Source organism: Rhodopseudomonas sp. AAP120 (genome assembly GCF_001295845.1).
Lineage (GTDB): Bacteria > Pseudomonadota > Alphaproteobacteria > Rhizobiales > Xanthobacteraceae > Rhodopseudomonas.
This window is the reverse complement of record NZ_LJIC01000091.1, coordinates 57,672-115,342: the sequence shown is the minus strand read 5'-3', so window position 1 is coordinate 115,342 and position 57,671 is coordinate 57,672. Positions and strand designations below refer to the sequence as shown.

The 57,671-nt window shown below is 66.2% G+C and carries 53 protein-coding genes (2 of these 53 cut by a window edge); 31 read left to right on the top strand and 22 right to left on the bottom strand.

Annotated features, from left to right (window positions below; all coding sequences use genetic code 11):
• From IP86_RS15420 to IP86_RS29115, 5 genes are all read right to left on the bottom strand, one after another.
• A protein-coding gene (locus IP86_RS15420; RefSeq protein WP_054163407.1) for an SDR family NAD(P)-dependent oxidoreductase crosses the window boundary here: on the bottom strand, positions 1-271 show its 5' portion. 473 nt of this gene lie to the left of the window's left edge; 271 of the gene's 744 nt are visible here — the first part of the coding sequence; the start codon lies at positions 269-271; its stop codon lies beyond the left edge, outside the window.
• Between the two features lie 124 nt (positions 272-395).
• Positions 396-1,937 carry an amidophosphoribosyltransferase gene (gene purF, locus IP86_RS15415; protein WP_054163406.1) on the bottom strand — a complete coding sequence of 514 codons (1,542 nt, stop codon included), beginning with the start codon at positions 1,935-1,937 and terminating at the stop codon, positions 396-398.
• A 23-nt stretch (positions 1,938-1,960) separates the two neighbouring features.
• Positions 1,961-2,590, bottom strand: coding sequence for a CvpA family protein (locus IP86_RS15410; protein WP_054163405.1), 630 nt, complete (start codon positions 2,588-2,590; stop codon positions 1,961-1,963).
• A gap of 212 nt (positions 2,591-2,802) precedes the next feature.
• Positions 2,803-4,254: a DNA repair protein RadA gene (gene radA, locus IP86_RS15405; protein WP_054163404.1), complete on the bottom strand. Its 1,452-nt coding sequence runs from the start codon at positions 4,252-4,254 to the stop codon at positions 2,803-2,805.
• Positions 4,255-4,296: 42 nt separating this feature from the next.
• Positions 4,297-4,593, bottom strand: coding sequence for a hypothetical protein (locus IP86_RS29115; protein ID WP_197279825.1), 297 nt, complete (start codon positions 4,591-4,593; stop codon positions 4,297-4,299).
• On the opposite strand from IP86_RS29115, the gene IP86_RS15400 reads away from it, so the two are divergent.
• Both IP86_RS15400 and IP86_RS15395 read left to right on the top strand, forming a co-directional pair.
• Positions 4,580-5,722, top strand: a complete 1,143-nt coding sequence (locus tag IP86_RS15400; RefSeq protein WP_245290638.1) for a glycosyltransferase family 87 protein — start codon at positions 4,580-4,582, stop codon at positions 5,720-5,722. The genes IP86_RS29115 and IP86_RS15400 overlap by 14 nt on opposite strands.
• A gap of 12 nt (positions 5,723-5,734) precedes the next feature.
• Entirely contained in the window at positions 5,735-5,989 is a 255-nt protein-coding gene (locus IP86_RS15395; RefSeq protein ID WP_054163402.1) for a hypothetical protein, read from the top strand.
• 129 nt (positions 5,990-6,118) lie between these two features.
• Here the strand turns inward: IP86_RS15395 and alr are convergent, their stop codons facing one another.
• The 3 genes from alr to IP86_RS15380 form a co-directional block, all read right to left on the bottom strand.
• Positions 6,119-7,369 (bottom strand): alanine racemase, encoded by a 1,251-nt coding sequence (alr, locus tag IP86_RS15390; RefSeq protein ID WP_054163401.1) that lies wholly within the window; start codon positions 7,367-7,369, stop codon positions 6,119-6,121.
• 140 nt (positions 7,370-7,509) lie between these two features.
• The gene (locus IP86_RS15385; RefSeq protein ID WP_054163400.1) at positions 7,510-9,006 is read right to left on the bottom strand and encodes a replicative DNA helicase; all 1,497 of its coding nucleotides are present in this window, start codon (positions 9,004-9,006) and stop codon (positions 7,510-7,512) included.
• 570 nt (positions 9,007-9,576) lie between these two features.
• Positions 9,577-10,827 carry a cyclopropane fatty acid synthase gene (locus IP86_RS15380; RefSeq protein WP_054163399.1) on the bottom strand — a complete coding sequence of 417 codons (1,251 nt, stop codon included), beginning with the start codon at positions 10,825-10,827 and terminating at the stop codon, positions 9,577-9,579.
• A gap of 283 nt (positions 10,828-11,110) precedes the next feature.
• On the opposite strand from IP86_RS15380, the gene IP86_RS15375 reads away from it, so the two are divergent.
• Positions 11,111-12,028 carry a hypothetical protein gene (locus IP86_RS15375; RefSeq protein WP_054163398.1) on the top strand — a complete coding sequence of 306 codons (918 nt, stop codon included), beginning with the start codon at positions 11,111-11,113 and terminating at the stop codon, positions 12,026-12,028.
• A gap of 133 nt (positions 12,029-12,161) precedes the next feature.
• Here IP86_RS15375 and rplI read toward each other — a convergent pair whose 3' ends face one another.
• The 5 genes from rplI to IP86_RS15350 all read right to left on the bottom strand — a co-directional run bounded on the left by rplI (position 12,162) and on the right by IP86_RS15350 (position 16,092).
• Positions 12,162-12,746 carry a 50S ribosomal protein L9 gene (gene rplI, locus IP86_RS15370; RefSeq protein ID WP_054163397.1) on the bottom strand — a complete coding sequence of 195 codons (585 nt, stop codon included), beginning with the start codon at positions 12,744-12,746 and terminating at the stop codon, positions 12,162-12,164.
• A 35-nt stretch (positions 12,747-12,781) separates the two neighbouring features.
• Positions 12,782-13,726, bottom strand: a complete 945-nt coding sequence (locus tag IP86_RS15365) for a hypothetical protein (RefSeq protein ID WP_054163396.1) — start codon at positions 13,724-13,726, stop codon at positions 12,782-12,784.
• A 129-nt stretch (positions 13,727-13,855) separates the two neighbouring features.
• Positions 13,856-14,095, bottom strand: coding sequence for a 30S ribosomal protein S18 (gene rpsR / locus IP86_RS15360; protein WP_054163395.1), 240 nt, complete (start codon positions 14,093-14,095; stop codon positions 13,856-13,858).
• A gap of 5 nt (positions 14,096-14,100) precedes the next feature.
• Complete coding sequence (gene rpsF, locus IP86_RS15355; protein WP_054163428.1) at positions 14,101-14,577, bottom strand: 30S ribosomal protein S6; 477 nt, start codon at positions 14,575-14,577, stop codon at positions 14,101-14,103.
• Positions 14,578-14,838: 261 nt separating this feature from the next.
• A complete protein-coding gene (locus tag IP86_RS15350) occupies positions 14,839-16,092 on the bottom strand; it encodes a GGDEF domain-containing protein (RefSeq protein WP_245290637.1) in 1,254 nt (417 codons plus the stop codon).
• A 304-nt stretch (positions 16,093-16,396) separates the two neighbouring features.
• Here IP86_RS15350 and fabD point away from each other — a divergent pair, with 304 nt between their 5' ends.
• The 7 genes from fabD (at position 16,397) to gmk (ending at position 23,143) form a co-directional block, all read left to right on the top strand.
• The gene (gene fabD, locus IP86_RS15345) at positions 16,397-17,356 is read left to right on the top strand and encodes an ACP S-malonyltransferase (RefSeq protein ID WP_054163393.1); all 960 of its coding nucleotides are present in this window, start codon (positions 16,397-16,399) and stop codon (positions 17,354-17,356) included.
• An 18-nt stretch (positions 17,357-17,374) separates the two neighbouring features.
• Positions 17,375-18,112 (top strand): 3-oxoacyl-[acyl-carrier-protein] reductase, encoded by a 738-nt coding sequence (fabG, locus tag IP86_RS15340; protein ID WP_054163427.1) that lies wholly within the window; start codon positions 17,375-17,377, stop codon positions 18,110-18,112.
• Positions 18,113-18,404: 292 nt separating this feature from the next.
• Positions 18,405-18,644, top strand: coding sequence for an acyl carrier protein (locus IP86_RS15335; protein WP_002716125.1), 240 nt, complete (start codon positions 18,405-18,407; stop codon positions 18,642-18,644).
• 97 nt (positions 18,645-18,741) lie between these two features.
• Positions 18,742-20,007 (top strand): beta-ketoacyl-ACP synthase II, encoded by a 1,266-nt coding sequence (fabF, locus tag IP86_RS15330; RefSeq protein WP_054163392.1) that lies wholly within the window; start codon positions 18,742-18,744, stop codon positions 20,005-20,007.
• Positions 20,008-20,210: 203 nt separating this feature from the next.
• Positions 20,211-21,494, top strand: coding sequence for an endolytic transglycosylase MltG (mltG, locus tag IP86_RS15325; RefSeq protein WP_054163391.1), 1,284 nt, complete (start codon positions 20,211-20,213; stop codon positions 21,492-21,494).
• 96 nt (positions 21,495-21,590) lie between these two features.
• Positions 21,591-22,478 (top strand): YicC/YloC family endoribonuclease, encoded by an 888-nt coding sequence (locus IP86_RS15320; RefSeq protein WP_054163390.1) that lies wholly within the window; start codon positions 21,591-21,593, stop codon positions 22,476-22,478.
• 2 nt (positions 22,479-22,480) lie between these two features.
• The gene (gene gmk / locus IP86_RS15315) at positions 22,481-23,143 is read left to right on the top strand and encodes a guanylate kinase (RefSeq protein WP_054163389.1); all 663 of its coding nucleotides are present in this window, start codon (positions 22,481-22,483) and stop codon (positions 23,141-23,143) included.
• 60 nt (positions 23,144-23,203) lie between these two features.
• Here gmk and IP86_RS15310 read toward each other — a convergent pair whose 3' ends face one another.
• The 8 genes from IP86_RS15310 to lptF form a co-directional block, all read right to left on the bottom strand.
• Positions 23,204-24,232, bottom strand: coding sequence for a hypothetical protein (locus IP86_RS15310; RefSeq protein ID WP_054163388.1), 1,029 nt, complete (start codon positions 24,230-24,232; stop codon positions 23,204-23,206).
• Between the two features lie 167 nt (positions 24,233-24,399).
• A complete protein-coding gene (locus IP86_RS15305; RefSeq protein ID WP_054163387.1) occupies positions 24,400-25,458 on the bottom strand; it encodes an alcohol dehydrogenase in 1,059 nt (352 codons plus the stop codon).
• A 16-nt stretch (positions 25,459-25,474) separates the two neighbouring features.
• On the bottom strand, positions 25,475-26,338 hold the full coding sequence (gene rsmA, locus IP86_RS15300; protein ID WP_054163386.1) for a 16S rRNA (adenine(1518)-N(6)/adenine(1519)-N(6))-dimethyltransferase RsmA: 864 nt from the start codon (positions 26,336-26,338) through the stop codon (positions 25,475-25,477).
• Positions 26,335-27,339 carry a 4-hydroxythreonine-4-phosphate dehydrogenase PdxA gene (pdxA, locus tag IP86_RS15295; RefSeq protein WP_082364035.1) on the bottom strand — a complete coding sequence of 335 codons (1,005 nt, stop codon included), beginning with the start codon at positions 27,337-27,339 and terminating at the stop codon, positions 26,335-26,337. Before pdxA ends, rsmA begins: the two co-directional genes overlap by 4 nt.
• 36 nt (positions 27,340-27,375) lie before the next feature.
• Positions 27,376-28,335, bottom strand: a complete 960-nt coding sequence (locus IP86_RS15290) for a peptidylprolyl isomerase (protein WP_054163384.1) — start codon at positions 28,333-28,335, stop codon at positions 27,376-27,378.
• 65 nt (positions 28,336-28,400) lie between these two features.
• On the bottom strand, positions 28,401-30,896 hold the full coding sequence (locus IP86_RS15285) for an LPS-assembly protein LptD (RefSeq protein WP_054163426.1): 2,496 nt from the start codon (positions 30,894-30,896) through the stop codon (positions 28,401-28,403).
• A 5-nt stretch (positions 30,897-30,901) separates the two neighbouring features.
• Positions 30,902-31,987 carry an LPS export ABC transporter permease LptG gene (lptG, locus tag IP86_RS15280; RefSeq protein ID WP_054163383.1) on the bottom strand — a complete coding sequence of 362 codons (1,086 nt, stop codon included), beginning with the start codon at positions 31,985-31,987 and terminating at the stop codon, positions 30,902-30,904.
• 10 nt (positions 31,988-31,997) lie between these two features.
• On the bottom strand, positions 31,998-33,164 hold the full coding sequence (lptF, locus tag IP86_RS15275; RefSeq protein ID WP_054163382.1) for an LPS export ABC transporter permease LptF: 1,167 nt from the start codon (positions 33,162-33,164) through the stop codon (positions 31,998-32,000).
• Between the two features lie 418 nt (positions 33,165-33,582).
• Here lptF and IP86_RS15270 point away from each other — a divergent pair, with 418 nt between their 5' ends.
• The 3 genes from IP86_RS15270 (at position 33,583) to IP86_RS15260 (ending at position 36,170) form a co-directional block, all read left to right on the top strand.
• A complete protein-coding gene (locus IP86_RS15270; RefSeq protein ID WP_054163425.1) occupies positions 33,583-35,085 on the top strand; it encodes a leucyl aminopeptidase in 1,503 nt (500 codons plus the stop codon).
• A gap of 10 nt (positions 35,086-35,095) precedes the next feature.
• A complete protein-coding gene (locus IP86_RS15265) occupies positions 35,096-35,548 on the top strand; it encodes a DNA polymerase III subunit chi (RefSeq protein WP_054163381.1) in 453 nt (150 codons plus the stop codon).
• 121 nt (positions 35,549-35,669) lie between these two features.
• A complete protein-coding gene (locus IP86_RS15260) occupies positions 35,670-36,170 on the top strand; it encodes a hypothetical protein (protein WP_156332521.1) in 501 nt (166 codons plus the stop codon).
• Between the two features lie 8 nt (positions 36,171-36,178).
• Here IP86_RS15260 and IP86_RS15255 read toward each other — a convergent pair whose 3' ends face one another.
• Positions 36,179-37,096: a helix-turn-helix domain-containing protein gene (locus tag IP86_RS15255; RefSeq protein ID WP_349509534.1), complete on the bottom strand. Its 918-nt coding sequence runs from the start codon at positions 37,094-37,096 to the stop codon at positions 36,179-36,181.
• A gap of 286 nt (positions 37,097-37,382) precedes the next feature.
• Between IP86_RS15255 and IP86_RS15250 the strand changes: the two genes are divergently transcribed.
• The 18 genes from IP86_RS15250 to IP86_RS15165 form a co-directional block, all read left to right on the top strand.
• The gene (locus tag IP86_RS15250) at positions 37,383-38,582 is read left to right on the top strand and encodes a serine hydrolase domain-containing protein (protein WP_054163379.1); all 1,200 of its coding nucleotides are present in this window, start codon (positions 37,383-37,385) and stop codon (positions 38,580-38,582) included.
• A 27-nt stretch (positions 38,583-38,609) separates the two neighbouring features.
• Positions 38,610-40,199 (top strand): ABC transporter substrate-binding protein, encoded by a 1,590-nt coding sequence (locus tag IP86_RS15245; RefSeq protein WP_054163378.1) that lies wholly within the window; start codon positions 38,610-38,612, stop codon positions 40,197-40,199.
• Position 40,200: 1 nt separating this feature from the next.
• Entirely contained in the window at positions 40,201-41,151 is a 951-nt protein-coding gene (locus IP86_RS15240) for an ABC transporter permease (protein ID WP_283804781.1), read from the top strand.
• Entirely contained in the window at positions 41,148-42,035 is an 888-nt protein-coding gene (locus IP86_RS15235) for an ABC transporter permease (RefSeq protein ID WP_054163377.1), read from the top strand. The genes IP86_RS15240 and IP86_RS15235 overlap by 4 nt, the downstream gene beginning before the upstream one ends.
• Positions 42,032-43,657, top strand: coding sequence for an ABC transporter ATP-binding protein (locus tag IP86_RS15230; protein WP_054163376.1), 1,626 nt, complete (start codon positions 42,032-42,034; stop codon positions 43,655-43,657). Before IP86_RS15235 ends, IP86_RS15230 begins: the two co-directional genes overlap by 4 nt.
• A 42-nt stretch (positions 43,658-43,699) precedes the next feature.
• Entirely contained in the window at positions 43,700-45,709 is a 2,010-nt protein-coding gene (locus tag IP86_RS15225; protein WP_054163422.1) for a primary-amine oxidase, read from the top strand.
• A 7-nt stretch (positions 45,710-45,716) separates the two neighbouring features.
• Positions 45,717-45,974 (top strand): hypothetical protein, encoded by a 258-nt coding sequence (locus tag IP86_RS15220; RefSeq protein ID WP_054163375.1) that lies wholly within the window; start codon positions 45,717-45,719, stop codon positions 45,972-45,974.
• Between the two features lie 19 nt (positions 45,975-45,993).
• Entirely contained in the window at positions 45,994-47,571 is a 1,578-nt protein-coding gene (gene ggt / locus IP86_RS15215) for a gamma-glutamyltransferase (RefSeq protein ID WP_054163374.1), read from the top strand.
• 438 nt (positions 47,572-48,009) lie between these two features.
• Positions 48,010-48,654 (top strand): STN domain-containing protein, encoded by a 645-nt coding sequence (locus IP86_RS15210; RefSeq protein ID WP_245290636.1) that lies wholly within the window; start codon positions 48,010-48,012, stop codon positions 48,652-48,654.
• 22 nt (positions 48,655-48,676) lie between these two features.
• Complete coding sequence (locus IP86_RS15205) at positions 48,677-49,384, top strand: energy transducer TonB (protein ID WP_054163373.1); 708 nt, start codon at positions 48,677-48,679, stop codon at positions 49,382-49,384.
• Positions 49,385-49,501: 117 nt separating this feature from the next.
• Positions 49,502-50,053 (top strand): RNA polymerase sigma factor, encoded by a 552-nt coding sequence (locus IP86_RS15200; RefSeq protein ID WP_054163372.1) that lies wholly within the window; start codon positions 49,502-49,504, stop codon positions 50,051-50,053.
• A 228-nt stretch (positions 50,054-50,281) separates the two neighbouring features.
• Positions 50,282-51,268, top strand: coding sequence for a FecR family protein (locus IP86_RS15195; protein WP_245290635.1), 987 nt, complete (start codon positions 50,282-50,284; stop codon positions 51,266-51,268).
• A gap of 265 nt (positions 51,269-51,533) precedes the next feature.
• Positions 51,534-53,270, top strand: coding sequence for a ShlB/FhaC/HecB family hemolysin secretion/activation protein (locus IP86_RS15190; RefSeq protein ID WP_054163370.1), 1,737 nt, complete (start codon positions 51,534-51,536; stop codon positions 53,268-53,270).
• On the top strand, positions 53,270-55,306 hold the full coding sequence (locus IP86_RS15185; protein ID WP_054163369.1) for a DUF2341 domain-containing protein: 2,037 nt from the start codon (positions 53,270-53,272) through the stop codon (positions 55,304-55,306). The genes IP86_RS15190 and IP86_RS15185 overlap by 1 nt, the downstream gene beginning before the upstream one ends.
• A 4-nt stretch (positions 55,307-55,310) precedes the next feature.
• Positions 55,311-55,715: an ExbD/TolR family protein gene (locus IP86_RS15180; protein ID WP_054163368.1), complete on the top strand. Its 405-nt coding sequence runs from the start codon at positions 55,311-55,313 to the stop codon at positions 55,713-55,715.
• Positions 55,716-55,731: 16 nt separating this feature from the next.
• Positions 55,732-56,217, top strand: coding sequence for a hypothetical protein (locus IP86_RS15175; RefSeq protein ID WP_054163367.1), 486 nt, complete (start codon positions 55,732-55,734; stop codon positions 56,215-56,217).
• Positions 56,214-56,948 (top strand): hypothetical protein, encoded by a 735-nt coding sequence (locus IP86_RS15170; RefSeq protein ID WP_054163366.1) that lies wholly within the window; start codon positions 56,214-56,216, stop codon positions 56,946-56,948. The genes IP86_RS15175 and IP86_RS15170 overlap by 4 nt, the downstream gene beginning before the upstream one ends.
• 39 nt (positions 56,949-56,987) lie before the next feature.
• On the top strand, positions 56,988-57,671 hold the 5' portion of the coding sequence (locus tag IP86_RS15165) for a putative porin (protein WP_054163365.1). It continues 1,188 nt past the right edge of the window; the window shows 684 of its 1,872 coding nt (coding positions 1-684); it begins with the start codon at positions 56,988-56,990; its stop codon lies off the right edge, out of view.

The following is a 57,671-nucleotide window of genomic DNA, read 5'->3' as shown; positions in this document are numbered from 1 at the left end:
CGACCAGCACGTCGAGCTTGCCATGGCGTTCGTAGATCGAAGCGCCGAGCCGGGCGATCGCCTCGAGATCCTTGAGGTCGAGCGGCACCAGCGTGGCGGCGTGGCCGTCATCGGCGCGGATCGCATCGTCGAGCTCTTCAAGGCCGCCCTGCGTCTTGGCGACCGCGATGACATGGGCGCCGGCCTTGGCGAGAGCACGGGCCGTCGCATAGCCGATGCCGCGCGATGCGCCGGTGACGAGAGCGATGCGGGAGGCGAGGGGTTGATTCATGGCCGACACTTGAATGGTGATGTCAGACGCAGGAGCGCCTTGAACGATACCGTTGTTCTAAAGACGTTGATGCCCGGCACAAGGCCGGGCATCACGAACTTTAGTCAGGCGAAACGCGAATGCGTCAGCTCGCCTCAGCCAACAGCGACAATTGCCGCGGCGACGTCTCGGTCTGGTTCATGTCGGTCAGCGGCGTCGGATATTCGCCGGTGAAGCAATGGTCCGTGAACTTCGGCTGCGCCGGATCGCGGCCGCGTTCACCCATCGCCCGATAGATGCCGTCGACCGACAGGAAGGCCAGCGAGTCGGCGCCGATCAGCTCGCGCATCTGCTCGAGCGAATGCGTCGCCGCCAGCAGGCCGGCGCGGTCCGGCGTATCGATGCCGTAGTAGTCCGGATGGGTGATCGGCGGCGAGGCGATGCGGAAATGCACCTCGCGGGCGCCGGCGTCGCGCATCATCTTGACGATCTTCTTCGACGTGGTGCCGCGCACCAGGCTGTCGTCGATCAGCACGATGCGCTTGCCCTGGATCGCCGCGCGATTGGCGGAGTGCTTCATCCGCACGCCGAGTTCGCGAACGCTCTGGGTCGGCTGAATGAAGGTGCGGCCAACGTAGTGATTGCGGATGATGCCGAGTTCGAACGGCACGCCGCTTTCGCGGCTGTAACCGATCGCCGCGGGAACGCCGGAGTCCGGCACCGGCACCACGACGTCGGCCTCGAGATGGCTCTCCCGCGCCAGCTCGGCGCCGAAGCTCTTGCGGACGTCGTAAACCGAACGTCCGCCCACGATCGAATCCGGCCGTGCGAAGTAGATGTACTCGAAGATGCACGGACGAGGCGGCTGCGGCGGGAACGGCTTGTGGCTCTGCACGCCCTTCTCGTCGAACACGATGATTTCGCCGGGTTCGACGTCACGGACGTACTTCGCGCCGATGATGTCGAGCGCGCAGGTCTCCGACGCCAGAATCGGGCTGCCGTCGAGCTCACCCAGCACCAGCGGGCGGATGCCGAGCGGATCGCGGGCGCCGATCAACTTCTTGTTGGTCAGGGCCACCAGCGAATAGGCGCCTTCAATCGCGCGCAGCGCTTCGATGAAGCGGTCGATGAAGCGGTTGCGCTTGGACTGCGCCACCAGATGCAGGATCACCTCGGTGTCGGTGGTCGACTGCATGATCGCGCCGCTCTGCACCAGTTCGCGGCGCAGCGTCAGCCCGTTGGTGAGGTTGCCGTTATGACCGACCGCGAAACCTCCGGCGTTCAGCTCGGCGAACAGCGGCTGCACGTTGCGCAGTATGGTCTCACCCGTGGTCGAGTAGCGGACGTGACCGACCGCCAGATTGCCCGGCAGCCGCGCGATCACATCCGCGCGAGAGAAGGTATCGCCGACCAGACCGAGCCGACGTTCGGAATGAAACCGGCCATGATCGTAGGAGACGATTCCGGCCGCTTCCTGTCCGCGATGCTGCAGCGCGTGCAGCCCCAGCGCCGTGATCGCCGCCGCGTCAGGGTGGCCGAAAATGCCGAACACGCCGCACTCTTCGCGCAGCGTGTCGCCGTCAGTGTCGAACACGTCGTCAGGGACGTGGTGGTCGGGAGTTTGCGGGTCGCGAGCGTCCGATGCGGGCGTTGCGGCGTCGTCGGAAGGGCTCTGCATCGCGTCCATCGCGCCTCTCAGTTGGGCCACGCTCAGCGCGCGGCCGGTTTGCCCTCTATCAGCTTTTTCAAACTGTCGCGGGCGGGTTTGCTGTAGCCGTCACCATTGCCGGGAGCAGCCGAATCGTCGGTTTGCTCTTCCTCCGGCTTGTTTTTCTTGAACCTCTTCAAGATGGTGTTTTCAGGGTCATTCGGCAAGAGTGTCATCAACCAGTCACCAGTTCCTTGCAGGACCGTGCGCGACTTCGCGTTGACCACCCAGTCAGGCCGCTGCTTCTCGGGCACTAGCCAGTTGAAGAACAGATAGGCCACCACCACGATCAGCAGTCCGCGGGCGAGGCCGAACAGGAACCCGAGCGTGCGATCGAGCGCGCCGATCCGGGAATCCAGGATCATGTCGGAGATCCGGACCGTGATGATCGACACGATGATCAGCGTGCCGAGGAATACGCCCGCAACCACCACCACGGCGGCGACGGTGTCGTTCGAGAAATAGGTCTTGGCGGTCGGCAGCAGCTTCTGAAAGGCGTAGAGCGTGACCAGCGCCGCGGCGCCCCAGGCCGCGATCGACAGCACCTCGCGCATGAAGCCGCGGACCATAGCCAGCAGGCCGGACACCAACATCACCGCGAGGACAACGAAGTCGAGAATCGTGATCGGCATCGGCCAGTCGGGTCCGCTCGGTGTGTAAATAACGGCGAATCGTGCACGCGCCGTCAGGGCACGTGACGGTGATATGGCACGCCGCGCAAGGCGAGAAAACGCTCAACGGAGCTCTCGACACAGCATAGATCAGCCGGGCCGGTCGACGGTCGGCCTCCGCCCGCCATGCGCGCGCGTTGTATAGCGGCGCGTTCCGGAAAGGTCACCCCGGTTCAACCCTCGCGCTGCCGGAATCGCGCCGGTGTGGCATTTTTCTCTGCGGGCTCCCGCTCGCGAGCGGCGGCACGTGGGGTTCCACGAGCCGCAATGTCGGCAACAAGGCTAGTGAGGCCGCCGACGCTTTGCAGCGCCAGACCGGCGTCGGAGGGGGCGTCGCCACGCGTCTGTTCCGGCAGGACCGCGCGGCCAAAGCCGAGCTTGGCGGCTTCCTTGAGCCGCGCCGGGGTCTGCGCCACCGGCCGAACCGCGCCGGACAGCGAGATTTCGCCGAAATACACCGCATCGGTCGGCAGTGGCGAGTTCGCCAGCGACGACACCAGTGCGGCTGCGGCGGCGAGATCGGCCGCCGGCTCGTTGATGCGCAGCCCGCCGGCAACGTTGAAATAGACGTCGTAGCCGGACAGCTTGACGCCGCAATGCGCCTCGAGCACCGCCAGCACCATCGACAGCCTGGCTGAATCCCAGCCGACCACCGCACGCCGCGGCGTGCCCAGCGTCGACGGCGCGACCAGGGCCTGCAATTCGACCAGCACCGGCCTCGTGCCTTCGATGCCGGCGAACACCGCGGTTCCGGGTGAGCCGAGATCGCGTTCGGACAGGAACAGCTCCGACGGGTTGCTGACTTCGCGCAGGCCGAGCCCGGTCATTTCGAACACGCCGATCTCGTCGGTCGGGCCGAAGCGATTCTTGACCGAGCGCAGGATGCGGAACTGCTGCGAGCCTTCGCCCTCGAACGACAGCACCGCGTCGACCATGTGCTCGACCACGCGCGGACCGGCGATCTGGCCGTCCTTGGTGACGTGGCCGACCAGAATGATGGCCGCGCCGGTCTTCTTGGCGAAGCGGATCAGCGCCTGAGCCGAGGCGCGGACCTGCGTCACGGTGCCGGGCGCGGACTCGACGGTGTCGGTCCACATCGTCTGAATTGAATCAATGACGATCAATCGCGGCGTCGCGCCTTCGGACAGCGTCGCGATGATGTCTTCGACCGAGGTCTCGGCCGCGAGTTCGACCGGTGCGGCGGCAAGGCCAAGCCGTTCCGCGCGGAGCCGAACCTGCGCGATGGCTTCTTCGCCGGAAATATACACGGTGCGATGACCGGCTTTGGCCATCAGGCTGGTGGCCTGAGTCAGCAATGTCGACTTGCCGATACCCGGATCGCCGCCGACCAGCAGCACCGAGCCGCGCACGAAGCCGCCGCCGGTGACGCGGTCGAGTTCGGCCATGCCGGAGGGCAGGCGAGGGGCGTCGTTGCTCTTGCCGGCCAGCGACTCCAGCTTGAACGTTCTGCCGCGCCGCTTGGCCCGGATGCTGACCGGCACCGCGTTGTCGCCGGCTTCCTCGACCAGCGTGTTCCACTCGCCGCAGGACTCGCACTTGCCCTGCCAGCGATTGAACGCGGCGCCGCAATTCTGGCAGACGAAGGACGAGGAGGCTTTGGCCATGGGGCGGTGATGCAGGGGCTGAAGCGATGGGACAACGCTGCATCAGTTTTGTTCATATTTTGTTCTTGTGGTCAAGTCCCGTCGACACTGACGATCGCGTTGCGACATAGCGGTGATCGGCTGCGTGATAGGGGCGATGAGTTCTCCAGCACGAATATCAGTAATACTTGGCCGCGATAGCAACGCATGGAGAGCCTTGAAGCCTCGGAACGGCGGGTTTCCGTCGGTCGGATTAATCGGAACATAACCGGTCGCGTGCGTCACTGCGGCCATGCGAGCGCCACAGCTTCCAAGGTTGACACCTGCCATCGCGCGCAGCTTCGCTGTGGTGGCGATCATCGCGTATTTGGCGGACCTTCTGGCGCAAACGCGGGATCATTTGTCCAACGGGGCCGAGCGTCCGTTCGGCGATGACTTCATCAATTACTGGTCGGGCGCTTACCTCGCCTGGCACGGGCGGGTGAACGAGATCTACGACTTCCAGGCCTTCCATGTTTTCGAACAGTCGGTGATCGGCGCGCCGATCCAGGGCTATCATTACAGCTATCCGCCGGTGCTTCTGCTACTCACCGCGCCGTTGGCGATGCTGCCATACGTGCCCGCGCTGTTTGCTTGGCTCGGGGCCAGCTGGTACGCATTCTATCGCGCCCTGCGGCTGGCGATGCCGGAAGGCGGCGCATTGCTGTTTGCGCTGGCCAGTCCCGCCGTGCTCATCAACGCCTTGGGCGGGCAGAATGGTGCGTGGACGGCGGCGCTGCTTGGCGGCGGACTTGGATTGATCGAGCGGCGGCCGCTGCTCGCGGGTAGTTTGTTGGGACTGCTGATCTACAAGCCGCAACTTGGACTACTGATCCCGATCGCATTGCTGGCCGGACGGCAATGGCGGACGCTCGTGGCGGCGGGTGTGGTGGCTGGGGGGCTGCTGGCGTTGAGCGGCCTGTGCTACGGTTTGGATATCTGGGCCGACTATCTGCGCAATCTCGGCTTGCTGCGGCAGGCCATTCTGGAAGACGGGACGGGCGTGTGGCACCGCTTCGTCTCGGTGTTCGTCGCCGCCCGAAGGCTCGGCGCGCCGGTCGAAATTGCCTATCTGATTCAGATTGTTAGTGGCGTGCTGGCGTGCGCCGCGGTGGCGTGGGTTTGGCGGGGGCGGGCGCCTGCGGGGGTGAAGAATGCCGTGCTGGTGCTGGGCACGTGTTTGGCGACGCCCTACCTGCAGGATTACGACTTGGTGTTCGGCGCATTGGTGATCGCGTGGCTGTGGCAAACCTGTGGCAGCGACGTCTCGGCGAAAACGCTTCTCATTTGCTCCAGCCTCCTGCTTGTCCTGCCGCTCGCCGCCAGCGCACTGGCGCATCCGACCGGGCTGGCGCTCGGACCCCTGTTCATTTTACCGCTGTTTCTGGTTGCGCTTCGCATGAGCATGGACAGCCGCGTCCCGGAGTTGCGATGGTCTGCATCGGCCTGATGTGAGGCGACGATGCGGGACGACGAGCGCAGGGACTATGAGCGGCGGAAGTGGCGGCAGATCGCCGGACACTTCGTCATGGGAGCCGTGTTCGGCGCCGGCTTTGCGGTGGTTCTGCTGCTCGGCAATTACTTCGGCCTGGCGACGGTGATCGACAGCAGCGAGGCGCCGGTGTTGGTGAGAGCGGTGCTGATCGTCGGCATCGCCGGCTCGTTCGCGTTCTGCGCGGCGATTACTGGATTCTTGTTTCTGGTCCATGAGGATTGAAAAGCGAAGCGAGGCCCATCCGTCATTGCGAGCGAAGCGAAGCAATCCAGAGCGCAGTGCACTGCGCTGGGTTGCTTCGTCGCTTCGCTGCTCGCAATGACGGGGAGAGTTTGTACTTGAAGTGCGGCCTCAGCTCGCCGGCGACACCGGGGCGGCGGGCGCGATCGTGGGCGGCGTCGCCGCCGGCTTCGCGTCGCCGCCGGTGTAGATCCGCGCGTAGCGCGGGCCGAGGCTGGTCAGCACTTCATAGCCGATCGTGCCGAAGTGATGGCCGAGTTCGTCGACGGTGATGCCGTCGCCGATCAGCGTCGCCATCTGGCCGCGGCGCGCGGCATTCGCGGGCAGCTCGGTGACGTCGACCGCGAGCAGGTCCATGGAAATTCGTCCCGCGATCGGGCAGCGCTGGCCGGCGATGATCACGTCGGCGCCGCGCGTGCCGTCGTTGGAGCCGGCGGCGCGGAAGTAACCGTCCGCGTAGCCGGCCGACAGCACGGCGATTTTGGTCGGCCGCCGTGCGCTCCAGGTCGCGCCGTAGCCGACGGTGTCGCCGCGCTCGACGTTGCGGACCTGCACGATCCGCGCCTTGAGATCGACCACCGGCTGCATCGGATTGTCGGAGTCCGGCGTCGGGTTGACGCCGTACAGCGCCGCGCCGGGACGCACCAGATCGAACTGGAATTGCGATCCCAGAAAGATGCCGGACGACGCCGACAGCGAAGCGGGGACGCCGGCGAACTGGCTGGCGATCTCGCGGAAGGCCGCGACCTGCTTGGCGTTGATCGGATGGTTGGGCGACTCGGCCGCGACCAGATGGCTGATCACCAGCGTGACGCCGTGGTCGCCGACTGAGATCCGCGGCACAATGCTCAGCGCCTCGGCAGTGGTGAGGCCGAGCCGGTTCATGCCGGTGTCGATATGGATCGCGGCGCCGCCGCTCCAGCCGGTGCGGCGGCAATACACGTCCCATTCGGCGAGTTCGTAGAGATCGCCGATCACCGGGCGGCAGTTCAGCCGGGCGAATTCGTCGCCGGTGCCCTGAAAGAAGCCGTCGAGCACGTAGAGCGCCACGTCCGGCGCAACCGCGCGGACCGCTGCGGCTTCGCCGAGCGTCGCGACGAAGAAGGTCTTGCACCCGGCGCCGGCCAGCGCGCGCGTGACCGGGCCGATACCGCAACCATACGCGTCGCCCTTGACCACGGCGGCGGCTTCGGCCGGGACTGCTGTCTTCTCGAGCTTGCGCCAGTTGCTGACAATCGCGTCGAGGTCGATCGTGAGAATGCCGGGCGCGTTTGCCGTCGATGCCGCGAGTGACGCCGCCTTTGCGGCGTCCGGCGTCAACAGGCTGGCGACGGTCGCATTCGGATCGGGAAGGATGGTCATGTCTCACACTCTGGCGCTTTCGAGCGAAGACAATCCCATACGCGTGGCGAAAACGCGTCGAGACGACTCCGGCTCTTCGCGTTCGTTCTAGCAGAACGGCAGGTCGCGTCTCTGCCTGAATTCCGCCGAACGGAGTTGCGTCAGACGCGGTCGGGCAGGTGGCTGTCGTCCGCCAGATCGCTGAAGCGGGTGAACTGGCCTTCGAACTGCACGTCGACGGTGCCGGTGGGGCCGTGGCGCTGCTTGGCGATGATGACTTCGGCCTTGCCGTGGACGAGGTCCATCTCGGTCGCCCACTTTTCGTGTTCGGGCGTGCCGGGCCGCGGCTCCTTGTTCTGCAGATAGTATTCTTCGCGATACACGAACATCACGACGTCGGCGTCCTGCTCGATCGAGCCGGATTCACGAAGGTCGGACAGTTGCGGCCGCTTGTCGTCGCGGGATTCGACCTGACGCGACAACTGCGACAGTGCGATGATCGGAACGTTCAACTCTTTCGCGAGCGCCTTGAGGCTGGTGGTGATCTCGGTGATTTCCTGCACGCGGTTGTCGCCGCGCTTGCTGGAGCCCTGCAGCAGCTGAATGTAGTCGACCACGATCAGGTCGAGACCCTTCTGACGCTTCAACCGCCGCGCGCGCGCGGTGAGCTGGGCGATCGAGAGGCCGCCGGTTTCGTCGACGAACAGCGGCAGCGTCTGCAACTCGATCGAGTAGTCGCGGATCTTGTCGAAATCGGCCTCGCTGATGCCGCCGCGGCGGATCTTGCTCGAGGCGATCTCGGTCTGCTCGGCGAGAATACGGGTGGCGAGCTGCTCGGCGCTCATTTCGCACGAGAAGAAGCCGACGATGCCACCATTGATCGTCTTATTGCTGCCGTCCGGCTGGATCTCGCCGCGATAGGCCTTGGCGACGTTGTAGGCGATGTTGGTGGCGAGCGCGGTCTTGCCCATGCCGGGACGTCCGGCGAGCACGATCAAGTCGGAGTGCTGCAGGCCGCCCATGCGGGTGTCGAGGTCGCGCAGCCCCGTCGCGATGCCCGACAGCTTGCCGTCGCGCTGGAAGGCCTTGGCGGCCATGTCGACCGCGGTGGTGAGCGCCTGGGAGAATTTCTGAAAGCCGCCGTCGTAGCGGCCGGATTCGGCGAGTTCGTAAAGCCGGCGTTCGGCGTCTTCGATCTGGTTCTTCGGCGCGAAATCGACCGGCGCGTCGTAGGCGACGTTGACCATGTCGGTGCCGATGCCGATCAGGTCGCGGCGCAGCGACAATTCGTAGATCGTCCGGCCGTAATCCTGGGCGTTGATGATGGTGGTGGCTTCGGCGGCGAGCCGCGCCAGATATTGCGCCACCGTCAGGCCGCCGAGATCGAGATCCGCCGCCAGGAAGGTCTTCAGCGTGATCGGCGTCGCGATCTTGCCGGCGCGAATGATGCTGGATGCGGTGTCGAAGATCGTCTGGTGGATCGGTTCGAAGAAGTGCTTGGACTCCAGGAAGTCCGAAACCCGGTAGAACGCGTCATTGTTCACCAGGATGGCGCCGAGCAGGGCCTGTTCCGCCTCGATGTTGTGGGGCGCGGTGCGATAGGCAGGCGCCGCAGCGTCCGGCGCGAGCTTCAGCACGTTGGAATCAATGGCAGCCATAGCTCTCGATTATTCGCTCGAATTTGTCGGATGCGGGGCGCGACTAAAGCGCCGATTCAGCCCGCAGTGAAAGCGGCAATCGCGCGTTATGCACCAGCCGAGCAAGAAATGTGGATGACCGGCCGGTGCTTGGCCGCCGGGCTTGACGGAAGGCGAACGCCGCGCGCCCGGCGCCACCGGATTGAACCTGGCGCCGGGCGCGCGCGACCCAAGGATAACACAGTGAACTGCACCGCTCGGGGCTGCGACATCCGGCGAGCGCGTCGGCACGAGCGCGACCGGCCGGGAACGGATGCTGCGGCAGCGGGTTGTTCACGGAAAATAACGACAGCGAAACACGGGAACGGCGAAACACGGGAACGGCGATGGCTCAGCAACAGCAATCAGGCGGATCCGATCGGCGGTGGCTGGCGACGTTGATCGAGTCCTTCGAAGAATCACGCAGCGAGGCGCAGGCGAGGCCGTGCAGTCGCGCCTTGCTTCGTGCCGTGCGTAACCATCTGGCCGAGCGCAAGACCAAGCCGTCCAAGCGGGCGGCGTCGAGGTGCGTGTACGCTGTGTGATGCGGAGTTATTCGCCCGCCGCTTGCAGACGTGTGATCGGGCGCCCTTCGATCATGCGCAGGCGTTGCTCCTCGCGCATGATGTAGTCGCGCGTGATCGGGACGATTCCCTGGCGTTTGGTGAGCTGGATCTGAAACACCATGGTGTTCTGCTTGCGGAAGCTCATTTCGGAGGCCGCCAGGTAGAACTCCCACATTCGCACGAACCTCGCATCGTAAAGCCGTTCGGCTTCCTCGCGCCGCGCCAGGAAGCGTTCGCGCCATGCTTTGAGGGTCTCGGCATAGTGCAAACGCAGGATCTCGATATCGCAAACCAGCAGTCCGGCGCGCTCGATCGCCGGCAGCACCTCGGACAGCGCCGGCAGATAGCCGCCGGGGAAGATGTATTTGGCGATCCAGGGATTGGTGAAACCGGGGCCTTCCGACCTTCCGATCGAATGCAGCAGCATCACGCCGTCGTCGTCGAGCAGTTCGGCGCAGCGGCGGAAGTAGGTGTCGTAATGCGTGACGCCGACGTGTTCGAACATGCCCACCGAGACCACCCGGTCGAACGGGCCGGGGACGTCTCGATAGTCTTCCAGGATGAATTTCGCCGATGAGGACAGGCCGGATTCCTCGGCCCGGCTGTTGGCCACCTGAAGCTGTTCGCGCGACAGCGTGATGCCGGTGACCGCCGCCCCGCAGGTCTCGGCGAGATAAAGACCGAGGCCCCCCCAGCCCGACCCAATGTCCAGCACGCGCTGGCCCGGCGCCACCAGCAGCTTGGCGGCGATGTGGCGCTTCTTGGCGAGTTGCGCATCGTCCAGGGTGCTGTCAGCGGATTCAAAATAGGCACAGCTGTATTGTTTGTCGGCGTCGAGGAAGAGCGAATACAGCCGGCCGTCGAGGTCGTAGTGGTGGGCGACGTTGTCGCGCGAACGCGTGCGGGGATTGAACTGCCGCAGGGACCGGGTGAGGTAGCGCAGCCATCCGTGCAGCTTGGCCCAGCGCGGGGTCCAGGCCGGCTGGTCCATGGCGATCGCGAGCAGATCTGCGATCGAGCCGCGCTCCATCACCAATTCGCCGTCCATGTAGATTTCGCCGAAGGCCAGTTCGGGGTCGAACAGGAGGCGCCATTGCGCCTGCTGGGTAGCAAACCTGGTGTGGACGGGAATTCCGGTGCCGTCGCCGCAGGTGAAGGTGAAGCCGCTCGCGGTGGTGAAGGTGATCGCACCGCGTTGGATGAACTGCCCAAGCAGGAGACGCAGCAAACGGTCCATCGGTTTTCCCCAATGACATTTTGACGCACCAATGCAAAAACCTTGCCGGACTGGGCGGGTTCCAAGCGCCAGGCGCATGAGCCACGCGCGTGGAACGCTGGGCTGTTCCCCGGACACGGCTGCCGCGTACGACGCTGCGAAAGACGGGGTTTTGGCGGATTACGATCGGCTGTGGCCGCGTCTTTGACCGCGGGGAAACGCCATCTCCCGGCTTCCATTCAGCGGACAATCGTCTAAAAGGTCTGCGCCGCGCGCGCGGCAGTTCAGAACATTGGAGGATCGAATGGCGAGCCGAGCGCTCACTTCAGCGGCGGTGATGCTTCTGATCGGCTCCGCGGCGGCGGGCATGACCAGCGCGCAGGCGCAGAATCTCGAGGCGGGCAAGAGTCCTGCCCAGATTTTCGCCGGAGCCTGCTCGGCCTGTCACAAAAGCGCGCGCGGCTTGTTGCGCACGGTGCCGCCGGGCTCGCTGCCGTCCTTCCTGCGCCAGCACTACACGACCAGCAGCGATATGGCCGGGCTGCTCGCCTCGTACCTGATTTCCAACGGCGCGACCGATACCCGCTACAAGCAGAACGACATCCGCACCGAGCCGGGTCAGCCGGAAGGCCGCAAGTCGCGTCGGCAGCGGCAGGGCGCCGAGGAGGCGGCTCCGACCGAGGCCACCGCTCCGGCCCAGGCCGCCGCGCCGACCGAGGAGCCGCCGCGCCGAGTCCGCGGCAAGCGCAAGCCGAAGCCGGAGGTCGAGCAGCCGGCCGAAGGCGCGGCCGTCGAATCGTCCGAGCCGGTAGCCGAGACTCCGCCGAAGCAAGGCCGCAAGCACGGCCGCAAGGAGAAGCCGGCCCAGGCTGCGCCCACCGCGGCCGAGCCGGCCAAGTCCGACGCGGCCAAGTCCGAAGCGTCCAAACCTGAAGCTGCCAAGCCTGAAGCCGCCAAACCCGAGCCGCCGAAGGCCGAGACCGCGCAGCCGGCCCGGCCTGCGGCTCCGGCCGAGCCGACGCGGGCCGATCCGGTCCCGGCCGTGACACCGGCGCCGGCCCAAACCTCGCGGACTCCGGAAGCCGGGCCGCCGCCGGCCAAGCCGACCGAGGCTCCGGCGCCGTCTGCGGCCGGCCCGTCGTCGAGCGCGCCTTCGATCGCCGTGACGCCGAGCGCTCCGCCGCCGGCATCGGGCGCCGCGGACGCGCCGATCTCTCGTTAGCAGGCGGTCTCGGCCGGCAGCTTCGCAGATACAAACGCAGATACAAAAAAGCCCGGCGCAAAACGCCGGGCTTTTCGTTTGGAAGCGATGGGTGGAAGCGAAGGCCGTCGCCGCAGCGACGGCCGCGCGCGGCTTACTGCTCGGCCGGCTCTTCCTCACGATCCGCGTCCGGATCGAAGAACTCGCCGGCAGCAGCGATCGCCTCGGCGGCCGCATCCTGATCTTCCTGGCGGGTCGAGATGTCCTCGCCGCGGTTGATGCGCTCGGCTTCCTCGGCGCTGCGCGCCACCGTGACCGAGACGCCGACTTCGACTTCCGGATGCACCGCGACCTGGATCTCGTGCTTGCCGATGGTCTTGATCGGCGCGTCGAGCAGGATCTGGCTGCGGGTGATCTTGACGCCACCGGCTTCGAAGCTGGTGACGATGTCGCGCACCGACACCGAGCCGAACAGCTGGCCGCTTTCGGACGCCTGACGGATCACCACGACGTTCTGACCGTCGATCTTCTCGGCGACCTTCGAGGCCTCGGCCTTGGCTTCGATGTTGCGGGCCTCGAGATCGGCCTTCATGTGCTCGTACTTCTCGCGGTTCGCGGCGGTGGCGCGGAGCGCCTTGCCGCGCGGCAGCAGGAAGTTGCGGGCGAAACCGTCCTTGACGCGCACCAGCTCGCCCATCTGTCCGAGCTTGGCGACACGTTCCAGCAGAATGACTTCCATGTTGTTCTCCTCGATTGGGTTGTCGGGTTGAAGGTCTAAGTACTTGGCGGGGGCGGCATCGAGCGGCGCTGGAAATAGCGCTGCCGGAGGCCGAAGACGGCGTCGGCGATGCCGAGCGCGATCAGTGCGATCGCCGGCCACAGAAAGATCAGCACCAGCGCGTAGGTCGAACTCAGCAGGAAACCGCGATGGCGCGCGGCCATCGTCAGCGTGTGCAGCGTGGCGGCGCCGCCGAGGCCGTAGGCGACGAACAGCGCCGCGCTCGCGGTCTTGCCGACCAGCGACACCACGCCGCCGACGAAGCTGAGACCGAGCGCGAGCGACAGCACCGCCAGCGTCATCGCCGGCAGCGCCGCCGTGCGCAGATCCGGCCACGGCCGCTTCAGGCGGCCCGAGGTCGCGGTGACCTTGGCGGAGAGCCACAGGTTGAGCGTCAGCGTCAGCATCGCCACGGTCGCAGCGGCCGGCGGCGCGACGGTGACCAGCGCGTCGATTAGCCGGTCGGCATCGGTGGAGTTGCGCGTGCTGAGTGCGCGCTGCAGCCCGGTGCGCAGGCCTTCGGTGATGGTCGCGCCGTCGGTGCCGAGCGTGAGCAGCGCCGCCATCGTGGTCATCGCCGCGAAGCCGGCCATCCAGGCCACCAGCCGGCCGACCGGGTACCATTCCAGCGTCGGCGTGCCGGCCTCTTCGCCGGTCGGGCGCGCCAGCAGCGCGAGATGGCCGAGCCAGCAGGCCGGCACCACGATGGTGACGATGAAGGCGAGGGCGTAGGGAAAGCTGACGATCGCGGCGAGCACGGCAGCGCCGAGCAGGCCGCCCAGCGCGGCGCCGACGGCGCCCCAGCCGAGTGCGGCCACCATCAAGGGCAGCGGCGCGAGATAGAACAGCAGCAGGGAGATCAGCGCGCCCGAGACGATCGAGACGAACATCAGCGCCGAGGCACAGCCGGCGGCAAGCGCGATCAGAATGTTGATCATCATCAGCTGTCCCGCTCCTTTCGAGCGGTTAGAGGCGTTTCGCCCCAACCATCGGCGACCGGACGCCCCGGAAGCCTTATGAGAGAAAACAGAAAGAAGCTCCGCGGCGCGAACGCCGCGGAGCCTGGGATCTCAGCGGATCACGTAGGGCAGCAGACCGAGGAAACGGGCGCGTTTGATGGCGCGCGCGAGCTCGCGCTGCTTCTTGGCGGACACCGCGGTGATGCGGCTCGGCACGATCTTGCCGCGCTCCGAGACGTAACGCATCAACAGCTTGGAATCCTTGTAGTCGATCTTCGGCGCATTCGGGCCCGTGAACGGGCAGGTCTTGCGACGGCGGAAGAACGGACGGCGGGCGCCTGCGTCAGCCATGTGTCTTACTCCTCGGTCGCAGCAGCGGTTTCAGCGTCTTCGCGCGGGCGGCGCGGGCCGCGATCACCACGGAAGCCACCCTCACGATCGCCACGGCCTTCGCGGTCGCCGCGGAAGCCACCCTCGCGGGGGCCACGGTCGTCGCGCTCGCGATCACGATCGGCCTTGCGCATCATCGCCGACGGGCCTTCCTCGTGCTCTTCGACGCGCACGGTCAGGTAGCGGATGATGTCTTCGTTGATGCGCTGCTGGCGCTCAAGCTCGGCGACCACCGCGGAGGGGCCGTCGATGTTGAGCATCACGAAGTGAGCCTTGCGGTTCTTGTTCATGCGGTAGGTGAGGGAGCGGAGGCCCCAGGCTTCGGTCTTGGTGACCTTGCCGCCGAGCCCTTCGATCACACCCGTGAATTGGGTGGTCAGCTCTTCCACCTGCTGTGCACTCGCGTCCTGACGCGCGAGGAAGACATGCTCATAAAGAGGCATGATGGTCCTTTCCATGTTGGCCCAGAACCGGCGGCAAGCCCTTCGAACCCTTCGGAAAGGACTCGACTGCTCAGAAGGCGGGAGCACGGGACGACGGGACGACTGGCCCTGCCGCATCAAATTCGCCAGAAGGTGAAAATGCTGAGACCGTCCGTTCAGCTCCCGGCCGGGATCTGCGGATGCGCGGGTTATACGGATTTTGGCCGTTCTGGCAAGGGTGGGGAGCGCGGAAGTCGCCGCCGAGCATCGGTTTTTCGGCGGTCAGGCGCCGGAACGGGCCCAGATCTGCCGGGCCGAACGGGCTTCGGCCTGCATGTCCGGCGCCAGCGGGATCGTTTCGTGCAGCCGGTCGCAATGCACCAGAATCCCTTTGCCGCGCCGCTTGGCCTCGTACATCGCATGATCGGCCGACCGCAGCAGGGCATCCGGCGTCCGGCCGTCGCCCGGGAAGGTCGCGCTGCCGACGCTGACGCCGATGGTCAGCAGGCCGGGGCTGCCGAGGTCGAGCGGCTCGGCGATTCGGGCGATGATGCGCTCGGCCACCGCGGTGGATTCGGCCGTGCTGGTGTCGGGCAGCAGGATGACGAATTCATCGCCGCCGATCCGGAAAATCAGCTCGTGCTCCCGGACGCAGCTGCGCAGCCGCTCGGCGACCGCGACCAGCACGGCGTCGCCGAGCGCATGGCCGAAGCGGTCGTTGGCCGCCTTGAAGCCATCGAGATCGAGGCAGAGCACGGTCAGCGGCTGGCGGGCCTCGCCGGAAGGGCCGGATGCGTTCCGCAACAGATCCGCAAAACACTGATGCTGCATGGTGCGGTTCGGCAGGCCGGTGAGCTGGTCGTAATTCGCCAGCCATTTGTTCTCCTGCTCGGAGTGAAACAGGTGGAGCAGGACGTCGTAGTTCTCGAACAGCAGCACCGCCATGCCGAGGATCCAGGCGGGCAGCAGCAGCCCGATCAGATACATGTGCGGGATCGGCGAGGCGATCATCGCTACCGTGTAGGGGATCGCCAGAATGCAGATTACCGCGAAGCCGTAGCGCGGCGTGCCGGCATTGCGCGATGAGATGCCGCCGGCGAGGCCGGCCACCACCATGCCGCAGAGCAGGATCAGCGACCATTCGCCGGTCATCACGCACAGCGTACAGCCGACCGAGTAGCTGATGGCCCAGAACAGGCCCAGATACATCGTCATGCCTTTGGTCGGCTGCCCCGAGCTCTGCTTCTTCAGCATGTCCAGCAGCGCGAGGTAGCGCGCCACGCCGAATGCCACTTCAATGCCGACCCAGGCGTAGGCCCATGCCGCGCCGGTCTGCACGGCCGCGATGATCGTCAGGATCGTGGTCGAGACCACCGCCAGCACGAGCGTGCGGCTCTTGGTCTGGCTGTGCAGGAGCAGGCGGCGGAAGATCGCGGGCGGCTGCGGCCGCGGACCGCTGACGAGCCATTTGATCATCCACGACGCCACGATGGGGTCCTGCGCGTGCGTGTCGATCTGCGGATGGGCGTGGGTCATGCGGCGCATCAAAGGGAAGGCGCTCCTCGTTGTCACCGGGGCATAGCCGAGCAACCCTTGCTGGCCGCCTTTCATCCCCGGGTCGCCTGCGGACAGGGTAAACAAATCGGCCGCTATTCCCTTCGCATTGCGCCGATCACGAGCGGGCGCGCGGAACCGCCGCGCTCCCGCTGACTCTCTTGGGGAGCCGGTCTATCGCCTTTCGGAGCATGTGGACCGGAACCGGAGTTTGCGCCGGTCAGCTTGACATTATCGGCCCGCGGGGTGTCTTTCGGCGCGACTTCAGACAGGTTCAGGAACGCAGATGACGGCAGCATTCACATTCCCCGGGCAGGGCTCCCAGGCGGTCGGCATGGGCAAGGCGCTGGCGGACGCCTTTCCGGCCGCCAAGGCGGTGTTCGACGAGGTCGATGCCGCGCTCGGCGAAAAGCTGACGGCGATCATCTGGGATGGGCCGGCGGAGACGCTGCAGCTCACCGAGAATGCCCAGCCGGCCCTGATGGCAGTGTCGCTCGCCACCATGCGGGTGCTGGAAAGCGAGGCGGGAATTTCCGTCGGCCGGGATGCGGCCTTCGTGGCCGGCCATTCGCTCGGTGAATATTCAGCGCTGGCGGCCGCCGGCTCGCTGAGCATCAGCGACACCGCGCGGCTGCTGCGGACCCGCGGACGGGCGATGCAGAAGGCGGTGCCGGTCGGCGTCGGCGCGATGGCGGCATTGCTCGGGCTCGACTACGAGGCCGCCGTCGCGGTGGCCGAAGAGGCGGCGCAAGGTCAGGTCTGCCAGGCGGCCAATGATAATGGCGGCGGTCAGGTGGTCGTCTCGGGCCACAAGGAAGCGGTGGAGCGCGCGGTCGAGATCGCCAAGGGCAAGGGCGCCAAGCGCGCGATGCTGCTGCCGGTGTCGGCGCCGTTCCATTGCTCCCTGATGCAGCCGGCCGCCGAGGCGATGGCCGAGGCGCTCGCCGGCGTCGCCATCCAGGCGCCCGCCGCGCCGCTGGTCGCCAACGTGCTGGCCGCGCCGATCACCGATCCGGACGAGATTCGGCGCCGGCTGGTCGAGCAGGTCACCGGCACGGTGCGCTGGCGCGAGTCGGTCGGCTACATGGCCGGCCAGGGCGTGACGCGCTTTCTCGAGATCGGCGCCGGCAAGGTGCTCAGCGGTCTGGTCAAGCGGATCGCCGACGGCGCGACCGGCATCGCCATCGGTGGGCCGAACGATATTGCGGCCGCCAAGGACGCCATCACGGCCGGGCGTTCGGCGTAACCGGCGAAGGAGACGATGATGTTCGATTTGACGGGACGAACCGCGCTGGTCACCGGCGCAACCGGCGGCATCGGCGGCGCGATCGCGCAGGCGCTGCACGGCCAGGGCGCGACGGTCGCGATCTCGGGCACCCGCCGCGAGGCGCTGGACACGCTGGCCGCCAAGCTCGGCGAGCGCGTTCATGTGCTGCCGTGCAATCTATCGGATGCGGCGGATGTCGAAGCGCTGGTGCCGGCGGCCGCCGAGGCGATGGGGCAGCTCGATATCCTGGTGTGCAACGCCGGCATCACCCGGGACAATCTGTTCGTGCAACTGCGCGACGAGGACTGGGACGACGTCATCAGGGTCAACCTGACCGCGACCTTCCGGCTGACGCGCGCCGCCACCAAGCTGATGATGCGCAAGAAGTTCGGCCGCATCATTGCGATTACCTCGGTGGTCGGCGTCACCGGCAATCCGGGGCAGGGCAACTACACGGCGTCGAAGGCGGGACTGATCGGGATGATCAAGACGCTGGGCGCCGAATACGCCAAGCGCAACGTCACGGCGAACTGCATTGCACCCGGCTTCATCGCAACGCCGATGACGGACGTGCTGAACGACAAGCAGCGCGAGACGATTCTCAGCAAGGTGCCGGCCGGCCGGCTCGGCACGCCGGAGGATATCGCGGCTGCGGCCGTTTATCTCAGTTCGAACGAGGCCGCCTACGTCACCGGCCAGACCATCCACGTCAACGGCGGGATGGCGATGATCTGAGGCCGGCCGCAAGTCCCGGTGTGGTGGAAACACGTTTTCCGTCGCGTCCGGAGCTTGTGGTCAATGCAGCGGAAGTATGATAACCGAAGCCCCGGCGGATAGGCAAAGAAGGCCATTGCAGGATGTCCAAACCCTGTATATTGCCGATGGGGACCTGCCGCTCGGGCGGCGGTTGCGACCTCGGGGACGGGGCAAAATCAGTACACTTCGCGATTGCGGAACTTTAGCGAGTTGACGCACCACGATGGCTCGTATCGTCTGTCGGTCGGGTCGGAACAACGGGGTTTAGAGAATGAGTGAGATTGGCGAGCGGGTTAAGAAGATCGTGGTGGAGCACCTCGGTGTCGAACCCGAGAAAGTGGTCGATAGCGCGAGCTTTATCGATGATCTCGGCGCCGACAGCCTCGATACCGTCGAACTCGTGATGGCTTTCGAAGAAGAGTTCGGCTGCGAAATCCCCGACGATGCCGCTGAGACGATTCTCACCGTCGGCGACGCAACCAAGTTCCTCGAGAAGAACGCGAAGAGCTGATCTTCCGCGCGGTTACGATGAAGCCGGCCGGGCCGCACGCTGAGCGGTCGACCGGCTTCTTGCTTTGGACCGCGCTTTCTGGCCCGGAGTAGAAAACATGAGACGTGTCGTCGTCACTGGCCTTGGCATGGTTTCGCCGCTCGGCTGTGGGGTCGATGCGACCTGGAACCGGGTCCTCAACGGCGAAAGCGGCGCTCGCAAGATCGACGCTTTCGACGTCTCCGACATCGCCAGCCAGATCGCCTGTATCATTCCGCGTGGCGACGGCAGCAACGGCACCTTCAATCCCGATCAGTGGATGGAGCCGAAGGACCAGCGCAAGGTCGATGACTTCATCGTCTATGCGATGTGTGCAGCGCGTCAGGCGCTCGACGATGCCAACTGGCATCCGTCGACCGAGGACGAACGCTGCGCTTCCGGCGTACTGATCGGCTCCGGCATCGGCGGCCTGCAGGGCATCGCCGAGACCGCGCTGCTTCTCAAAGAGAAGGGGCCGCGCCGGATCTCTCCTTTCTTCATTCCCGGCCGACTGATCAATCTCGCCTCCGGCTACGTGTCGATCGAGTTCGGCCTCAAGGGGCCCAACCATGCGGTGGTGACCGCGTGCTCGACCGGCGCGCATGCGATCGGCGACGCGTCGCGACTGATCGCGCTCGGCGATGCCGACGTGATGGTGGCGGGCGGCACCGAATCTCCGATCAGCCGTCTGGCGATGGCCGGCTTCGCGGCCGCGCGTGCGCTGTCGACCGGGTTCAACGACGCGCCCGAAAAGGCGTCGCGTCCTTACGACAAGGATCGCGACGGTTTCGTGATGGGCGAGGGCGCCGGCGTCGTCGTGCTCGAAGAGTACGAACACGCCAAGGCGCGCGGCGCGCGGATCTACGCCGAAGTCGTCGGCTACGGACTGAGCGGTGACGCGTATCACATTACGGCGCCGAGCTCGGACGGCGACGGCGCGTTCCGTTGCATGGGCGCGGCGCTCAAGCGCGCCGGCATCGCGGTGTCGGATATCGACTACATCAACGCACACGGCACCTCGACGCCGCTCGGCGACGAGATCGAACTCGGCGCCGCACAGCGCCTGCTCGGCAATGCCGCGTCGCGCGTGTCGATGTCGTCGACCAAGTCGTCGATCGGGCATCTGCTCGGCGCTGCGGGTGCGGTGGAAGCGATCTTCAGCGTGCTGGCGATTCGCGACAACGTTGCGCCGCCGACCATCAATCTCGACAACCCGTCGGTCGAAACGGCGATCGACCTCGTGGCATGGAAGCCGCGCAAGCGCGAGATCAATGTCGCACTGTCGAACTCTTTCGGCTTCGGCGGCACCAATGCATCGTTGATCCTGCAGCGCGTTGCTCACTGACGCGTTGCGACGATCTTTCAACGTTTCGCCGTAATCCCCGCTAAATGCTACGACATTCGACGAATTGGGGGTATGATCGGACGGTCCCGAAAGGTCCGGACTGATTCACGTCCGGGTTGCTGCGCGAATGTCGTGATCTCGAACGCTGCTGGTGCGATCTTGCACGGGACCACCCTCGAGCCGACAGGAATCAGGTTGCACCGATGAGTGAAAGGCCGCCGATCTCGCCGAGAAGCCCGCGCGCGGCGCTTGAACCCGAGCAACTTCCGCCGCCCCCCAAGCGATCGGATCATGCCCGCAATCCGCTGGTGATCATCGGCAACGCCATCATCACCATCCTGCTGATCGTGATGCTCGGCGCCGGCGGCATCTACGTCTACGGCAAGCAGAAGATCGAAGCCGCGGGACCGCTGACGGAAGACAAGGTCGTCAACATCCCGCAGCGCGCCGGCCTCGGCGACATCGCCGAGATCCTGCAGCGCGAGGGCGTGATCGAGAACAATCGCTGGGTGTTCATCGGCAGCGTGCTGGCGCTGAAGGCGCGCGCCGACCTCAAGCCCGGTGAGTACGCGTTTCAGAAGAACGCCAGCCTGCGCGACGTGATCGGCACCATCGTCGAGGGCAAGGTGGTGCAGCACGCGGTGACGATTCCGGAAGGGCTGACCTCCGAGCAGATCGTCGCGCGTCTGTCCGAGAACAACATTTTCACCGGCGGCCTGCGCGAGATTCCGCGCGAAGGGACGCTGCTGCCCGAGACCTACAAGTTTCCGCGCGGCACGCAGCGCGAGCAAGTCATCACCCGGATGCAGCAGGCGCAGAAGCGCGTCCTGAGCGAAGTCTGGGAGCGCCGCAATCCGGAGATCCCGGTCAAGACTCCGGAGCAATTGGTGACGCTGGCGTCGCTGATCGAAAAGGAAACCAGCAAGCCGGACGAGCGCACCCGCGTCGCGTCGGTGTTCGTCAATCGGCTGCAGAAGAAGATGAAGCTGCAGTCGGACCCGACCATCATCTACGGCCTGGTCGGCGGCAAGGGCACGCTGGGCCGGCCGATCAAGCGCAGCGAGATCACGCAGCCGTCCCCGTACAACACCTATGTGATCGAGGGACTGCCGCCGGGGCCGATCTCCAATCCGGGGCGCGCCTCGCTCGAAGCCGCCGCCAACCCGGCGCGGACGCGCGATTTGTACTTCGTCGCCGACGGCACCGGCGGGCACGCCTTCAGCGACAGCTACGATCAGCACCTGAAGAACGTCGCCAAGCTGCGCGCGCAGGAACGCCAGATCCAGAACGACACCGTCGAGCCGGCCGAGGAATCCCAGCCGGCTGCCGCTCCAGCGGCGGCGGCCCCGGACGCGAACGCCTCGGCCGCGCCGCCGGCCGCCGCGCCGAAGGGCGGCAAGAACGGCGCGCAGAAGAAGCGCAGCCGCAACGCGCCGGCCAACGCCGCCGCGCCCGCGGCAACTCCGGGCGCGACCGACCAGGATTAGCAGCGCGGCTGTTCCCTTGGCCCGGCCTGATCGGCTAAGGTCCGCCGCGCGCGTTCTGCGCGAGTCTCAAACCAGTATCTGCGGAGTCGGTCACCGATGTCGTTGTCGAGCATGACGGGTTTTGCGCGTAGCCACGGCAGCAGCGGTGCCTATTCGTTCGAGTGGGAGTTGAAATCCGTCAACGCCAAAGGCTTCGATTTTCGGCTGCGGATTCCGCAAGGATGGGACGACATCGAGGCCGAGCTTCGCAAGCGCGCCGCCGACGCGCTGTCGCGCGGCACCGTCTACGCCAATCTCACCGTCAAGCGCGCCGATGCCGGCTCGACGGTGCGGATCAACGAGGAGGTGCTGACGTCGGTGCTCAAGGTCGCGAGCGAACTCGCCGGCCGCGTCGATGCGGTGGCGCCGAGCATCGATGGTCTGATGGCGATCAAGGGCGTGATCGAAGTCTCCGAACCCGAGGCAGACGAAGCCGAGGACAAGGCCGCGCGCAGCGCCGTGGTCGCATCGTTCGCGCAGGCGCTCGCCAGCCTGATCGAGATGCGCAAGCGCGAAGGCGCGACGCTCGGCGCGGTGCTGACGCAGCGGCTCGACGAAATCGAAACGCTGGCGAAGAAGGCGGAGGCCGCGCCCGGCCGCAAGCCGGAGGCGATCAAGGCGCGCCTCGCCGAACAGGTCGCGGCGCTGCTGGAAACCTCGGAGCGGTTCGACGCCGACCGGCTGCACCAGGAAGCGATCATGCTGGCCACCAAGGCCGACATTCGCGAAGAGCTCGATCGCATCGCCTCGCACGTCGCGCAGGCGCGCGAGATGCTGAGCAAGGGCGGGGCGGTCGGCCGCCGGCTGGATTTCCTGTCGCAGGAGTTCAACCGCGAAGTGAACACCTGCTGCTCCAAATCGATCGACCTCGAACTCACCAACACGGGACTGGCCATGAAGAACGTCGTCGAGCAGTTCCGCGAGCAGGTTCAGAATCTGGAATGAGCATGACGGACGCGGCGACAGCGAGCTTGAACGGCGTCGAGCGGCGCGGACTGATGTTCGTGCTGTCGTCGCCGTCGGGCGCCGGCAAGACCACGCTGTCGCGGATGCTGGTGAAGGAAGCGGCCAGTTTGCAGATGTCGGTGTCGGCGACCACGCGGCCGATGCGGCCGGGCGAAGTCGACGGCCGCGATTACTACTTCGTCGACCGGCCGAAATTCGACGCGATGGTCGCCGCCGGCGAATTTCTCGAATGGGCCAACGTGTTCGACAATTGCTACGGCACGCCGAAGGCGCCGGTCGAAGCGGCGCTGGCCGCGGGACGCGACGTATTGTTCGACATCGACTGGCAGGGCACGCAGCAGCTGCGCAGTCACGCGCCCAACGACGTCGTCAGCGTGTTCGTGCTGCCGCCGTCGGTGCAGGCGCTGGAGCATCGGCTGCACACCCGCGCGCAGGATTCCGACGAAGTGATCCACGGCCGGATGAAGAAGGCCGGCGACGAGATGAGCCACTACGACGCGTACGACTACATCGTCGTCAACGACAATGTCGGCATTGCCTTCGAGTCGGTGAAGGCAATCCTGCGCGCCGAGCAGCTCAAGCGCGAGCGCCAGATCGGCATCGACGCGTTCGTGCGCGACATGCGGCGCGAGCTGGAAAAGTAGCCGGCATGAAAAAGGCCGCGCTGGATCGCGCGGCCCTCTGATCCGATCGTTCGGCCCGGCTTACGCCGCCGGACGCTTCTGCGCCCGCGCCAGCAATTCCTCGATCTCATCGCCCTCGTCGTGGCTGGCGACGGCCGTCTGCCGCTGCCGCGCCGCCTGGATCCAGGACGGCGGCTGGATCGGTTGCATCGGCGGCGATAGGTCGATGTCCTGTGTCAGGCGTACGCCGTCATGGTCGGCCGTGGCCGGCCTGGCGGCGGCGCTCCACAGGTCGGGCCGGCCGTTGTGATTGCGGCGGACGGCCGGGTCGCGCCGGCCCAGCTTGAAGATTCCGCCAACGATCAGGCCCGCCAGCGCCAGTGCGGCGAGCAGGGCGGCGATCAGCGTGGTGGCGGATTCCGCGGTGGCGAGCGCGGCGGTCGCCGGCGAGCCGCCCTTGGCGATCGCGGCCTGCGCGGCGGTGCGCAGCTTGGTCGATGCCTCGCTGGTCGAAGCGGCGGCGGTCGCATCGCTGGCGTGAGCATCGGCCCAGCGCTGATCGATCGGCGACCCTTGCGTGGTATTGATCTGCGGCGCGGCGGATGGCGCTGCAGTCTGCGGGCTGCTCACCGGATCGGCCGACGGCAGCGGCGCCGGAAATTGCGAGGCGGAATCCTGCGCGGCCGCATCGCGAAGCGGGGTGGGTTCGGTGGGCACTTCGGCGCGCGCATTGGCGACCGAAGCATGCAGCGGCGCCGCGGCGTTTCGGGTGAGCCTTGCGGGGGCAGTCGCGGCTGCAGCAGGCGCCGCGGTCGTGTCGGCGGAAGCCGTGTTGCTGGGCGCTGCCGACGCAGACTCGTCGCCGTCAGGCGCAGAGTCGGAGGAGGCCGTCGCCACCGACGAGCCGTCCTTGGCGCGGACGTACCAGCAATTGCGCTTGTTGGCGTGATCGGTCCGGTAGAACCAATGGCTGCCGGCAGGAGCCGGTCCTTTCGGAGCGGCGAGGCATTCGCGTGCTTCGGCGCGCGGCGCCGTCAGCGCGGTGAAGGCGAGGCTCGCGGCAAGTCCGACGCCGGTGGCGCAAAGGATCTTGGCGGTTTGCTGACGCATGGCATCCCCCGATCGTGATGCGGTAACGGAAACTTAGCTGTCCGTGTTCTCCGCAAGAATTGGGGTCGCAATAAGCCGCAAATCCGGTGGGTGTTTGACAATTCGGGCCTGCATTGCGGGTTCGTGGAACCCGCAATGCAGCCGTGTGGTCGGCGCGATACGCCGTCTCAGTTCGCCAGCATGATGCGGCCGACGACCTTGCCGGCGCGCAGCTGATTGATCCACTTCTGCGCGTCCTGCATCGGCTCTTCCTTCATCGGCGTCGGCTTGACCTTGCCGGCCCGCGCCAGCGCCAGCAGCTCCTTGGTCTCCTCCAGCGTGCCGACCATGAAGCCTTCGACGGTCATGCGCTTGTAGATCCACTGCACCATCGGCAGCGAGAACTGTCCGCCCATCAGGCCCGACACCACGATCTTTCCGCCGCGCGCCACCGTGCTGACCGCGAAGTTCATCGACTTGTCGTTGCCGGCGAAATCGACCACGCCATCGAAGCCGCCATCGGTCTCCTTGAAGATCCGCTTGGCGACGTCGGGCTCGGACGGATCATAAGCGACGGCCGCGCCGTTCTGCAGCGCAGCCTCGCGCGCCGCCGGGCTGAGATCGGCGACCGCGATCGGCTGTTTGAACATCGCCTGAGCGAGCGACAGGCCCATCATGCCGACGCCGCCGAGACCGATCAGCAGCAGGTTGCGCTGGCGCGGACGATCGACCAGGCGCTTCAGCGCGCCATAGGCGGTGATGCCCGAGCACATCAGCGTGGCGGCCACATTGGTCGGCAGCGGATCGTAATCGAGCAGGTACTTCGCATCGGGTACCAGCACATGCGTAGCGAAGCCGCCGTCGATCGAGACGCCGAGGAAACGGTTCTTGGCGCACAGGTTCTCGTCGCCGGCGAGGCAGTCGCGGCACTTGCCGCAGCCGATCCACGGAAACACCGCCTTCTTGGTGCCGATCAGTTCCTTCGGCGCATCGGGGCCGACTTCGGAGACGACGCCGGCGATCTCGTGACCGAGCGTGAACGGCAGCGTCATGCCGCGGGTGGTGTCGAGCTTCTTGCCGCCGCCGAGATCGGCGTAGCCGTCCTGGATGTGCAGATCGGAGTGGCACAGGCCGCAGCGCTCGATCTTGACCAGCACTTCGCGGCCTTGCGGCTTCGGCGTGTCGACGATGGTCTCGCACAGCGGGGCGGCGAACTGCACCAGAGACTGGCGGCGCATCTGCGTCATGGCGGCTTCTCTCCCTTCAGGATGTGTTCTTGTGGTTCCGTATATCGGCCAATTCATTGGCCATGGCAACAAAGCCCGAGACCGGGACGGTTTCGGCTCGCCGCGTCGGATCGACGCCCGCGGCGGCCGCGAGCAGCGCCGGATCGACGCCGAGCGACTTCAGGCTCTGCCGCAGCATTTTGCGGCGCTGACCGAAGGCGGCCGCGGCGACCTGCTCGAGCGCCGCGCGATCGCACGGCTCCGGGGTGACGCGAGGCGTCAGGCGCACCACGGTCGAAGTGACTTTCGGCGGCGGCACGAAGGCGGAGGGCGCGATGTCGAACAGCATGCTGGTGTCGCAGCGCCAGTTCGACAGCACCGCAAGACGTCCATAGGCGTCGTCGTTCTCGTGCGCGACGATGCGCTGCGCGACCTCGCGCTGGAACATCAGCACCATCGTCTCGTACCACGGCGGCCAGGGTTCGGCGCACAGCCAGCCGATCAGCAGCGGCGTCGCGATGTTGTAGGGCAGGTTGGCGACGATCCGTGCCTTGGCGTCGCCCATCATCAAGCGGGGATCGAACGTCAGCGCGTCGGCGCAGACGACGTCCAGCCGGCCCGGATAGTGCGCGGCAATTTCTTCGAGTGCGCCGAGTGCGCGCTCGTCGCGCTCGATCGCGATCACGCGCTTGGCGCCGCCGGCGAGCAATGCGCGAGTCAGTCCGCCCGGACCAGGGCCGATCTCGACGACGGTGGCGCCGTCGAGCGGACCGGCCGCTCGCGCGATCCGCGAGGTGAGGTTGAGGTCGAGCAGGAAGTTCTGGCCGAGCGACTTCTTGGCGGCGAGATCGTGCCGACGGATGACGTCGCGCAGCGGCGGCAGATCGTCGATCGCGCTCATCCGCGTTGCGCGTCCGCCATGCGGGCGGCGAGCTTCAACGCCGCGATCAGGCTCGACGGATCGGCGCGGCCGCTGCCGGCGATGTCGAACGCCGTGCCGTGATCGGGCGAGGTGCGGATGAACGGCAGGCCCAGCGTGACGTTGACGCCTTCGTCGAACGCGATGGTCTTGATCGGGATCAGCGCCTGGTCGTGGTACATGCAGATCGCGCAGTCGTAGCGCGTGCGTGCCGCGGCGTGGAACATCGTATCGGCCGGCAGCGGCCCGCGCGCGTCGACGCCGTCGCGGCGCAGGATCTCGACCGCGGGCGCGACGATGGTGCGATCCTCGAGGCCGAGCGAGCCGTCTTCGCCGGCATGCGGGTTGAGGCCCGCAATCGCCAGCCGCGGTGCGGCGATGCCCAGGCGGCTTTGCAGATCTCGCACCACGATGCGCGCGGTCGAAACGATCAGCTCGGTAGTGAGCTGCGCGATCGCATCGCGCAGCGAGACGTGGATGGTGACCGGCACCACCGCGAGGCTCGGGCACCACAGCATCATCACCGGTTGCGGCACGGCACCATCGTCGCGCGCCAGTTCGGCGAGAAATTCGGTGTGGCCGGGATGCGCGAAGCCGGCCTGATACAGCACGCTCTTGGCGATCGGGTTGGTGACGATCGCGGCGGCGCGGCCGCTGCGCACGTCATCCACCGCGCTGCGGATCGCGCCGATGGCCGCTGCGGCGCTGCTGTCGTCCGGTTTGCCGGGCGCGGCTGTCGCCGTGTGGCCAGTGGGGACGACGGGGAGGGCGCGGGCAAACGCCGTGGGCGCCTCCTCGATCGCGACCTCGGCGATCGGGATTTCGGCCCCGAGTGCGCGCGCGCGGCGCGCGATGCAGTCGGCGTCGCCGCGCAGATAGAACGGCGGAAGCTGCGCCGCGTCGCGACGCAGCCATGCTGCGATGGTGATGTCCGGGCCGATGCCCGCGGGCTCGCCGAGCGACAGGGCTAGAGGCTTGATCATGTCTGTCCGTCCGCCGCCGCGCGGCTGCGGCATCCGTTAGCGGCCGCCGCGGCCCGCGTCTGCTCCGCCGCGATACTCGATCATCGCGGCAGCACGCACCTCGCGCAAATAGTCCTTCGACTTCGCCATGAACTTTTCGGCGAACATCTTGTCGCGAATCTCGCGCTTCTTCGGCGTATCGGCGGTGGTCGGCTTGCGGCCGCACAGCGCCACCATTTCGATGCCCTGACGGGTCGCTTCGGGCGCGGTCAGTTGGCCGACTGGAGTCTTGTCGAGGAGTTCGCGAAGCGCCGGCGGCAGGTCGGCCGAGGTCTTCACGACCATGCCGCGGATCGCGGCGTTCGGCAGCGCCTTGAAGATGCGGTCGGCGTCCTCGCAGCTCTGCACGCGGCTGCGCAGCGACTCGGCTTCCTTGCGACGCGCTTCCATCGCTCCGCCGTCGGAGCTGCGCGACACGATCAATACGATCGGGCGCATCTGATATTCGAAGCTCTCGGTGCTTCCCTTGTCTCCGCCACCGGTGGCGGCGAGCTGCGCCTGGATGTCCTTCTCGCCGACCAGCAGGCTGTCCTTGAAGCGGCCGCGCACCAGGCTGGTCCAGACCATGTCGGCCTTGATCTTGGACTTCAGGGTTTCGGCCCGAATGCCTTGAGCAGCCAGCATTTTCGTCATCTGGTCCGGCGTCATGCGCATTCGCGAGCTCATGCTCGAGAACGAGGACTCGATGTCGGAATCGCTGGGATTGACGCCGTACTTCTTGCCTTCGCGGATTTTCACCTTTTCATCGATCAGCTCGTCAAGGATCTGCTGGCGGCTACGTGACTGATGCGACAGCTTGTCCAGCCGGGAGCGCTGGTCGATGTCGAAATTGGTGATCGGTTCGCCGTTGACCATGACCGCGACGCTCTGCGCGCGCGCGACGCCGGTTCCGCCGCCCGCCATCGCCGCGCAGAACAGCGCGGCGCCGAGAATGCGAAAGAAAAGCTTCGTCGTCATGGGTCGCGTGTGCCTCCCAGCCGATATGTGTTGTTCGGAGTGGGGTTGCCCCCGGCTGTGCGGCTTTACTGAAGGCCGCTCGTCCCGCCGGAGACGCTCTGCTGCATCGCGCTCATGCCGATGGTGCGCAATCCGATCTGCAGCATCACCGAATGATTGAGCGTCGGCGTGGTTCCGTAGTTGGTGTAGGCGTAGCCGGTCACATAGTTCAGCGCGAGGACGAAGCAGTCGTCGACGTAACCGGCACCCACGATATACTGGTTGATACGGTTCGCCTCAAGGTCCCAGCGCGCGCCGCCCGACACCACCCAGTTCGACGCCACCTTGACTGAGCCGGTCGTCAGGATGCCCTGACGGCGAGTGAGGAAGCCGAGATCCGGCTGCGCCGCGTAGCTGCCGTAGATGGTGCTGATCGACCAGCGGTTGAACGAGGCCGAGGCTTCGGCTTCGAAGCGATTGACGGAGCCGGTCGCCTCGTCGAACCGCGCGCGGGTCGTGAACTTGTAGGTCGAATTCGGCGAATACGACACCCGCGCCACGTAGTCGGAACGCGCGGTGGCGAGGCCGGAATCGAGGCCCGTGTTGGTGATGTCCTTCACCGCATAGGAGTTCATGCCGAACAGCTGGTAGGACTGGCCGAACAGCACGTTGATCGCGCCGCCGCGATCGAACTGGGTGGTCGCCTGAATGCCGACATTGGCGCGACCGCCGCCTTCGACGCGGTCGTAGCCGGAGAACTTGTCGACGCTGAACAGATTGCTGGTGTCGAACACCATGCTCTGCGCGTCCTCGTTGGGCAGCTTGCCGGCGTAGGTCTCGTTCGGCCTGATGATGACCTGCGCGATCGGCTCGATCGTCGTGGTTCCCCACGGCTGCACGTTGATGAACGGGTAGCGATATTCCATGCCGATCGTCGGCATCGCCCGCAACGCCTGGGTGTCGCCGACCGGCAGATAGTTCGATACGCCGGGCTGGTTCGAGATCGACGAGTCGATCGCGTCGACGCGCAGCGAGGCGAACGGGGTCCAGATCTGGCCCCATGAGTCGGTGAACGACCGGCGCCATTGCCCTTCGAACGTGGCGCGGGTGTAGGTTCCCGGGATGCCGCGCAGCAGGCAGCTCGATGGCATCCGTGCGGCCGGATCCGCCGACGTGTTGAGGCACAGCCCCGACGTGTTCGCGATCGTCGTGATCGGGTCGAACTGCGCGGTCTGCCGGCTCAGGCTGGTGAGGTTGGTCTTGTAGCTGAACTCGCCGCCGAAGATGTTGTGATCAAGGGTCTTGTTGTAGTCCAGCACCGGGTGAACGACCGGGATCTGCCCCTGGATGTCGGCAGCGGCCCAGCCGAGATAATGGATCGCCCGGAGGTCGAAATACGAGCGATTGCCGACGCCCGTCAGATAAATCTGCGAGGTCGCTTCAGTGCTCTGATTGAGGAACGTGCCCCAGCTGTCGCGATATTGCGACAGCCGATAGTCGAGGAAGAAGGCGCGGTCGGAGAGCAGCACGCCCTCCCAGCCGAACACCCACTTGTCGTTGAGCGCGAACTGACCCTGGGTATCGACGCCGCCGCGGAAGTTGCGGTCGCCGGGCTGGCCGGCAAATACCGACGGATCGCTTTGGTTGATCCCGTACGCACGGATCTGGTAGGCGCCGTTCAACAATTGCTGACGGAATTCGGCCTGCATCAGCACGCCTTGCTTGGTCGTGATGCGCGGCGTCAGCGTCAGGTCGTAATCAGGGGCGAGCGCCCAGTAGAACGGGACTTCGAAGCCCACGCCGAAGGTGCTGTTGGAGGTCAAGAACGGCATCAGGAAGCCGGTCTTGCGCTTCACCGTCGGGTCCGGCGTCGAGAAATACGGCAGATAGGCCAGCGGAACGCCGAAGAACTCGAGCTGGGCGTTCTCGAAATACAGCATCTTGTCGACTTGATCGTGGATGATCCGGGCGCCCTTGACCTGCCACAGCGGGGGCTTCTTCGGATTGTCACGACACGGCGCGCAGGCCGTATACACGCCGTTCTGGAACACGTTGTAGTCGCCGTCGGTGCGGTCGGCGCGCGACGCGGCGATACGGGTGTCCTCGGCGGTGTCGACACGCAGCGAATCGACGAAACCGTCACGGTAGTCGTCGCTGAGGTCGAGCATGTTGGCGTAGGTGATCCGGCCGGTCGCGTCCGTCATCCGGACGTTGCCCTCGGCGCGCAGACGCTTGGTGTTCTGGTCGTAGATCAGCCGATCGGCCTCGACCGAGGTGCCGTTGTAGAACATCTGCACGTTGCCGACGGCCGACACGCGCTTGTTGTTGTAGTCGTAATTGACCTCGGTGGCCTGCACGAGCATCTGGCCGTTGTTCGCCGCCTGGGGCGGACGCGGACGGGCAGGGCGCGGATTATAGGTGTACGACTGCGCGTCGGCCGACGAGATCGTCGCCAGATCGGCAGCGCCGGCGAGCAGCAGCACGCCGAGCGGAATCGCGCAGCTTGCCATGAGGGATCGCTTACGGCGCACGATGGTGCGCCGCCGCGAAAACGGCAGCAAATCGCGGAGGGCGGCGATCATGGCCACTACCCGTCCTCCTGGTACAGCAAGGCCAGAAATCCAGCGAGACCGCCCACACACACGGGCAACCACGCCGCAGCAAGCGGATGCATCAACTCAGCCTTGCTCAAATCCTCAGTCACTTTCGACAGGATATAGAGCAGAAAGCCTGCCCCCACGCCACTCAAAACCATCTTTTGCACGCCGCCGAAACGGAAGAATCGCAAGCTGACAGAAGCAGCTAGCATGACCATCGCAGCCAGCAAAAACGGCTTTGCCAAGAGCTTATGATACTGCAGCCGGTACCCTGAGGTCGCAAACCCGGAGCTTTCCGAAGCTTTGATGTAGGACGGAAGTTGCCAAAATGACACACTTTCCGGGGTGGCAAAGCTGTTGCGGACCTGTGCCAAAGTCAGGGCTGTGGGCAACTTCAGGGTGTCCTGCGACACTGGCGCGTCGTCCAGCGTGTAGCGACGTACGTCTTTCAACAGCCAGTAGCCGGGTTCGAGCACGGCTTCCCGCGCTTCGATTCGGTCCTTGAACTGGAAGTCGGGCTCGAAACGGAACACGCTGATGCCCGACAGCACCGCGCCCTGCTGCTGGCTGCGGGCGGCGTTGATGATCGCCTGGCCATCCGGGCTCACCTGATTCATCCAGAAGCCGTTGGCGTCCTGCAGGCTGCCCGAGCCCTGGCCGAACAGCTCGGCCTCCATCTGCTTGGCGCGTTCCTGCATGTAGGCCGACATTGGATTGAACACGATGCTGGCGAACACCCCGAGTCCGACCGCGCTCCACAGCGCCGGGGAGATGAACTGCCACGCCGACAGGCCGGCCGCGCGCGCGATCACCAGTTCGAGGCGGCGCGACAGGGCCAGATAGCAGGTCATGGCGCCGATCAGGATGCAGAACGGCAGCAGCCGCTCCAGCAATTGGGGCACCCGATAGAACGACGCCTGCGCGATCGTCAGCGCCGACACCGCGAGGCCGCCGGCGCGGCGCAGCAGGTCGATGTAATCGACGAACACCAGCAGCACGAACAGCCCGAAAAACACGCCGAGCGCCGAGATGACGAAACGAGCGGCGAGGTAGCGTCCGAGCGTGTTCAACACCATCGCGTGCACCTCAGGCCGGCATCGGGCGCCGGACGAGCCGGCTCAGCGATGCGGTGAGGGCATTGAGCGCATCGACCAGCTTGGCCGGCGGCTCGATCACGACGTTCCGCCGGATCAACCAGACGCTGAGCGCGATCGCAATGATCAGCAGCAGATACTGCAGGCCCGCCACATAGGGAGTCTGGTTGGCGATGACCGACAGCGCGAATCCGGCGAGCCGAACCAGAAATGCGCACAGCACTGCGCCGATCATCGAGAAATTGCGGCTCTGCCGGGTGGTGCGTGCGAGACCGAGGAACGCGAAGGTCACTGCGGCGAAGAAGAACGGATAGATCGGCGCCAGCAGGCGATCGTGCATCTCCGAGCGGAATTGAGTCGGCAGCTGTTTCAACAGCGGATCGTTGGGATCCGGCCAGATCAGTTCCCACAGATAATGCTCACGGATGCCGTAGGCGACATCGCGGGCGCGGGAGAATTTCGACATGTCGAACGCATAGCGGCTGAACGCCACCAGCGCCGGCTCCTGCTGGCCGGCCTGGAATCGCTCGAGATGGCCGTCCTCGAGCACCAGGAACGAGCCTTCATTGTTCTTCAGCACGGTGCCGTGGTCGGCGATGATGCTGACGCGGTCGTTGGGATCGCGGCGGTCGTCGATGAAGACGCCGACCAGCAGCCCGCCGGGCTGCCGCTCGCGGACCCGGATGGTGAGATTCTGCTCGAGCTGCGCGAAGCGGCCGGGCTGCAGCACGTTGGCGAGCACGTCGGCGGTGATCTCGCTGTCCCACCGGGCGATCCGGCGCAGACCATCGGGCGCGATATAGGCGCCGATCAGGATGACGATCGCCGACACGACGAGCGTGGCGTAGACGAAGGGGCGGAACAGCCGCAGCGGCGACAGCCCGGCGGCGTTCATCACGATGATCTCGGAATCGGTGGCGAGGCGGTTCAGCGTGTGCGCCACCGCGATCATCAACGCGATCGGCGCGATCACCAGAATCAGGACCGGGACGGCAAGGCCGGTCAGGCCCAGAAAGGTCAGGATGGTCTGGCCCTGGCTGGTCATCAAATCGATGCCGCGCAGCGCCTGGGTAATCCAGATCACGCCGGTGAGACTGGCCATCACCACCGCAAACGACGTCAGAGTCGTGCGGAATATATAGCTATCGATGGAGCCCATCGGCCGGCGAATTCCCCTGGACCCGGATGATTGCCGCCAGGACCCGAAACCGAGTCCTCCCCAGGCGGCCAACCTCGCGGGCTATCCCACGATCGCATTACCATCTATCTGATCTGTCAACAAAATGGCTGACCGACGGCGGCTTCTGGACATGGTTAATCTTGCCCGACTGTACCCCCGAGGCCACGCTTTGGAGCTCTGCCGCGGTGTCATTGTACTGTCTTGAGGCGTTGGCGGGCCTTGCCGGTCCTGCTCGGCGCCGGCGGTTCGAGAGAAGAATCGCCGGATTGTTATTCGCAGACACACGAAGCTGATGAAGATGTCGGCTTGACTTGGAGGCGTGGGGCTCCAAAACAACAAATCGCACCTGCGCCTGCCGTATCCGTCACGGCCTGCTCGCCTTTTTGGAGGAATGCTCATGTCCGACGCCGTCAAGGTCGGCTTCGTCCCATTTTCTGCTGCCGTCCGCGGTACGCTGGTCGTGTTCTGCGACGAGGCGTTGAAGTTCGGATCGGCGACCAGCAAGGCGCTGGGCATCGCGGCCGCCACCGTGAAGCGGGCCGCGGCTGCAAGCCAGTTCAAGGGCAAGTCGGGCTCGGCCCTTGATATTCTGGCGCCGGAAGGGCTGAAGGTCGGCCGGCTGATCGTGGTCGGCGCCGGCAAGGCAGCGGATCTGAAGGAGTTCGACGTTCTCAAGCTGGGCGGCACGATTGCCGGCAAGATCGGCAGCGGGGACACCGCCGTTTCGGTGATCGCCGAACTGCCGGCGGCCGCGATGGCGCCGGAGCAGGCCGCGGCGATCGCTTCGGGCATCCGCCTGCGGGCCTATAAGTTCGACCGCTACAAGACAAAGAAGAAGGATGACGAGCAGGGCCCGGTCGACACCACGGTGTCGATTGCGGTTGCGGACGTCGCCGCGGCGAAGAAGGCCTTCACCCCCGAGAGCCACGTGGTCGACGGCGTCATCCTCGCGCGGGAACTGGTCAACGAGCCGCCGAACGTTCTGTATCCGGACGAATTCGCCAAGCGCGCGGCGCAGCTCAAGAAGCTCGGCGTCGAGGTACAGATCCTCGACGTCGCGGCGATGACCCGGCTGAAGATGGGGGCGCTGCTCGGCGTGTCGCAGGGCTCGGCCCATGACGGCCGCACCGTGATCATGCGCTGGAACGGCGGCAAGAAGGGCGAGCAGCCGATCGCCTTCGTCGGCAAGGGCGTCTGCTTCGACACCGGCGGCATCTCGATCAAGCCGTCGGCCAGCATGGAAGACATGAAGGGCGACATGGGCGGCGCGGCGTGCGTCGTCGGCCTGATGCATGCGCTGGCGGCCCGCAAGGCCAAGGTCAACGCGATCGGCGCCATCGGCCTGGTCGAGAACATGCCGGACGGCAACGCGCAGCGGCCGGGCGACATCGTGACGTCGATGTCGGGCCAGACCATCGAGATCATCAACACCGACGCCGAGGGCCGGCTCGTGCTCGCCGACGTGCTGTGGTACGTGGCGCAGAAGCACAAGCCGAAATTCATGGTCGATCTCGCCACGTTGACCGGCGCCATCATGGTGGCGCTGGGCACCGACCACGCCGGCCTGTTCTCCAACAACGACGAACTGGCGCAGCGGCTGACCGAGGTCGGCCTGTCGACCGGCGAGAAGGTCTGGCGGATGCCGCTCGGCCCGGAATACGACAAGCAGATCGATTCCCAGTTCGCCGACATGAAGAACACCGGCTCGCGCAACGGCGGCTCGATCACCGCGGCGCAGTTCCTGCAGCGCTTCGTCGACGGCACGCCCTGGGCGCATCTCGATATCGCCGGAACCGCGATGGGCGCGCCGAAGACCGACATCAACCGCAGCTGGGGTTCGGGCTACGGCGTGCGGCTGCTGAACGCGCTCGTGGCGGAGTACTACGAAGCCAAGAAGTAGTCCGGATGCGATGACCGAGGTGCTGTTCTATCATCTGCAGGGACGGACGATCGAGCAGGTGCTGCCGCCATTGCTCGAAAAGTCGCTGGCGCGCGGATGGCGCGTCGTCGTGCAGGCGGGCTCGGAGGAGCGCGCCGACACGCTCGATGCGCATCTGTGGACGTATCGGGACGATTCGTTTCTTCCCCATGCGACCTGGCGAGTCGCCGATGCGGCGCAGCAGCCGATCGTCCTGACCGCGGAGGGCGGCAACCCGAACGCCGCCGCGGTCCGGTTCCTGCTCGACAACGCGGCGCTGCCGGTCGATGCCGACAGCTACGACCGCATGGTGCTGCTGTTCGACGGCGACGACGACGATGCCGTCGCCATGGCGCGGGACGCCTGGAAGCAGTGCAAGGCGCGCGGCTTCGACGTGACCTACTGGCAGGCCGATGCCGAAGGACGATGGCAGCGGCGGCAATAGGCGGCCGGCGCCATTAACGATAGACTGGCGCTTTCCGAGCGCTGCGATGGGCCGGTCACGGTGGTGCCGTAAAGCGATGTTTGGACGGATGCTGATGCAGCGGGATGGGATCAAATCAATCGTGCAACACAAGCTTTCCTGCCGCCCGGTGATGCTCTCGCTGGTGCTGGCGGCGCCGCTGCTCGCGGGCTGCTCAAACGCGTCGGACTATTTCTCGCGTGATGCCGAGTGGTTCTCGCGGCCCGGCCGCGTGTTCATCAAGAATATCTCGATCGAAACGCCGCCGCTGACGCCGGACAAGCCGGTGACGCCGGAAGACCTGATCTCTGCGGACGGGGCGTGCCCCGGCATGCCGCAGCCCGGCGCCGAGGCCGACGCAGCCGCCGCCCGGGGCGGTACGGTGGCGCTCAATCACACCGAGTGCGACGTCGCCCGCGGCATCGGCACCCCGGACAATGTCAGCCTCTCGACCAATCCGCGGGGCGACCGCGTCGCGGTACTGACCTATTCGAAGGGACCGCGTGCCGGCATCTACACCTTCACGGCCGGCCGGCTGACCTCGATCGATCGGGGGCAGGAGCCTGTCGCGCAGCCGAAGGCGAAGTCCAAGCGCCGCCACTGAGCACGATGCTACGCCGCGCGGCCGCGGCGCAAGGTTTCCGACGGCAGCTCGCAGAAGTGCCGCTTGTAGTCGAGCGAGAACTGGCTGAAGTGCCAGAAGCCGTGCGTCGCCGCCACGTCGTAGACGCCGGTGTGCGGATCGCGGCAGTGCTTGAGGTCGCGCCGCACGCGGTTGAGCCGGACCGCGCGCGCGTAGTTGATCGGCGTGGTGCCGAGCACGTGCTGAAAGCAGTAGTTCAGCTTCCGCCGGCTGACGCCGACATGTTTGCAGACATCGAGGATCGACACCGCCTCGTCACCGGTGGTGAGCATCAGCTCGCAGGCGCGATCGACCGTGCGCTTGCGCGCCGCCGCGCTGCGCATCTCGTCGCAGGTCCGCGCGGTCGGCAGCATGTCGGTGACTTCGATCAGGATGGCGTCTTCGAGCGCCTGTGAGACGGCGGGATCGTCGAATGCGGCCGGTGAGGCGGCGATGGCGTCACAGACATCCGTCAGCAGTTCCCGCAACCGCTGCAGCGCAGCAGATTGCATTTCGACCGCGCGGAGCTGATGCCAGGCGTCGTGGGGCAGGGCGATGCCCAGCGTGTCGGCAAGGTCCTCAATCAGTTTGGCGCTCGTCACCACGCCCCGGAATTCGAACTGCTCGGGCGTGCACATGTCGACTTCGGCGTCGAAGCAGGCGATCACGCGGGCCGGCGTGATACTCACGCCGTTGAAACTGACGTCGCCGGTCGCATGCCAAGGCAGGCCGATTCCGAACCGGTCGACCCCGAGCTGACCGTATTGCCGAACTTGCCGGCTGGTATGCTCGCGAAAAACCTCCACGCTCGGAAGCGATAGTAGTGCGAAGCTGCCGCAAAATGCGCCGGCGCTGATCTGATCATAAGCAAGTCGCCACGCGCCGAGACTGGCGCAGTGTTCGTCCACGTCGGTGCTGCTGGCTTGCATAACCCGCGAACACGAGGGTTCTTCGGCGTTGCAGCGCAAGCCGGCCGTGGTTTCGGCGGCCAAAACGGGATGTATCAGAGCTTCGGTGCTGTGCATCTGCCGCTCTTAAAGCAAACTTCACGCCAAGCTTGGACCGCTGCTTCGTTTCTCCCGCGAGATTTGCCGATTTTCGATAACGCCCGGCTTTCCCGGTGGTCTCAGATACCTCTCGCGCGCCGCAGCCGTCTTCGAACGGTATCAGAAAACGCGGCGCCGGGAGTCAACGATGCGACCGAGCGAACTCATGCGCGGCAGTCCAGCTGCCCCGCAGGCGCAGGTAACCCGCGCCAATTGGAGAACTTTCCCAGCCATCCGCTGGGGCTTCACCCACGCGCGGGAGATTCTGCCGACCGCCGCAATCCGCCGTGCCGCGCAAGCTTCGCCGTTGCCGATGGCGCCGCGCGAACTCGCCGGCCTCGGCTTCGTGGCACCCGACGGCACCCAAACATCTGTCGCCGCGACGCTGCAGGATACGTTCGCCGATGCACTGCTGGTGATGCACCGCGGCACGCTGGTGCACGAATGGTACGGCGACGGCATGACCGCGACGACGCCGCATCTGATCTGCTCGGTCACAAAGTCGATCACCGGCACACTCGGCGGCATCCTTGTCGAGCGTGGGCTGATCGATCCGGATGCGCTCGTCGTGAGCTATCTGCCGGAGCTGAAAGGCTCCGCCTATGATGGTGGCTGCACGGTACGTCATCTGCTCGACATGACGGTCGGCATCGCCTTTGAAGAGGACTACGAGGATCCCGCCGGAGACGTCGCCCGCTATCGCTACGCGTCGGGCTGGGATCTACCGCCGCCCGGTGTCGAGGTCACCGATCAGCGCAGCATGCTGGCGAAGATGCGTGCAAGCGGCAAGCCGCACGGCCAAGTGTTTCACTACGTGTCGCCGAACACCGACGCGCTCGGCTGGCTCTATGAGCGTGCCTGCGGCGCGTCCTACTCGGCGATCCTGTCCGAGTACTTGTGGCAACCGATGGGAGCCGCCGAGGATGCGTCGATGACGCTCGATGCGCTCGGCGCGTCGCGCAGCGCCGGCGGCATCTCCGCCACCGCGCGCGACTTGGCGCGGTTCGGCGAGATGATCCGCTGCCGCGGCAATGTCGGCGGTCGTCAGGTCGTCCCCGGCTGGTGGATCGACGACATCCACGCCAACGGCGACTCGCAAGCCTGGGCCGACGGCGATCTCGCCGAGATTTTCCCGGGGGCTCGCTATCGTAGCAAGTGGTACACGATCGATCCGGCGCGCGGCGATCTCGCCGCGATCGGCATCCACGGCCAATGGATCTATGTCGACGTCCAGACCGACACCGTCATCGTCAAGCTCGCCACGCAGCCGAAGGCGATGGACATCCCGCTCGATCATCGCTGGCTCGCTGCTTACCGCGCGATCGCCGCGCATGTCGCCGCGTCCTAATCGACCGACCTTCACCAGGAGCCCTCCATGCTGACGACCTTGAATCGCCGCACGATCCTGAAAGCCGGGGCCGCCTCGCTCGCGGCCGGCATGCTGCCGAGCATCGCGCGCGGTGCTTCGTCCAAGACCATCCGCGCCGTGATGCACGCGCCGCTACGCGCGACCGATCCGGTGATCAACACCGCGTGGACGGGCCGCAATCACGGTCTCAACATCTACGACACGCTGTTCGCGATGGATTCGAAATTTCAGATCCGTCCGCAGATGGTCGAAAGCCACGAAGTGTCCTCCGACGGCCTAACTTACACCTTCGTGCTGCGTCCGGGCCTCGCGTTCCACGACGGCGCGCCGGTGACGTCGGCCGATGTCATTCCATCGCTGCAGCGCTGGGGCAAGCGCGACACGATGGGCGGCCGGATGATGGGCTTCGTCGCCGAGCTCAAGCCGGTCGATCAGCGCACCTTCCAGATCGTATTGAAGTCGCCTTACGGCCAGGTGCTGCAGACGCTGGCGAAGCCGGCGAGCATCTTCCCGTTCATCATGCCGGCGCGGCTCGCGCAGCAGCCGCCGGAACAGCCGGTGACCGAATTCATCGGTTCGGGGCCGTTCCGCTTCCTGCCGTCCGAGTTCCAGCCCGGCAGCCGCGCGGCTTACGAGCGCAATCCGAACTACGTGCCGCGCGCCGAGGCGCCGGACGGGCTCGCCGGCGGCAAGGTGGTGAAGATCGATCGCTACGAGTGGATCAGCATGCCGGACATGCAGACCGCCGCCAACGCGCTGTCGAACGGCGAGATCGATTTCCTCGAAGCACCGCCGCACGATCTGCTGCCGAAGCTGGCGCAGGACAACAAGCTCGTGGTCGCCGACTACAACCCGCTCGGCTTCATGTCGGTGGTGCGGATGAACTGGCTGACCGAGCCGTTCAACCGCCCGGAGATCCGGCAGGCGCTGATGTATGCCAGCGATCAGGTCGACTGGCTGGAAGCCCAGGTCGGCAATCCCGATTACTACCAGCCGAGCGCGGCGATGTTCGGGCCGAACACGCCGTTTGCCTCCGAGACCGGCTGGAACGGCAAGCCCGATCTGGCGCGGGCCAAGGAGCTGCTGAAGAAGGGCGGCTACAACGGCGCGCCCGTGGTGATGATGCAGGGCACCGACTCGCCGATGCTGTACGGCTCGTCGACCGTCACGGCGCAGAAGCTGCGTGCGATCGGCATGAACGTCCAGGTGCTGACGATGGATTGGGGCTCGATCCTGGCGCGGCGCGCCAAGGCCGAGGCGGCGACCCAGGGCGGCTGGTCGGTCTATCACTATGTGACGACGACCGCCGACCTGATGAACCCGCTCACCAACACGCTGATCGACACCCGCGGCAAGGCGAGTGGCATTCCGGGCTGGCCCGAGGACGCCGAGGTCGAGGCGCTGCGCGCCAAATTTGCGATGGAGCCGAGCGCCGAAGTGCAGAAGTCGTTGGCCGACGCGATCCAGGCCCGCGCCTACGAGGTCGTGACGCATATTCCTGGCGGCCTGATCAAGCAGCCGGTGTGCCATGCCAAGGCGCTCAGCGGCATCGTGGCGGCCCCGGCGCCGCTGTTCTGGAACGTCGAGAAGGTGTGACGTGCAGGTCCTGCTGCTCATCGGGCGGCGGATCGCCGCGACCGTGCCGGTGCTGATCGCGGTCGCGATGATCGCCTTTGTGCTGCTGCGCATCAGCTCGGGCGACCCGGTCGCGCAACTCGCCGGCGACAATGCGACACCAGAGGCGATCGCCGCGATCCGGGCGCGTCTCGGCCTCGATCAGCCGCTGATCATGCAGTTCCTGCATTGGGGCTGGCGGGTGCTGCACGGCGATCTCGGCACCTCGATCGTGTCGGGCACGCCGGTGCTGCGGCTGATCGGCCAGCATACCGCACCGACGATCGCGGTATCGCTGCTGACCATGCTGGTGTCGGTGGTGATCGGCGTGCCGCTCGGGGTCTACGCGGCCTGGCGCCGTGGCGGGATCGTCGATCAGCTCACCTCGGTGATGACCACAGCGGGCTTCGCGGTCCCGACCTTCGCGGTCGGCTATGTGTGGATCTATCTGCTGTCGATGCAGGCCGGCCTGTTTCCGGTCCAGGGCTACGCGCCGTTGGCGGGCGGGGTCGGCCGCTTCCTGTGGCATCTGACGCTGCCGGTGCTGACGCTGAGCTTCGTCTATGTGGCGCTGATCGCACGGGTGTCGCGGACCAGCCTGCTCGAGGTGATGTCCGACGATTATGTCCGCACCGCGCGGGCCAAGGGGCTTCCCGAGCGGACGGTGATCTTCCGCCACGCGCTGCGCAACGCGGCGGTGCCGATCGTCTCGATCATCGGCATCGGCGTCGCGCTGCTGATCGGCGGCGTGGTCATCACCGAGAGCATCTTCAATCTGCCGGGGCTCGGCCGGCTCACCGTGGATTCGGTGATGGCACGCGATTATCCGGTGATTCAGGCCGTCATCATCGTGTTCGGCGGCGTCTATGTGCTGATCAATCTGCTGATCGACCTCAGCTACGCTGCCTTCGACCCGAGGATTTCGCTGTCATGAGCGTGATGGTTGCCGCATCGCCCAACGCCGCGGCCAAGCGAACACGATCGCTGCCGCGCATCTTCCGCAGCAAGGCGGTGCTGTTCGGCTCGATCGTGCTCGGCGCTCTGATCCTGATCGCGGTCTTCGCCAGCGCGCTCGGCGTGGTCGATCCGGCCGCCGTGCAGCCGCGGCTGCGGCTGAAGCCGCCGAGCGCCGCGGCATGGCTCGGCACCGACCATCTCGGCCGCGACGTCTACAGCCGGCTGATCTACGGCAGCCGCGTGTCGCTGCTGGTCGGCGGTGTGGTGGCGTTGCTGGCGGTGGTGTTCGGCGCGCTGCTCGGGCTTGTCTCGGGCGCGGTGCGCTGGATCGACGGGCTGCTGATGCGTGCGATGGACGGCGTGATGGCGATCCCGGCCATCCTGTTCGCGGTAGCGATGATCGGCGCGCTCGGAGCCGATCTGGTGACGATCTGCATCGCGATCGCCATTCCCGAAATTCCGCGGGTGGCGCGCCTGGTGCGCAGCGTGGTGCTGACGATCCGCGAGGAGCCTTACATCGAGGCCGCGGTCAGCATGGGCACGCGCACCCCAACCTTGATCGCCCGCCACATGGTGCCGAACGTGCTGGCGCCGCTGATCGCGCAGGCGACCTACATCGCATCCTCGGCGATCCTCATCGAAGCATCGCTGTCGTTTCTCGGCATAGGCATGCCCGACGAGATCCCGAGCTGGGGCAACATGATGGCCAATGCGCGCCTGGTGTTTCAGGTGAAGCCGATGCTGATGCTGTTGCCGGGGCTGTGCATCGTGCTCACGGTGTTCGCCATCAACCGGATCGGAGACGGTCTGCGCGATCTGCTCGACCCGCGTTTGGCCAAGTCGGTAGGGCGCCTGAAATGACCGAGCCGGTTCTAACTATCAAGGGACTCGTGGTCGGTCGTCGTGACGATCCGTCGGGTGATCCGATCGTACGCGGCCTCGATCTCACCATCGGTGCTGGCGAGATCGCCTGCATCGTCGGCGAGTCCGGCTCGGGCAAGTCGGTGACGTCGTTCAGCGTGATGGGGCTGCTGCCGGACGCGCTGACACCACGGGCGGGATCGATCCGGCTGCTCGGCGAGGAACTGCTCGGCGCCGATCCGGAGAAGGTGCGCAAGCTGCGTGGCAGCCGGATGGCGATGATCTTCCAGGAGCCGATGACCGCGCTCAACCCGGTGATGACGATCCGCGCGCAGCTCGCCGAGGTGATCGAATTCCACGGTGAGACGCCGATGTCGCGCAGCGCGCTGGACGCGCTGATCCTGACGACGCTCGAAGACATGCTGGTTCGCGATCCCAAGCGGGTGATGAGCGCCTATCCGCACCAACTTTCGGGCGGACAGCGGCAGCGTGTGATGATCGCCATGGCGCTGCTGTTGTCGCCGTCGCTGCTGATCGCCGACGAGCCGACGACGGCGCTCGACGTCACCACGCAGAAGCAGATCCTCGGTCTGATCAAATCGCTGGTGGAACGCCGCAATATCGGCGTGCTGTTCATCACCCACGATTTCGGCGTCGTCGCGGATATCGCCGATCAGGTCGTGGTGATGCAGCGCGGCGAGGTGGTCGAGAGCGGTCCTGCCGCCAAGGTGCTGCAGTCACCGGAGAAAGCTTATACGCGGCTGCTGATCGACTCGGTGCCGAAGGGCCGCGCATCGACGAATTTGCCGCCCGAAGCTGCAGCCCCCGTGCTCGATGCCCGCGATGTGCAGATGGTGTATGGCCGGCGCTCGCTGTTCGGCGCCGCAACGACCACGCATGCGCTGAAAGGCGCGAGCTTCACCCTGAACCAGGGCGAGATCCTCGGCGTCGTCGGCGAGTCCGGCTCGGGGAAATCGACGCTGGCGCGCTGCGTGGCGCGGCTGGCGACGCCGACGTCTGGGCAGATTCTGCTGATGGGCCGCGACATCTCCAAGGCGGGGCAGGAGGAGTTGCGGTTGCAGCGCCGCTACATCCAGGTCGTGTTCCAGGACCCGTATCGCTCGCTCAATCCGCGGCTCCCGGTCGGCCGCTCGCTGATCGAAGGCGCGGTCAATTTCGGCGTGCCGGCCGAGGTCGCGCGCGGCAAGGTGAGGGCGCTGCTCGAACTCGTCGGCATGGACGCCGACATCTTCGATCGGCTGCCGCACGAATTCTCGGGCGGGCAGCGCCAGCGCATCTGCATCGCGCGGGCGCTGGTCAGCGAACCGCAGATCCTGATCGCCGACGAGTCGGTATCGGCGCTCGACGTGACCGTGCAGGCGCAGGTGCTGAAGCTGTTCGCGGATCTGCGCGCGCGGCTTGGGCTGGCGATGCTGTTCATCACCCACGACCTGCGCGTCGCGGCCGAGCTGTGCGACCGCATCATGGTGATGCGCCACGGCGAGATCGTCGAAACCGGCCCGACCGCCGAAATCATGCAGCATCCGCAACACGACTACACGCGTGCATTGTTCGCGGCCGCTCCCGGACAGGAGCGGTTCCGCGCGCTTGCCACAGTCTGAATGTAACACGACCGGATCACGATGGAGCCGACCATGTCCCAGATGATGTCTGAAGCTACCGAGCGACAGCCCGAGCCCGCGGCGAAGGCATCCGTGCCGCATCCGTTGGATCCGCTCAACGAAGCCGAGATCGCAGCCGCCTGTGATGTCGTCCGTGCCGCCGCGCCGTCGCCGGCGCATTGCCGGTTTCCGACCGTGCGACTGGAAGAGCCGCTGAAGGCCGAGCTGCGCGACTACGAAGCCGGCGCCGCGCTGCCGCGCCGGGCGTTCGTGCTGACGCTGGACATGTCGAACGGCGAAGCCGCCGAACACATCGTCGACATCGCGTCGTCGACGATCCTGTCGCGCAAGGTGCTGCCCAATAGCGAACCGCCGTATGGCCAGCCGCCGGTGATGCTCGAAGAATTCTACAAGACCGACGCGGTGGTGAAGGCCGATCCGGGTTGGCGCGCCGCGATGAAGCGCCGTGGCCTGAGCGACGCGGAAATCGAACTGGTGCAGGTCGATCCGTTTTCCTCCGGCTTCTTCGACAAGGAGTTCGAGCGTGGCGCCCGCATCGTCCGCGCCACCAGTTTCTTCCGCGAGCAGCCGCAGGACAACGCTTACGCACACCCGATCGAGGGCGTCGTTGCGGTGGTCGACCTGATCGCCGGCAAGGTGGTCGATCTGCTCGACGAGGATCCGATCGTTCCGATCCCACGCAAGAAGCGGAACTACGGCGCGCACGAGATCACCAACCCGCGCACCGACATCAAGCCGCTGCACATCGAGCAGCCCGAAGGCGCCAGCTTCAAGGTCGACGGCTGGAACGTCGAGTGGCAGAAATGGAATTTCCGCGTCGGCTTCACGCCGCGCGAAGGCCTGGTGCTGCATCAGCTCGGCTACCAGGACGGCGAGCGCAAGCGCGCGATGATCCATCGCGCCAGCGTCACCGAGATGGTGGTGCCGTACGCCGATCCGAATCCTAACCACTTCTGGAAGTCGGCGTTCGACGCCGGCGAGTACGGCCTCGGCATGCTCGCGAACGCGCTCGAACTCGGCTGCGACTGCCTCGGCCACATCCATTATTTCGACGTGCCGGCCGCCGACGACAAGGGCGCGCCGTTCGTGATGAAGAACGCGATCTGCATGCACGAGGAGGATTACGGCATTCTCTGGAAGCACTACGAGTTCCGTAACGGCCTGTTCGAAGTCCGGCGCTCCCGCCGCCTGGTGATCAGCTTCTTCGCCACCGTCGGCAATTACGACTACGGTTTCTATTGGTACCTGTATCAGGACGGCACCATTCAGCTCGAGGCCAAGCTCACCGGCATCATCCAGACCACAGCGGTGCAGCCTGGCGAGCGCTACAAATGGGGCGGCATGGTCGACGACAATCTCGGCGGCCCGACCCACCAGCACTTCTTCAACGTGCGGATGCACATGGACCTCGACGGCGGCGGCAACACCGTCACCGAGCACGAATTTGTGCCGAAGCCGTTCGGCCCCGACAATCCGTACGGCAACGTGTTCGACACCACCACGCGGGTGATGACCAAGGAGAGCGAGGGCAGTGCGATCGCCAGCGGCGAGACCGGCCGGTTCTGGAAGATCAGCAATCCGAACGTCAAGAACTCGGTCGGCAATCCGCCGGCCTACAAGCTCGTGGTCACGCCGAGCCCGCTGATGCTGGCGCAGGAGGAGAGCTATGTGCGCAAGCGCGGCGGCTTCGCCACCAAGCACGTCTGGGTCACCGCGTTCGATCCGGCCGAGAAATACGCCAGCGGCGATTATCCGAACGTGCACGCCGGTGGCGATGGCCTGCCGCGCTACGTGAAGCAGGACCGGCCGATCGAGAATGCAGACATCGTGGTGTGGCACAGCTTCGGCCACACCCATATCTGCAAGCCGGAAGACTTTCCGGTGATGCCGGTCGAGTACGCGGGCTTCACGCTGAAGCCAGTCGGCTTCTTCGCCGCCAACGCGGCCAGCGACATCGCGCCGGAGCGCAATGCGCGCAGCGTGCTGCATGGCGAGGCGAACGGCGGCGGCTCCTGCTGCCACGCCGGCTGAACCGTCGATGTGCTGTCTGATCGCGCTGCTGCTCGGCGCCTCGCAATTCGTGCTGCGCGGCTCCGGCTGCGCAGCAGATCGCGGCTGTCGCCGTCACGATGGGACCGTTGCGGTGCTGCGGCCCCCGATGGCGATCGGTGCGGGCCTGATACTCGGTGCAGTTGCGGCGGTGGCGTTGATTGCCATAGCTCCCGCGTCGGTGCTGCAGGATTTGCATGGCCCGATTTGCCGCGCGCTGCTTCCGGCGCTATCAGCGGCGAACTGAATTCAACAAGGAACCAAGAATGCGCGATTTTCACAAGACCGGCCGCTCACTCGCGGTGGCGCAGAACGGCATGGCGGCGACGTCGCATCCGCGTGCGACGCTGGCGGCGGTCGATATCCTGCGCCGGGGCGGCAATGCGATCGACGCTGCGATCGCTGCGGTCGCTGTGCAGGGCGTGGTCGAGCCGCAGATGACCGGCATCGGCGGTGACTGCTTCGCGCTGGTGTCGCTGCGTGGCGGCCGGCCCATCGCGCTGAATGGCTCCGGCCGCACGCCGGCCGGCACTGATGCGGAGAAATATGCGGCCGGCGACGCACGCGACATTCCGCCGACGTCGCCCGAGGCCGTCACCATTCCGGGTGCCATCGATGCATGGTGCACGTTGATCGAGCGGCACGGCAGCTTGTCGCTGGCCGATGTGTTTGCGCCGGCGATCGAGGCAGCCGAGCAGGGATTTTGCGTTACGCCGCGCGTTGCGTCCGACTGGCGCCGGTTTCGCGAGCGCGTCGAGATCGATCCGAACGCCGCGGCGCAGTTTCTGCCGGGAGGCAAGGTGCCGGAGATCGGCGACGTGCGATCGCAGCCGCGGCTCGGCGCGACGCTGCGCAAGATCGCCCGCGAAGGCCGCAATGGCTTCTACGAGGGCGAGGTTGCCGAGGAGATGGTCGCGGTGCTGCGCAAGCTCGGCGGCGCCCATACGGTCGATGATTTCGCCGCGCATCGTTGCGAGCACGTAACGCCGATCTCGGCCGATTATCGCGGCTACACCGTGATGGAATGCCCGCCGAACGGCCAGGGCCTCGCTGCGCTGATGATCCTGCGCGTGCTCGAAGGCTTCGATGTCGGCAAGCTGAGCGATGCCGACCGCATCCATCTGCTCGCCGAGGCGACCAAGGCCGCGTATGCGACCCGCGATGCGTATTTCTGCGATCCGGCGATCCACCCGCTCGAACCCGCACGCTTCTTGTCGGACGCCGTCATCGGAAAAATCCGGCAGGCGATCACGATGGAGCGCGCCGGCGATGCGCAGCCGTGGCTCGACACGGAGCATCGCGACACGGTCTATGTCACCGTGGTCGATCGCGATCTCAACGCGGTGTCGCTGATCAACTCGATCTTCTATCCGTTCGGCAGCGGCATCTATGTGCCGAACTCCGGCGTGCTGCTGCACAATCGCGGCTGGAGCTTCCGCGCCAAGCCGGGGCATCCGAACTCGCTCGCCCCTGGCAAGCGGCCGATGCACACGATCATTCCCGGCATGCTGATGCAGGGTGATCAGGCGGTGATGCCGTTCGGCGTGATGGGCGGCCACTATCAGGCGGCGGGCCACGCCAATTTCATCTCGAACGTGCTCGACCTCGGCCTCGACATTCAGGCCGCCGCCGAGCGCCCGCGCAGCTTCTGCTTCGATGGCACGCTGGCACTGGAGACCACCATCGGTCAGGACATCCACGACGAGATGCAGCGACGCGGACACACCACGCGCTGGACCGAGGAAGCGATCGGCGGTTGCCAGGCAATCCGCATCGATCGCGAGCGCGGCGTTCTGCTCGGCGCGTCCGATCACCGCAAGGACGGCTTGGCGCTCGGCTATTGATGAAGAGCTGGCGGGCCGCCGTTTGATTTGCTGCGCCAGCCGCTACACCGCGCTGACGCAAGGGATGATGCGTGGGGCCACCCCGCGCATCGTCTGAACGGGTCGTGGCGCGCGCAGGGGCGATGTGCGCCACGACAGGCTGCTGAGCACGATCGCGCTCGATTGTTCATCCGCCCCTTATGGTAGTGGCGAGCGAGTTCCTCTGCTCGTTGCCAAACCGTCATCGTCCCGACATAGGAAGCGACAATGTAGCCGGTGGCGGGCAACCGCGCGCGGATCGGCCGCGGCGCTGGTCGCCGGTGCGGCCCGATTGACGAGATTGTTGCCGTGATGGTGTGCAGTGAGACCAGCTTCACGATCCGCCGCCTGCCGAGCCCGGCTCGGCGGGGCTGGTTGCCGGCAGGCCGGTTGCTGTGTGCGCTGGCATTGATCCTGAGCGTGGCAGTGGCGACCGGCGAAGAAGCCACCACGCCGGCCGGGCCGGTCGTGTTTCGGATCCGCGCACAGCCGCTGATCGATGCGTTGCAGGCCTTCAGCCAGCAGAGCGGCGTGCAGGTGATGTTCGAGACCGCAGCCGCGGCCGGTTACAAAGCGCCGCCGGTCGAGGGTGAATTCTCGCCCGACATGGCGCTGCGGCTGTTGCTGGCCGATACCGATCTCAAGATCCGATATTCGCGCTCGCGTGCAGTCACGTTGGCGCCGGCAAGTTCGCCGGATCCGGACCTGCCGCCGATACTCTCGCTGGGATCTGCCGATCTCGCGCTCGAGACCCTGCATGTCGGCGGCGGTGACGCCGTCGATCGTAATCGGGTGGGGGAATACGTCGCGGCGGTCCAGTCGGACATCCAGAAGGCGCTGAAGCGGGTCAATCAGACCCGGCGCGGCGAGTATCGGGTCGCGGTGCGGCTGTGGGTCGATCCCGCGTCCCGTGGGATCAACCGGGCCGAACTCGACGGCTCGACCGGCGACCCCGCTCGCGACGCGACGATCGCCGATATGCTGCACACGATGACGTTGAGCCGGCAAGCCCCGCCGAACCTGCCGCGGCCGATCCGGTTCATGATATCGATCAAAGCGCTGTAGTCACGAAGGTCGGCCGAACGCCATGTGGGACATTCTGCGCCGCGCCCCGCCGGAGCCCAATGCCTCGCCGGACTGGCGGGCAACCGCGTCCGGCATCGACTTGCGCTGGCTGGCGGTCGCTGCGCTTGCGGTGCCGCTGCTGCTGGCGGCCGGCGTGTATTGGCTGCATCGGCTGCCGCCGGGTCCCAACCTGCGCGCCGACGACAATCTGATCGAGGTGCGGCTGATCGGGCCGCAGGGCGCGGCGCCGGAGAGTCAGGAACGCCCGCAGCCGACGCCGTCCGAGCCGGCGCCGGCGGAGCGGCCGGCCGAGGCGCCTTCGCGCCCGCTGACCGAAACCGCATCGATCCCGGATCCGGCGACAGCGGAGCAGCCGGCACGCACCCAGGCGCCGCGGCTGCGGCCGTCTGCGCCGCCGACCTCGCGGGTCGCGCTCGACAAGAAGGCCGCCACGTTTCAGCGCACGCTGCTGTCGCACATCGCGCGGTTTCGACAGTATCCCGACGAGGCGAAGCGCGATCGCACCCAGGGGATCGTCAGGCTGATGTTCGCGATGCGGCGTGACGGCAGTGTCAGCAGCATGACAGTGACGACCAGTTCGGGCTCCGCGATCCTCGATGGCGCTGCGCTCGCCACCCTGCGCCGGGCCGAGCCGCTGCCGCGCATCCCGGATGAGTTACCCGACAATCTTAATGTCTCGGTGCCGGTCGCTTTCGACCTGTCCTACTGAGGCAGCGGGGACTCACTGGTAGCGAAAGTGTCACGACTTTGTCATTGACCCCCGATACCTACGTCCACGGCCGATGCGGCGGTCGGCGAGCGCGTCAGGTGCGGGTAACGTAGTCAAGTGTCCGATCGCAACAGTAAATCGCTCCGCGACGCGCTGGCGGCAGACTATCAGGGGCTGGCGAAACGGCTTACGCGCTGTTTGGGCTCCGCCGATGTCGCCCATGAAACGCTGCACGAGACGTTCCTGAAAGTCGATCGGGTGTCGGACGCGGTCGAGATCCGTAGTCCGCTGGACTATCTGTTCCGGATCGCACTGAACGTCGCCAAGGACCGCAACAAGAAGGATCGACATCTGTTGAGCGCCGGCGAGATCGCCGCGATCATGGACGTCGTCGACGACCGGCCCGACCCGGCCATCGTCACCGAATCCCGCATGGAGATCGCCGAGTTTCAAAGGGCGCTCGGCGAATTGCCGCCGCGGCGCCGAGAGGTTTTCATCGCCGCGCATCTCGAGCAGATTCCGCATCGGGACATTGCTGTACGTTTCGGAATCAATATTCGCACTGTCGAGTTCGACATTCAGCATGCGATGGAGTATCTGAGCGGCCGATTGGGTCGCCAGGTGGTCCGTCGTTATGGTCCCCGTCCGCGCCCAAAATTGGTCGATTAGCGGCAGATCGCGTTGAATCCAGGGGACTTCGCGCCGATCGGTATTTTCGCCGTCGGCTGGACGTTTGATCGCCTCTGGGGATCGAGCCGTCGAAATCCTAAAATCTCTCGGGACTGCGCGCTGATGGGATTCGGTCTGCGCGGCCGCGAATCGTCTTAGGATCGACATCAATCTGTGGCCGCTGCGCGCATGCGGGTCTGAGCAGACCTCAGAGTGGGGGGACCGATCTTGAGTGCAGCCGACGAGATGCCCGAGCTCGATGCCGTTCAGCGGCAGGCGCTCGCTTGGGTGATCCGGCTGAACTCCGGCGAGGCGACCTCAGACGACGCCGCCGCTTTGGCGATGTGGCGGCAGCGCGGGCCCGAATACGAGGAAGCGTTTCGCGAGGCGGTCAGGCAGTGGCGCACATTCGGCGACGCGACGCGCGACCTGCTCGGACGGACCGAGGCTGCTCCGATGCGGCCGCCGCGGTCGCGGGCGGTGGTCAGCCGTCGCTTCGTGATCGGTGGTTCGATGGCCGCAGCGGCTGCCGTCGGCGGCGTCTATGTGGCGGCGCGGCCGCCGCTCGGGCTGTGGCCCTCGATCGAGGAGCTCGCCGCCGACTATCGCACCGGCAAGGGTGAGCGTCGCACGATCGCCGTGGCGCAGAACATGGTGGTGACGCTGAACACGCAGACCGCGCTGTCGGTCCGGTCCGCCGCGACGGCGCCGCGGCTCGAGCTGATTTCGGGCGAGGCCGCCGTCGACGTCAAACCCGAGGCCGCCGCTGTGGTGGTCGACGCGGCCGGTGGCCGGATCGAGGCGCTGCAGGCGGACTTCAACGTCAAATGCATCGACCACAAGGTGTCGGTGGTGTGCTTCAGCGGCGCCGTGCAGGTCGACTGGAAGGGACAGCGCGCGGCGCTGACTGCGTCCCAGCAGCTGACTTACTCCGAGGAGGGCGGCCTGACCCCGGTGTCTTCGGCCGATCCCGAGCAGGCTACGGCATGGCAGCGCGGGCTTCTGCTGGTCCGCGACTGGCCGGTCGAACGTCTCGTCGCCGAGATCAATCGCTATCGTCCCGGACGGATCGTGGTCATGGACGACCAGCTCGGCCGCCGCATGATCTCGGGTACTTTCTACCTGGACCATCTCGACGACTTCGTCGCGCAGCTCCGCGGGCTGTTCGGCGCCAGCGCGCGGACGCTGCCGGGCGGGATCGTGCTGCTCAGCTGACGGCGCGGCCGCGGCGACGCCGATCTGTCTTCGATTCCCGGCATTCATACGATCGGCCGTAACATCGGTTGAGGCTGAAAAGCTGATTGTAGCCTGAACTTTGGCCCGGCTTCCGCGGACTAATCGTTTGTTCCCTCCCGTTCGTAATTTTTCTTAACTTCTGATTCAGTCCCCGGCCGAGCCAGTCGTCTTCTGAATCGAGACACCGTGAGCGCGGCCGCCTGCCGTGTGGTCATGCGCGTGTCCGGGAGACGAGCGAGAACCCGTGCGATTCGAAACTAGCTATCAGCGTCGCGGCCTCGCGTCCGCGCGCGCGGCGGTGTTTTGCCTGACGTCAGCGGCTGCCGGCGTGGCCGCGTCCGGCGTCGTCCTGCCGGTCGAAGCGCGTGGCGAGGCCGCGCAAGCCGCGGCGCAACAGCCTGCTCCGGCTGCTCAATCTGCTGCTCAACCGGCCGCCCCAGCGCAGCCGGCGCAGCGTTTCGATATCGACGATTTCGCCGTCCAGGGCGCCGACAAGCTGCCGCAGATCGAAATCGAGGAAGCGATCTATCCGTTCCTCGGACCGAACAAGACGGCCGACGACGTCGAGAAGGCCAGGGCCGCGTTGGAGAAAGCCTACCACGACAAAGGTTTTCAGACTGTCAGCGTCGCGGTGCCGCCGCAGAATGTCGGCCGCAAGGTCGTCGTCCTGAAGGTGACCGAGCTGAAAGTCGGCCGGCTGCGGGTGAAGAACTCCCGTTACTTCGACGTCGACCGGATCAAGCAGACCGCGCCGTCACTGAAAGAGGGCTCCGTACCCAACTTCAAGGACGTCACCAAGGACATCGTCGCGCTCAATCAGTGGCCCGACCGCCGTGTGACGCCGGCGCTGCGGGCTGGCGTCACGCCCGGCACCGTCGACGTCGACCTCAACGTCGAGGACAAGGCGCCGATCCACGCCTCGGTCGAAGTCAACAACCGCCAGTCGCCGAGCACCACCGCGACGCGTCTCAACGCCACGGTGCACTACGACAATCTCTGGCAGCTCGGGCATTCGGCGAGCTTCTCCTATCAGGTCGCTCCGGAGCGGCGGCGCGATGCCGAGGTGTTTTCCGGCTCGTATCTGGCGCGATTGCCGAACCTCGACTGGATCAACCTGCTGATCTACGGCGTATCGTCGAACAGCAGCGTGGCGAGCGTCGGCGGCACCAACATCGTCGGTCCGGGGCAGATCATCGGTACCCGTGCGGTGATGACGCTGCCGGGGCGCGACGGCTTCTTCCACACGCTGTCGGCGGGCCTCGACTACAAGCATTTTGACCAGACGGTGGCGCTCGGCATCGACCAGTTTTCGTCGCCGGTGACCTACTATCCGGCGGTCGCCAGCTACGGCGCGACGTTCCAGGGCGAGAACTTCACCACGCAGTTCAACGCCTCGGTCACCTACAATCTGCGGACGCTGTCGAGCAGCGCCGCCGATTTCGACGCCAAGCGCTACTTCGCGTCGCCGAGCTTCACTCACTTCAACGCCGACGTGTCGCACACCCAGGAACTGCCGGAAGGCTTCCAGCTCTGGGGCAAGGTGCAATCGCAGGTGGCCGACGGGCCGCTGGTGTCGAGCGAGCAGATCAGCGTCGGCGGCATGGACACCGTGCGCGGCTATCTCGAATCCGAGACGCTCGGTGACGACGGCGTCGTCGGCAACTTCGAAGTCCGCAGCCCCGATATCGGCTCGTGGCTGCAGAAGCAGATGAAGGACGAGACCGGGCAGGGCGCGCCGCGCTTCACCACCTTCAACGAGTGGCGATTGTTCGGCTTCGCCGATGCCGGCCACGCCAACGTGCAGCGGCCGCTGCCCAACCAGATCTCGTCATTCGATCTGTGGAGCTACGGCGTCGGCTCCCGGTTCAAAGTGTTCAGCACGATCAATGGGGTCGTCGTGTTGTCGGTGCCGATGAAGGACCAAGCCTACACCCGCGCGGGTGATCCGCGCTTCAATTTCCGTGTTTGGGGCGAATTCTGATGACAATCGAGACGAACGACGTGCGCGGCGCCGAATGGGGGTGGTCGCGAGGCGCCAAGAATCTGACGAAGGCTCTGACCAAGACCGGCCTGTTGGCGGCGCTCGGCGGCATGTTGTTGACGGCGACCCCCGCGAACGCGTGGTGGAACGACGAGTGGCAGCTGCGCAAGAAGATCACGATCGATACCAGCGCTGCCGGCGCCAACATCACGGATCCGATCGGCACCACGCCGCTGCTGGTGCGGCTGCACACCGGCAACTTCCGCTTCAATGCGACTAAGGAGGATGGCGGCGACCTGCGCTTCATCGCCGGCGACGACAAGACGCCCCTGAAGTACCACATCGAGAAATTCGATGCGCTGCTCGGCGAGGCCCTGGTGTGGGTCTCCGTGCCGAACCTGCAGCCCGGCGCCAAGACCGAGCTGTGGCTGTACTACGGCAACAAGAAAGCCATGGCGACGGCTGACTCCAAGGGCACTTACGACGCCGATACTCAGCTCGTCTATCACTTCGCCGAGCGCGGCACCGTGCCGCTCGACTCCACCGTGTGGGGCAACAATGCACAGAGCGTCGGCCAGCCGGCCGATGGCGCGATCATCGGCACCGGCCTGCGGCTCGACGGCCGCACGCCGCTGACGCTGCCGTCCTCGTCGGCGCTTGCGCTGGCCGGCGGCACCACCGGCTGGACCTGGTCGGCCTGGATCAAGCCGGCGGCGGCTCAGCCGAACACGGCGCTGTACAGCCGCCGCGACGGCGGCAACGCCGTGGTGATCGGTCTCGACAACGGCGCGCCGTTCGTCGAGGTCGCCAATGCCGGTGCGGTTCAGCGCAGCACGACGGCGGCTCCGGTCGCGCCCAACAGCTGGCACCACGTCGCGGCGGTCGCCGGCAATGGCCGGGTGACGCTGTATCTGGACGGCAATGCCTATGCGGTGCTGGATGCCGCGCTGCCGGCTCTGAACACCCTTGCTTTCGTCGGCGGAGACGCTCTTGCCCCCAGCGCTACTCCAACAGTTGCACCGGCCGCCTCGCCGGCGCCGCTGGCCGACGGAAGCACGCCCCAAGCCGGCACGGACCCGGCTGCTGCCCCGGCGGCTGAAGCCGCGCCCGCGGCTCCCGTCGCGGTGGCGATGGCCGGCTTCGCCGGCGATATCGATGAGCTCGAGATCAGCAAGGTTGCGCGTTCGGCCGGCGTGATCCGGCTTGCCGCGATCGGCCAGGGTCTCGACAACAGCAAGCTGGTCGCTTTCAGCGTCGACGAAGAAACCGGCAGCTGGCTGTCCGGCTACTTCGCGGTGATCCTGAAATCGGTCACGCTCGACGGCTGGGTGGTGATCGGCATCCTGATGGTGATGGCGGTGATCAGCTGGATGGTGATGGTCGACCGTGCGTCGTATCTGCGCCGCCAGGCCCGGGCGAATGCGCGGTTCATGGCCTGCTACAACAGCGTCGATTTCGACCTGACGCTGATGAGCCACGGCTCGCAGGAGGACGTGGCGACGCTCGGCGGACGGCTCAACAACAAGGACGCGGCGCTGATGCGGTCCTCGTCGCTGTACCGGATCTATCACATCGCCGCCGACGAGATCCGCCGGCGCTCCGGCCAGGGCGGCATGCCGGTGCTGTCGTCGAGCTCGATCGCCGCGATACGTGCGGCGCTCGACGGCGGGGTGGTGCGGGAGTCGCAGCGCCTCAATCGGCTGATGGTGATGCTGACGATCGCGATCTCCGGCGGCCCGTTCCTCGGTCTGCTCGGCACCGTGGTCGGCGTGATGATCACCTTCGCGGCGATCGCGGCCTCGGGCGACGTCAACGTCAACGCCATCGCGCCGGGCATCGCGGCCGCGCTGGTCGCCACCGTCGCCGGCCTCGGCGTCGCGATCCCGGCGCTGTTCGGCTACAACTACCTGATCTCCCAGATCAAGAACCTCACCGCCGACGTGCAGGTTTTCGTCGACGACGTGGTGACGCGGATCGCAGAGCTCTACACCACTGACCGGCCGGCGCCGCTGCGGCGCGGCCAGGCGGCGGAGTGAGTCGATGCAGGTCCACGACGACTCCAAGCCGTACGACGACATCAACATCACGCCGATGTTGGATCTCGCCTACGTGCTGCTGGTGATCTTCATCATCATGACCACGGCGACGGTGCAGGGGCAGAAGGTCAATCTGCCCAAGGCGTCCGCTGCGCCCAGTCTGGCGACGCAGACCACGAAGGCGATCACGGTCGGCAACGACGGCAAGATCTTTCTGGACACCGTGCCGGTGACCCTGCCGGAGCTGGAGCAGCGCCTGCTGCAGCAGAAGGCGTTGACGCCGGAGTTTCCCGTGGTGCTGCGCGGCGACGCGCAGGCCCAGTACCAGAGCGTGATGGACGTCCTCGATCTGCTCGGTCGGATCGGCCTCAGCCAGGTCGGTCTTGCAACCAAGCCGCTGGTGAAGTGACGGAGCGATGCCTTTGATGTGCACGTCGTTTCCCCACCCGCCGCGCGTCGCCGACGCGGTTCAGGACAGCATGTTCGTGCAGATGCGCGACGCGCTGCTGCGCCGGTTCGGACGGCGTCCGGCGGTGCTGCGTGGCGTCGGTGTCGTCGCTGAGCCGGAGCAGGGCGGCCGCGACGACGGTGGCGCCGCGGTGCTGGCGTTCCCGGTCCGGGGCGAGGCGCTGCTCGTCAAGCTGGCCGGAATGCTCCGCGACCGGACCGCGGGTCAAGCGGATGATCCGTTCCGGCTGACGCTGTCGAACGGCCGTTATCGGCGGCTGTCGATCGATCGCGACGCCTACGTCGAGTACCACGCTGAAGACGGCAGCTTTCAGCTCAAGATCGACGCCCCGCCGTCGCGGCTGACGCTGGAGACGACCGACTTCGCGCTACTGGTGAAGTTCGTGCTGCAATACAGCGCCGACTGCGGCGTCGTTTCCAGATCCTGCGGAGAAGCGTCGTGAGCAAGCTCGGAGAGGATTGGACGCGCGGCACCGAAGAGGACGATGCCGCTCGCCGGCCGGGCAGGCGGTCCGCGCTGCGCTACGGGGCCGCACTGGCGATCCTCGCGATGCTGTTCGTCGGCGGTTATCGCTGGCTGTTCAGCGGCGACGATCTGCCGCCGCCGCGCCAGGTGCACGAGATCACCATCGTCAACGTGCCGCCGCCACCTCCACCGCCGCCGCCTCCGCCGCCCGAGCAGAAGATGATCGAGCAGCCGAAGATGGCGGAGCCGGAGTTCAAGGAAGAGAAGCCGATCGAGAAGCCGCAGGACGAGCCGATCAAGGACGCCAAGAACGACGAACCGCCGGGGCCGCTGTCGCTCGACGCGAAGGCGACCGGGCCCGGCGATTTGTTCAACCTCGGCGGCAAGCCGGGTGGCAATCCGTATGGTGGCGGTGGCGGCGGCGGCAGCCGCTGGGGCTGGTACGCGTCGATCGTGCAGTCGCAGATCGACAGCGCGCTGCGTTCGGATCGACGGACGCAACGCGCGGTGCTGCAGTTCGAGCTGCGGTTGTGGGCCGACAGCACCGGCAAGATCACCCGCGTGCTGCTGACGCCGTCGACCGGAGACGCCCAACTCGACCAAGTCATCCGCGACGAAGTGCTCGGCAGGCTGACGTTGCGCGAGCCGCCGCCCAAAGACGCACCGATGCCCATGGTGATGCGCGTAAACGCGCGTCGGCCGAGCTGACCCAACTAACAACGACGACGAGTAGAAGGACAGGGGACGATGTTTGACTTCAATCCGAACGCACGCCGGCGCGCATATCTGCTCGCCGTTTCGCTGGCGGCGCTCGCGACCGCAGCGCCGGCCTTCGGCCAGAATGAGGATCGCACCGTCGATAAGGCCGAGACCAAGCGGCCCAAGGTGTCCGATGCCAAGCCGGCGGCGCCCAATGCCACGGTCAACCTCCTGAACCTGATGGTGAAGCGCAAGCTGCTGACGCAGGAGGAGGCCGACGGCCTGATCCAGCAGGCCGACTCCGAGGCTTACGTCTCGCGGCAGGCCGCCAAGGACGCACGGGTGAAGGCGGACGAAGCCGCCAAGGCCGCCGGCGAAGCCGCTGCCGCCGCCAATCCTCCCGGCACCCGGCACGTCACCTACGTGCCGGAAGTCGTCAAGCGCCAGCTTCGCGACGAACTCCGGAAGGAGGTCATGGCCAAGGCGCAGAAGGAGAACTGGGCGTCTCCGGGCCTATATCCGGAATGGGCGCAGCGCATCCGCTTCTACGGCGACTTCCGCGGCCGCTACCAGGGCAGCTTCTTCCCGAAGGGCAACGCCCAGGCCGACGCGATCAACTTCAACGCAATCAACAGCGGCTCGCCCTACGATCTGTCGGGCGTTACCAATCCGTACAATTGGCCGACCTACAACACCACCGAGAACCGCAACCAGGTGCGGCTGCGGGCACGG

Bases quoted from the DNA above. Each gene is read 5' to 3' on its own strand.
- IP86_RS15270 (WP_054163425.1), top strand. From the start codon at position 33,583: ATGTCCGACGCCGTCAAGGTCGGCTTCGTCCCATTTTCTGCTGCCGTC.
- rpsR (WP_054163395.1), bottom strand. From the start codon at position 14,095: ATGGCTGACGCAGGCGCCCGCCGTCCGTTCTTCCGCCGTCGCAAGACC.
- IP86_RS15365 (WP_054163396.1), bottom strand. From the start codon at position 13,726: ATGATGATCAACATTCTGATCGCGCTTGCCGCCGGCTGTGCCTCGGCG.
- rplI (WP_054163397.1), bottom strand. From the start codon at position 12,746: ATGGAAGTCATTCTGCTGGAACGTGTCGCCAAGCTCGGACAGATGGGC.
- IP86_RS15225 (WP_054163422.1), top strand. From the start codon at position 43,700: ATGATGTCTGAAGCTACCGAGCGACAGCCCGAGCCCGCGGCGAAGGCA.
- IP86_RS15245 (WP_054163378.1), top strand. From the start codon at position 38,610: ATGCTGACGACCTTGAATCGCCGCACGATCCTGAAAGCCGGGGCCGCC.
- IP86_RS15395 (WP_054163402.1), top strand. From the start codon at position 5,735: ATGCGGGACGACGAGCGCAGGGACTATGAGCGGCGGAAGTGGCGGCAG.
- IP86_RS15350 (WP_245290637.1), bottom strand. From the start codon at position 16,092: ATGACCCACGCCCATCCGCAGATCGACACGCACGCGCAGGACCCCATC.
- IP86_RS15380 (WP_054163399.1), bottom strand. From the start codon at position 10,827: ATGGACCGTTTGCTGCGTCTCCTGCTTGGGCAGTTCATCCAACGCGGT.
- IP86_RS15220 (WP_054163375.1), top strand. From the start codon at position 45,717: ATGTGCTGTCTGATCGCGCTGCTGCTCGGCGCCTCGCAATTCGTGCTG.
- ggt (WP_054163374.1), top strand. From the start codon at position 45,994: ATGCGCGATTTTCACAAGACCGGCCGCTCACTCGCGGTGGCGCAGAAC.
- fabG (WP_054163427.1), top strand. From the start codon at position 17,375: ATGTTCGATTTGACGGGACGAACCGCGCTGGTCACCGGCGCAACCGGC.
- IP86_RS15320 (WP_054163390.1), top strand. From the start codon at position 21,591: ATGTCGTTGTCGAGCATGACGGGTTTTGCGCGTAGCCACGGCAGCAGC.
- lptG (WP_054163383.1), bottom strand. From the start codon at position 31,987: ATGGTGTTGAACACGCTCGGACGCTACCTCGCCGCTCGTTTCGTCATC.
- IP86_RS15230 (WP_054163376.1), top strand. From the start codon at position 42,032: ATGACCGAGCCGGTTCTAACTATCAAGGGACTCGTGGTCGGTCGTCGT.
- IP86_RS15235 (WP_054163377.1), top strand. From the start codon at position 41,148: ATGAGCGTGATGGTTGCCGCATCGCCCAACGCCGCGGCCAAGCGAACA.
- IP86_RS15335 (WP_002716125.1), top strand. From the start codon at position 18,405: ATGAGTGAGATTGGCGAGCGGGTTAAGAAGATCGTGGTGGAGCACCTC.
- IP86_RS15385 (WP_054163400.1), bottom strand. From the start codon at position 9,006: ATGGCTGCCATTGATTCCAACGTGCTGAAGCTCGCGCCGGACGCTGCG.
- IP86_RS15285 (WP_054163426.1), bottom strand. From the start codon at position 30,896: ATGATCGCCGCCCTCCGCGATTTGCTGCCGTTTTCGCGGCGGCGCACC.
- pdxA (WP_082364035.1), bottom strand. From the start codon at position 27,339: ATGATCAAGCCTCTAGCCCTGTCGCTCGGCGAGCCCGCGGGCATCGGC.
- rsmA (WP_054163386.1), bottom strand. From the start codon at position 26,338: ATGAGCGCGATCGACGATCTGCCGCCGCTGCGCGACGTCATCCGTCGG.
- alr (WP_054163401.1), bottom strand. From the start codon at position 7,369: ATGACCATCCTTCCCGATCCGAATGCGACCGTCGCCAGCCTGTTGACG.
- IP86_RS15310 (WP_054163388.1), bottom strand. From the start codon at position 24,232: ATGCGTCAGCAAACCGCCAAGATCCTTTGCGCCACCGGCGTCGGACTT.
- IP86_RS15250 (WP_054163379.1), top strand. From the start codon at position 37,383: ATGCGACCGAGCGAACTCATGCGCGGCAGTCCAGCTGCCCCGCAGGCG.
- fabF (WP_054163392.1), top strand. From the start codon at position 18,742: ATGAGACGTGTCGTCGTCACTGGCCTTGGCATGGTTTCGCCGCTCGGC.
- IP86_RS15185 (WP_054163369.1), top strand. From the start codon at position 53,270: ATGACAATCGAGACGAACGACGTGCGCGGCGCCGAATGGGGGTGGTCG.
- IP86_RS15265 (WP_054163381.1), top strand. From the start codon at position 35,096: ATGACCGAGGTGCTGTTCTATCATCTGCAGGGACGGACGATCGAGCAG.
- radA (WP_054163404.1), bottom strand. From the start codon at position 4,254: ATGGCCAAAGCCTCCTCGTCCTTCGTCTGCCAGAATTGCGGCGCCGCG.
- IP86_RS29115 (WP_197279825.1), bottom strand. From the start codon at position 4,593: ATGATCGCCACCACAGCGAAGCTGCGCGCGATGGCAGGTGTCAACCTT.
- lptF (WP_054163382.1), bottom strand. From the start codon at position 33,164: ATGGGCTCCATCGATAGCTATATATTCCGCACGACTCTGACGTCGTTT.
- fabD (WP_054163393.1), top strand. From the start codon at position 16,397: ATGACGGCAGCATTCACATTCCCCGGGCAGGGCTCCCAGGCGGTCGGC.
- rpsF (WP_054163428.1), bottom strand. From the start codon at position 14,577: ATGCCTCTTTATGAGCATGTCTTCCTCGCGCGTCAGGACGCGAGTGCA.
- IP86_RS15175 (WP_054163367.1), top strand. From the start codon at position 55,732: ATGTGCACGTCGTTTCCCCACCCGCCGCGCGTCGCCGACGCGGTTCAG.
- gmk (WP_054163389.1), top strand. From the start codon at position 22,481: ATGACGGACGCGGCGACAGCGAGCTTGAACGGCGTCGAGCGGCGCGGA.
- IP86_RS15305 (WP_054163387.1), bottom strand. From the start codon at position 25,458: ATGACGCAGATGCGCCGCCAGTCTCTGGTGCAGTTCGCCGCCCCGCTG.
- IP86_RS15290 (WP_054163384.1), bottom strand. From the start codon at position 28,335: ATGACGACGAAGCTTTTCTTTCGCATTCTCGGCGCCGCGCTGTTCTGC.
- mltG (WP_054163391.1), top strand. From the start codon at position 20,211: ATGAGTGAAAGGCCGCCGATCTCGCCGAGAAGCCCGCGCGCGGCGCTT.
- IP86_RS15410 (WP_054163405.1), bottom strand. From the start codon at position 2,590: ATGCCGATCACGATTCTCGACTTCGTTGTCCTCGCGGTGATGTTGGTG.
- IP86_RS15205 (WP_054163373.1), top strand. From the start codon at position 48,677: ATGTGGGACATTCTGCGCCGCGCCCCGCCGGAGCCCAATGCCTCGCCG.
- IP86_RS15180 (WP_054163368.1), top strand. From the start codon at position 55,311: ATGCAGGTCCACGACGACTCCAAGCCGTACGACGACATCAACATCACG.
- IP86_RS15375 (WP_054163398.1), top strand. From the start codon at position 11,111: ATGGCGAGCCGAGCGCTCACTTCAGCGGCGGTGATGCTTCTGATCGGC.
- purF (WP_054163406.1), bottom strand. From the start codon at position 1,937: ATGGACGCGATGCAGAGCCCTTCCGACGACGCCGCAACGCCCGCATCG.